The 56,975-nt window shown below is 71.4% G+C and carries 51 protein-coding genes and 1 pseudogene (2 of these 52 only partly in view); 30 read left to right on the top strand and 22 right to left on the bottom strand.

The annotated features are described in order from the left end of the window. From KFLA_RS18770 to fdhD, 3 genes are all read right to left on the bottom strand, one after another. Nucleotides 1–204, bottom strand: partial view of an anti-sigma factor gene (locus KFLA_RS18770; RefSeq protein ID WP_012921389.1) — the 5' end (the start) only. 528 nt of this gene lie to the left of the window's left edge; only the first 204 of its 732 coding nucleotides appear in the window; its start codon is at nucleotides 202–204; its stop codon lies off the left edge, out of view. A 5-nt stretch (nucleotides 205–209) separates the two neighbouring features. Further along, a complete protein-coding gene (locus KFLA_RS18765) occupies nucleotides 210–809 on the bottom strand; it encodes a sigma-70 family RNA polymerase sigma factor (protein ID WP_012921388.1) in 600 nt (199 codons plus the stop codon). A gap of 71 nt (nucleotides 810–880) precedes the next feature. Continuing rightward, entirely contained in the window at nucleotides 881–1,708 is an 828-nt protein-coding gene (gene fdhD / locus KFLA_RS18760) for a formate dehydrogenase accessory sulfurtransferase FdhD (RefSeq protein WP_012921387.1), read from the bottom strand. 146 nt (nucleotides 1,709–1,854) lie between these two features. On the opposite strand from fdhD, the gene KFLA_RS18755 reads away from it, so the two are divergent. Further along, entirely contained in the window at nucleotides 1,855–2,496 is a 642-nt protein-coding gene (locus tag KFLA_RS18755) for a peptide deformylase (RefSeq protein ID WP_041290237.1), read from the top strand. Here the strand turns inward: KFLA_RS18755 and KFLA_RS18750 are convergent. Further along, complete coding sequence (locus tag KFLA_RS18750) at nucleotides 2,493–3,488, bottom strand: phosphotransferase family protein (RefSeq protein WP_012921385.1); 996 nt, start codon at nucleotides 3,486–3,488, stop codon at nucleotides 2,493–2,495. The two genes, KFLA_RS18755 and KFLA_RS18750, sit on opposite strands and share 4 nt — an antisense overlap. A gap of 49 nt (nucleotides 3,489–3,537) precedes the next feature. Between KFLA_RS18750 and KFLA_RS18745 the strand changes: the two genes are divergently transcribed. Then, complete coding sequence (locus tag KFLA_RS18745; RefSeq protein ID WP_041289384.1) at nucleotides 3,538–4,155, top strand: trimeric intracellular cation channel family protein; 618 nt, start codon at nucleotides 3,538–3,540, stop codon at nucleotides 4,153–4,155. 5 nt (nucleotides 4,156–4,160) lie between these two features. On the opposite strand, the gene KFLA_RS18740 is transcribed toward KFLA_RS18745, so the two are convergent. Further along, a complete protein-coding gene (locus KFLA_RS18740) occupies nucleotides 4,161–5,360 on the bottom strand; it encodes an MFS transporter (RefSeq protein WP_012921383.1) in 1,200 nt (399 codons plus the stop codon). Nucleotides 5,361–5,406: 46 nt separating this feature from the next. Between KFLA_RS18740 and KFLA_RS18735 the strand changes: the two genes are divergently transcribed. The 3 genes from KFLA_RS18735 to KFLA_RS18725 all read left to right on the top strand — a co-directional run bounded on the left by KFLA_RS18735 (nucleotide 5,407) and on the right by KFLA_RS18725 (nucleotide 7,967). Further along, on the top strand, nucleotides 5,407–6,585 hold the full coding sequence (locus KFLA_RS18735; protein ID WP_012921382.1) for a ferrochelatase: 1,179 nt from the start codon (nucleotides 5,407–5,409) through the stop codon (nucleotides 6,583–6,585). Next, nucleotides 6,582–7,376, top strand: coding sequence for an inositol monophosphatase family protein (locus tag KFLA_RS18730; RefSeq protein WP_012921381.1), 795 nt, complete (start codon nucleotides 6,582–6,584; stop codon nucleotides 7,374–7,376). The genes KFLA_RS18735 and KFLA_RS18730 overlap by 4 nt, the downstream gene beginning before the upstream one ends. Before the next feature lie 291 nt (nucleotides 7,377–7,667). Then, the gene (locus KFLA_RS18725) at nucleotides 7,668–7,967 is read left to right on the top strand and encodes a DUF4193 domain-containing protein (RefSeq protein WP_012921380.1); all 300 of its coding nucleotides are present in this window, start codon (nucleotides 7,668–7,670) and stop codon (nucleotides 7,965–7,967) included. 84 nt (nucleotides 7,968–8,051) lie between these two features. Here KFLA_RS18725 and KFLA_RS18720 read toward each other — a convergent pair whose 3' ends face one another. Both KFLA_RS18720 and KFLA_RS18715 read right to left on the bottom strand, forming a co-directional pair. Continuing rightward, a complete protein-coding gene (locus KFLA_RS18720; protein ID WP_012921379.1) occupies nucleotides 8,052–8,360 on the bottom strand; it encodes a DUF4235 domain-containing protein in 309 nt (102 codons plus the stop codon). Nucleotides 8,361–8,414: 54 nt separating this feature from the next. Beyond that, entirely contained in the window at nucleotides 8,415–8,870 is a 456-nt protein-coding gene (locus tag KFLA_RS18715) for a DUF3093 domain-containing protein (RefSeq protein WP_012921378.1), read from the bottom strand. 52 nt (nucleotides 8,871–8,922) lie between these two features. Between KFLA_RS18715 and KFLA_RS18710 the strand changes: the two genes are divergently transcribed. The 5 genes from KFLA_RS18710 (at nucleotide 8,923) to KFLA_RS35700 (ending at nucleotide 12,246) form a co-directional block, all read left to right on the top strand. Further along, nucleotides 8,923–9,480 carry a PaaI family thioesterase gene (locus KFLA_RS18710; RefSeq protein WP_012921377.1) on the top strand — a complete coding sequence of 186 codons (558 nt, stop codon included), beginning with the start codon at nucleotides 8,923–8,925 and terminating at the stop codon, nucleotides 9,478–9,480. Next, on the top strand, nucleotides 9,477–9,929 hold the full coding sequence (gene dut / locus KFLA_RS18705) for a dUTP diphosphatase (RefSeq protein ID WP_012921376.1): 453 nt from the start codon (nucleotides 9,477–9,479) through the stop codon (nucleotides 9,927–9,929). Before KFLA_RS18710 ends, dut begins: the two co-directional genes overlap by 4 nt. Nucleotides 9,930–10,025: 96 nt before the next feature. Further along, the gene (locus tag KFLA_RS18700) at nucleotides 10,026–10,730 is read left to right on the top strand and encodes a DUF3710 domain-containing protein (RefSeq protein ID WP_012921375.1); all 705 of its coding nucleotides are present in this window, start codon (nucleotides 10,026–10,028) and stop codon (nucleotides 10,728–10,730) included. Between the two features lie 51 nt (nucleotides 10,731–10,781). Next, nucleotides 10,782–11,171: an OB-fold nucleic acid binding domain-containing protein gene (locus KFLA_RS18695; RefSeq protein ID WP_012921374.1), complete on the top strand. Its 390-nt coding sequence runs from the start codon at nucleotides 10,782–10,784 to the stop codon at nucleotides 11,169–11,171. Beyond that, the gene (locus KFLA_RS35700) at nucleotides 11,164–12,246 is read left to right on the top strand and encodes a DUF3159 domain-containing protein (protein ID WP_012921373.1); all 1,083 of its coding nucleotides are present in this window, start codon (nucleotides 11,164–11,166) and stop codon (nucleotides 12,244–12,246) included. The genes KFLA_RS18695 and KFLA_RS35700 overlap by 8 nt, the downstream gene beginning before the upstream one ends. Before the next feature lie 66 nt (nucleotides 12,247–12,312). Here KFLA_RS35700 and KFLA_RS18685 read toward each other — a convergent pair whose 3' ends face one another. Then, nucleotides 12,313–12,981 carry a potassium channel family protein gene (locus KFLA_RS18685; protein ID WP_012921372.1) on the bottom strand — a complete coding sequence of 223 codons (669 nt, stop codon included), beginning with the start codon at nucleotides 12,979–12,981 and terminating at the stop codon, nucleotides 12,313–12,315. After that, nucleotides 12,981–13,643: a potassium channel family protein gene (locus tag KFLA_RS18680; protein WP_012921371.1), complete on the bottom strand. Its 663-nt coding sequence runs from the start codon at nucleotides 13,641–13,643 to the stop codon at nucleotides 12,981–12,983. The genes KFLA_RS18685 and KFLA_RS18680 overlap by 1 nt, the downstream gene beginning before the upstream one ends. A 94-nt stretch (nucleotides 13,644–13,737) precedes the next feature. Between KFLA_RS18680 and KFLA_RS18675 the strand changes: the two are divergent. The 6 genes and pseudogenes from KFLA_RS18675 to KFLA_RS18650 all read left to right on the top strand — a co-directional run bounded on the left by KFLA_RS18675 (nucleotide 13,738) and on the right by KFLA_RS18650 (nucleotide 27,489). Continuing rightward, a pseudogene (locus KFLA_RS18675) lies at nucleotides 13,738–15,767 on the top strand (APC family permease). Then, a complete protein-coding gene (locus KFLA_RS18670; RefSeq protein ID WP_012921370.1) occupies nucleotides 15,764–16,933 on the top strand; it encodes a class I SAM-dependent RNA methyltransferase in 1,170 nt (389 codons plus the stop codon). Before KFLA_RS18675 ends, KFLA_RS18670 begins: the two are co-directional and overlap by 4 nt. An 89-nt stretch (nucleotides 16,934–17,022) precedes the next feature. Further along, nucleotides 17,023–22,740, top strand: coding sequence for a hypothetical protein (locus KFLA_RS18665; protein WP_012921369.1), 5,718 nt, complete (start codon nucleotides 17,023–17,025; stop codon nucleotides 22,738–22,740). 24 nt (nucleotides 22,741–22,764) lie between these two features. Beyond that, nucleotides 22,765–23,697: an LLM class F420-dependent oxidoreductase gene (locus tag KFLA_RS18660; RefSeq protein ID WP_012921368.1), complete on the top strand. Its 933-nt coding sequence runs from the start codon at nucleotides 22,765–22,767 to the stop codon at nucleotides 23,695–23,697. Nucleotides 23,698–23,854: 157 nt separating this feature from the next. Next, nucleotides 23,855–26,671: an aconitate hydratase gene (locus KFLA_RS18655; RefSeq protein WP_012921367.1), complete on the top strand. Its 2,817-nt coding sequence runs from the start codon at nucleotides 23,855–23,857 to the stop codon at nucleotides 26,669–26,671. 101 nt (nucleotides 26,672–26,772) lie between these two features. Then, entirely contained in the window at nucleotides 26,773–27,489 is a 717-nt protein-coding gene (locus KFLA_RS18650; RefSeq protein WP_012921366.1) for a sulfite exporter TauE/SafE family protein, read from the top strand. Nucleotides 27,490–27,550: 61 nt separating this feature from the next. Here the strand turns inward: KFLA_RS18650 and KFLA_RS35695 are convergent, their stop codons facing one another. Next, nucleotides 27,551–28,375 carry a zinc metalloprotease gene (locus tag KFLA_RS35695; protein WP_012921365.1) on the bottom strand — a complete coding sequence of 275 codons (825 nt, stop codon included), beginning with the start codon at nucleotides 28,373–28,375 and terminating at the stop codon, nucleotides 27,551–27,553. Nucleotides 28,376–28,524: 149 nt separating this feature from the next. Here KFLA_RS35695 and KFLA_RS18640 point away from each other — a divergent pair, with 149 nt between their 5' ends. Next, entirely contained in the window at nucleotides 28,525–29,085 is a 561-nt protein-coding gene (locus KFLA_RS18640) for a HEAT repeat domain-containing protein (protein WP_012921364.1), read from the top strand. 123 nt (nucleotides 29,086–29,208) lie between these two features. Here KFLA_RS18640 and KFLA_RS18635 read toward each other — a convergent pair whose 3' ends face one another. From KFLA_RS18635 to KFLA_RS18615, 5 genes are all read right to left on the bottom strand, one after another. Beyond that, nucleotides 29,209–29,841, bottom strand: a complete 633-nt coding sequence (locus tag KFLA_RS18635) for a maleylpyruvate isomerase family mycothiol-dependent enzyme (protein WP_012921363.1) — start codon at nucleotides 29,839–29,841, stop codon at nucleotides 29,209–29,211. 85 nt (nucleotides 29,842–29,926) lie between these two features. Further along, nucleotides 29,927–31,159 carry an RNA polymerase sigma factor gene (locus KFLA_RS18630; RefSeq protein WP_012921362.1) on the bottom strand — a complete coding sequence of 411 codons (1,233 nt, stop codon included), beginning with the start codon at nucleotides 31,157–31,159 and terminating at the stop codon, nucleotides 29,927–29,929. A gap of 83 nt (nucleotides 31,160–31,242) precedes the next feature. After that, nucleotides 31,243–31,590 carry a YciI family protein gene (locus tag KFLA_RS18625; RefSeq protein ID WP_012921361.1) on the bottom strand — a complete coding sequence of 116 codons (348 nt, stop codon included), beginning with the start codon at nucleotides 31,588–31,590 and terminating at the stop codon, nucleotides 31,243–31,245. A 98-nt stretch (nucleotides 31,591–31,688) separates the two neighbouring features. After that, entirely contained in the window at nucleotides 31,689–32,105 is a 417-nt protein-coding gene (locus KFLA_RS18620) for an HIT family protein (RefSeq protein ID WP_012921360.1), read from the bottom strand. Beyond that, on the bottom strand, nucleotides 32,105–34,012 hold the full coding sequence (locus tag KFLA_RS18615) for a Na+/H+ antiporter (protein WP_041289382.1): 1,908 nt from the start codon (nucleotides 34,010–34,012) through the stop codon (nucleotides 32,105–32,107). Before KFLA_RS18615 ends, KFLA_RS18620 begins: the two co-directional genes overlap by 1 nt. A 139-nt stretch (nucleotides 34,013–34,151) precedes the next feature. Here KFLA_RS18615 and KFLA_RS18610 point away from each other — a divergent pair, with 139 nt between their 5' ends. Continuing rightward, nucleotides 34,152–34,463: a hypothetical protein gene (locus KFLA_RS18610; protein ID WP_012921358.1), complete on the top strand. Its 312-nt coding sequence runs from the start codon at nucleotides 34,152–34,154 to the stop codon at nucleotides 34,461–34,463. Between the two features lie 68 nt (nucleotides 34,464–34,531). Continuing rightward, nucleotides 34,532–36,052 carry a CocE/NonD family hydrolase gene (locus KFLA_RS18605; RefSeq protein ID WP_012921357.1) on the top strand — a complete coding sequence of 507 codons (1,521 nt, stop codon included), beginning with the start codon at nucleotides 34,532–34,534 and terminating at the stop codon, nucleotides 36,050–36,052. A 6-nt stretch (nucleotides 36,053–36,058) separates the two neighbouring features. On the opposite strand, the gene KFLA_RS18600 is transcribed toward KFLA_RS18605, so the two are convergent. After that, nucleotides 36,059–36,553, bottom strand: coding sequence for a ribonuclease FAU-1 family protein (locus KFLA_RS18600; RefSeq protein WP_012921356.1), 495 nt, complete (start codon nucleotides 36,551–36,553; stop codon nucleotides 36,059–36,061). 53 nt (nucleotides 36,554–36,606) lie between these two features. Here KFLA_RS18600 and rfbB point away from each other — a divergent pair, with 53 nt between their 5' ends. Beyond that, complete coding sequence (gene rfbB / locus KFLA_RS18595; protein WP_202796987.1) at nucleotides 36,607–37,605, top strand: dTDP-glucose 4,6-dehydratase; 999 nt, start codon at nucleotides 36,607–36,609, stop codon at nucleotides 37,603–37,605. A 10-nt stretch (nucleotides 37,606–37,615) separates the two neighbouring features. Here the strand turns inward: rfbB and KFLA_RS18590 are convergent, their stop codons facing one another. After that, nucleotides 37,616–38,137 (bottom strand): ribonuclease FAU-1 family protein, encoded by a 522-nt coding sequence (locus tag KFLA_RS18590; protein ID WP_012921354.1) that lies wholly within the window; start codon nucleotides 38,135–38,137, stop codon nucleotides 37,616–37,618. A 159-nt stretch (nucleotides 38,138–38,296) separates the two neighbouring features. Between KFLA_RS18590 and dxs the strand changes: the two genes are divergently transcribed. From dxs to KFLA_RS18570, 4 genes are all read left to right on the top strand, one after another. Further along, nucleotides 38,297–40,192: a 1-deoxy-D-xylulose-5-phosphate synthase gene (dxs, locus tag KFLA_RS18585; RefSeq protein ID WP_012921353.1), complete on the top strand. Its 1,896-nt coding sequence runs from the start codon at nucleotides 38,297–38,299 to the stop codon at nucleotides 40,190–40,192. Further along, nucleotides 40,152–41,525, top strand: a complete 1,374-nt coding sequence (locus tag KFLA_RS18580) for a gluzincin family metallopeptidase (protein ID WP_012921352.1) — start codon at nucleotides 40,152–40,154, stop codon at nucleotides 41,523–41,525. Before dxs ends, KFLA_RS18580 begins: the two co-directional genes overlap by 41 nt. A gap of 132 nt (nucleotides 41,526–41,657) precedes the next feature. After that, complete coding sequence (locus KFLA_RS18575) at nucleotides 41,658–43,037, top strand: hypothetical protein (protein ID WP_012921351.1); 1,380 nt, start codon at nucleotides 41,658–41,660, stop codon at nucleotides 43,035–43,037. A 70-nt stretch (nucleotides 43,038–43,107) separates the two neighbouring features. Beyond that, nucleotides 43,108–44,589 (top strand): amino acid permease, encoded by a 1,482-nt coding sequence (locus KFLA_RS18570; RefSeq protein WP_012921350.1) that lies wholly within the window; start codon nucleotides 43,108–43,110, stop codon nucleotides 44,587–44,589. On the opposite strand, the gene KFLA_RS18565 is transcribed toward KFLA_RS18570, so the two are convergent. Continuing rightward, nucleotides 44,576–45,367, bottom strand: a complete 792-nt coding sequence (locus tag KFLA_RS18565; RefSeq protein WP_012921349.1) for an aminoglycoside adenylyltransferase domain-containing protein — start codon at nucleotides 45,365–45,367, stop codon at nucleotides 44,576–44,578. The genes KFLA_RS18570 and KFLA_RS18565 overlap by 14 nt on opposite strands. Nucleotides 45,368–45,413: 46 nt before the next feature. Between KFLA_RS18565 and KFLA_RS18560 the strand changes: the two genes are divergently transcribed. Further along, nucleotides 45,414–46,730, top strand: a complete 1,317-nt coding sequence (locus KFLA_RS18560) for a hypothetical protein (RefSeq protein WP_012921348.1) — start codon at nucleotides 45,414–45,416, stop codon at nucleotides 46,728–46,730. A gap of 98 nt (nucleotides 46,731–46,828) precedes the next feature. On the opposite strand, the gene KFLA_RS18555 is transcribed toward KFLA_RS18560, so the two are convergent. Together KFLA_RS18555 and KFLA_RS18550 are read right to left on the bottom strand one after the other, a co-directional pair. Further along, a complete protein-coding gene (locus tag KFLA_RS18555; protein WP_012921347.1) occupies nucleotides 46,829–48,967 on the bottom strand; it encodes a 3-hydroxyacyl-CoA dehydrogenase NAD-binding domain-containing protein in 2,139 nt (712 codons plus the stop codon). After that, entirely contained in the window at nucleotides 48,964–50,163 is a 1,200-nt protein-coding gene (locus KFLA_RS18550; RefSeq protein WP_012921346.1) for a thiolase family protein, read from the bottom strand. The genes KFLA_RS18555 and KFLA_RS18550 overlap by 4 nt, the downstream gene beginning before the upstream one ends. A gap of 187 nt (nucleotides 50,164–50,350) precedes the next feature. Between KFLA_RS18550 and KFLA_RS18545 the strand changes: the two genes are divergently transcribed. The 3 genes from KFLA_RS18545 to KFLA_RS18535 are packed head-to-tail and all read left to right on the top strand — an operon-like array spanning nucleotide 50,351 to nucleotide 52,221. Further along, nucleotides 50,351–51,028 (top strand): hypothetical protein, encoded by a 678-nt coding sequence (locus KFLA_RS18545; protein WP_012921345.1) that lies wholly within the window; start codon nucleotides 50,351–50,353, stop codon nucleotides 51,026–51,028. 21 nt (nucleotides 51,029–51,049) lie between these two features. Then, nucleotides 51,050–51,736: a dienelactone hydrolase family protein gene (locus KFLA_RS18540; RefSeq protein ID WP_012921344.1), complete on the top strand. Its 687-nt coding sequence runs from the start codon at nucleotides 51,050–51,052 to the stop codon at nucleotides 51,734–51,736. Beyond that, nucleotides 51,733–52,221 (top strand): glutathione peroxidase, encoded by a 489-nt coding sequence (locus KFLA_RS18535; RefSeq protein ID WP_012921343.1) that lies wholly within the window; start codon nucleotides 51,733–51,735, stop codon nucleotides 52,219–52,221. The genes KFLA_RS18540 and KFLA_RS18535 overlap by 4 nt, the downstream gene beginning before the upstream one ends. 310 nt (nucleotides 52,222–52,531) lie before the next feature. On the opposite strand, the gene KFLA_RS18530 is transcribed toward KFLA_RS18535, so the two are convergent. Continuing rightward, on the bottom strand, nucleotides 52,532–53,800 hold the full coding sequence (locus tag KFLA_RS18530; protein ID WP_012921342.1) for an HRDC domain-containing protein: 1,269 nt from the start codon (nucleotides 53,798–53,800) through the stop codon (nucleotides 52,532–52,534). After that, complete coding sequence (locus KFLA_RS18525) at nucleotides 53,797–54,399, bottom strand: DUF3000 domain-containing protein (protein ID WP_012921341.1); 603 nt, start codon at nucleotides 54,397–54,399, stop codon at nucleotides 53,797–53,799. Before KFLA_RS18525 ends, KFLA_RS18530 begins: the two co-directional genes overlap by 4 nt. An 82-nt stretch (nucleotides 54,400–54,481) precedes the next feature. On the opposite strand from KFLA_RS18525, the gene hemE reads away from it, so the two are divergent. Both hemE and hemG read left to right on the top strand, forming a co-directional pair. After that, nucleotides 54,482–55,576 (top strand): uroporphyrinogen decarboxylase, encoded by a 1,095-nt coding sequence (gene hemE, locus KFLA_RS18520; protein WP_012921340.1) that lies wholly within the window; start codon nucleotides 54,482–54,484, stop codon nucleotides 55,574–55,576. 151 nt (nucleotides 55,577–55,727) lie between these two features. Beyond that, nucleotides 55,728–56,975 carry the 5' portion of a protoporphyrinogen oxidase gene (hemG, locus tag KFLA_RS18515; RefSeq protein ID WP_012921339.1) on the top strand. The gene runs 228 nt beyond the window's last position, so the window shows 1,248 of its 1,476 coding nt (coding positions 1–1,248); its start codon is at nucleotides 55,728–55,730; its stop codon lies off the right edge, out of view.

Here is a 56,975-nt window from a genome sequence, read left to right as displayed (position 1 = left end):
GGCGAGCACCCGTGACCTCAGTGCAGGTGGCGGCGGCGCCGCGACGGCCGTGCCGAGCTTGTTGGCTGCTTCCCGCAGCTCGGCGACCTCTGCGCTGCACGAGGAGCAGTCGGCGAGATGCCGCTCGAAGCCGATCCGCTCGTCCTCGGGCAGCGCGTTCAGCACGTAGGGGCCGGTCAGCATGTGCACATCAGGCGGCGTCATGGCCCTCACTTCTCCGTCACACCCAGGCAGTCGCGCAGCCGGATCAGGCCGTCGCGCATCCGCGCCTTGATCGTCGCCAGTTTGGCGTCCAGCAGTTCGGCGACTTCGCGGTAGGAGTATCCGCCGTAGTAGGCCAGTGTCACCGACTCCCGTTGCAGCTCGGTCAGCGCCGAGAGGCAGTTCCGCACCTGCTGGACCTCCAGGTTCGAGGTGACCGCCTCGGCCACCTCGTCGTACTCCGTGGTGGCGCTGGCCGCGGCCATCGCCTGCTCACGGTCGGTCGACGACTGCTCGGAGCGGACCCGGTCGATCGCCCGCCGGTGCGCCATCGTGAGGATCCAGGAGGCGGGTGAGCCGCGGTCGGCGTCGTACCGGGTGCAGGTCCGCCAGACTTCGACCATCACCTCCTGGGTGACCTCCTCGGACTGGGCCGGGTTGCGCAGCACCCGCCGGATCAGGCCGTAGACGCGCGGCACCATCTGGTCGTACAGCTGGGCGAACGCGTCGGAGTCCCCACGGGCCACCCGAGCCATCAGCTCGGTCGGCGTGGTCCCGCCGGCCCCGGCCACCAGCGGCCACGGAAGGGCTGTCGACTCCTCGCTCACAAGCGGACATCCTCTTCGGTTGTCGAACAAGTCGGAGGATCTTCGGAGCCGCCGGGCCGGCGGATGGGTGTTCAGTGCAGGATACGCCCCGGAGTGCTGTAGATCACACAGCGCTCACCGCGGGTGAAGCCGGCCAGTGTGATCCCGAACCGCCGAGCCAGGTCGACGGCCAGGCTGGACGGGGCGCCGACCGCGACGATCATGCCGATCCCGGCCGCGACCGCCTTCTGAACCAGTTCGTACCCGGCGCGGCCGCTGAGCACCAGCACCAGGCCCTTCCGGCTGTGCTGGTTGAGCACCGTCCAGCCGATCACCTTGTCGACGGCGTTGTGCCGGCCGACGTCCTCCTTGACGACCACCTTGCGGCCGTCGGCGGTGAACAGACCGGCCGCGTGCAGTCCACCGGTCCGGCCGAACGTGGGCTGCGCCTCCCGCAGCAGGTCGGGCAGCCGCAGCACGACGTCCAGCGGGGCCTCGACCGGGTCGACGGGGGCGTAGGCGCGCTCGGCCAGTTCGTCCAGGCTCTGCTGGCCGCAGACCCCGCAGGCGGCCGACGTCACGCCGTACCGCTCGAGCGGCTCGCGGTCCGGCGGGCCGTCGAAGGTCACCGTGACGGTGTTGAACTGCTGCTCCCGGGTCAGCTGCACATCGGTGCAGTAGGCAACGGTCTTGAGGGCGTCGGGGCGGACCGCGAACCCCTCGCCGAGACAGAACCCGGCGGCGAGCTCGAAGTCGGCGCCGGGCGTGCGCATCGTCACCGTCAGCGGCGCGGCCGGCCGGCCCGGCCACTCCAGCCGCAGCTCGAGCGGTTCCTCGGTGACCACGACGTCCTCGCGGCGAGACAGCTTGTCGCCGTCGAGAACCTCGACCTTGTACCGCGTCACCGGCCCTTTGCCCATGCGTCGATCCTATGCTGCCGGGTGGAACCGATCGATCGGAGCGAGCCGTGCCACTGTCCCGGCGGGTGCTGTTGACGAGCGCGCTCGTCGCACCGCTGACCCAGCACGTGGCCGGCACGGACCACGTCACCACTTCCCGAGGGGTTATGAGCACATCCAGCACTGTCAAGGACCGGGTCGAGGCCCTGGTCGAGCTGTACCGCGACGACGTGGCGCCGATCGTGCAGCTCGGCGACCCGGTCCTGCGCCGGAAGGCCGAGCCGTTCGACGGCCAGTTCGACGACGGCCTGCTGAAGGACTTCGTCGAGCTGCTCCGGCGGACCATGCTGGCGGCGCCCGGAGTCGGACTGGCCGCGCCACAAGTCGGCGTACCGCTGCGGATTGCTGTGCTGGAGGATCCGGCGACGGTCTCGGCCGAGGTGGCCGAGGCGCGTGAGCGGTATCCGCTGGAGTTTCTGGCGGTGCTGAACCCGGAGTACGCGCCGCGCGGGCGGGACAAGCGCGGCTTTTACGAGGGCTGTCTGAGCATGCCGGGCTTCACCGGGGTGGTGAGCCGTCCACTCAAGGTCGACGCCGGCTACTCCGACCTCACCGGGGCCCGTCGCCGGCTCACCCTGTCCGGCTGGCAGGCCCGGATCTTCCAGCACGAGACCGATCACCTCAACGGCAGGCTGTACGTCGACCAGGTCGAGCCCCGGTCGATGGCGACCTCCACCAGCTACACCAACCGGTGGGCCGATCCGGTCCCGACCAGAGCTGCCGAGGAACTGGGCTTCGACCTCGACTAAACGTCCCAGCCGCGGCGCAGGGCCAGCCAGTCGAGGAAGGTCCAGGCGTACAGGCGCTGATGCCGGCGCAGCTCAGGAGTACAGCCGGGCGGCGGCGGCGCGTCGAGTGCGTCGAGCATGTACGCCGCGATGATGGCCGCGCAGCAGTCGAGGTCGTCGGCGGGCACGTCGGCGGTGAGCGGGCTCCGGCGGATCGCGGCGGCGGTGTCGATGCCGTGCGCCTGGGCAACCGGCAGCAGGCCGACCCAGTCGCACCAGGCCGGGCCGAGCGACAGCCAGTTCCAGTCGACGGTCCAGCACTGGCCGGTGCGGTCGATCAAGAGGTTGTCGGGGCGCAGGTCGCTGTGCATGGCCGAGTCGCCGGCCAGCGCGACGGGATAGCGGGCGATCAGGGCGGAGAGCTCGGGCAGCGCGGTCGGCAGCCACGGCTGGAAGCCGGGCGGGAGCGGGCGGTCGCCGGCGAGAATCTCGTCGGCCAGGTGAAACGGAAAGCCGCCGGCCTCCAGCTCGGCGACGAAGGTGGCGAGGCCGGCCAGCGGCGTCGGGCTGAGAGCTTCGGCCATCACCTCGCAGGCCGCGGTCGCGGCGGCGAAGTCCGCAGCGGTCCACGGCGTGCCCGGCATCCGGCCGGCCACGTACTCCGAGGCGACGGCGAACCACCTTTCACCCGCACTGCCGCCGGCCTGGGCGGTGGCGACGACGGCCGGAACCCGGACGGCGGGTGGGAGCTGCGGGACGATCTCCGCCTCGCGCCGGTACGCGTCGTACCCGTGCTGCGTGTCCGGCGCGGCCTTGGCAAACACCTTGCGACCGTCGGCCAGCCGTAACGGGGCCGCGAGGCCGCCGGTGAAGCCGGCGCCGACCGACGGTCCGGCCTCCACGATCTCGGTGCCCAGAGCAACAGCGAGCGAGCGCCGGAGTGCCTCGGGCAGCGCGCTCCACGCCGGACGCGCCGAGGTGGCGCTGTAGTCGACGACAGGCGGCCCGGACATGCCCAGACCCTAGCCCGGCAACCAGCAGATGGGCGGTTAGCGTGCGGGGGTGGACGGATCTGTGCTGCTGGCGGTGCTCGACCTGGTCGGCATCTTCGTGTTCGGGATCACCGGCGCGCTGGTCGGGGTGCGGAAGAACCTGGACGTGTTCGGGATCCAGGTGCTGGCACTGGTGACCGGACTGGGCGGCGGGTTCCTGCGGGACGTGCTGATCGGGGTGACGCCGCCGGCCGCGCTGGAGGACTGGCGGTACCTCGCCGTACCGGTCGCCGCGGGGTTGCTGACCTTCTTCCTGCATCCGCGGATCGGCCGGGTCGAGCGGCTGGTGAACATTTTCGACGCGGCCGGGCTGGCGCTGTTCTGCGTGACCGGCGCGCTGAAGGCGATCGACTACGGGCTCTCGCCGCTGTCGGCCGCCCTGCTCGGCACCATCTCGGGCATCGGCGGCGGAGTCGTCCGGGACGTGCTCTCCGGCCGGGTGCCGGTGGTCCTGCGGTCGGAGATCTACGCGACGCCGGCGTTCCTGGGCGCGGGCATCGTGGTGCTGGCGTCCGCGCTGGGCTACCACGCGCTCTGGGTCCCGATCAGCGCCGCGGTGGTTTGCTTCCTGATCCGCCTGGTCGCCATCCGCCGCGGCTGGAACGCCCCGCTGCCGCGCAACCCCTGAGCCGGTCAGTTGTGCGCGAAGCGGGTCTTCGGCCGGGCGAAGGTGATCGAGCAGGCGGCGACCACGGCGCAGAGCACGCCGATCCCCACCGGCACCCAGTACGCCGAGGAGGCGCCGTACCGGTCGACCGCGTGCCCGGCCAGCGCGTTGCCGGGTGCGACGCCGAACAGGATGCCGGTGACGGTCCAGGTGATCGCCTCGGTCAGCCGTTGCGGCGGGACCCACTCCTCCACGCACGCCGTGACGGCGACCATCGTCGGTGCGATCGTCAGTCCGGCGCAGAACAGCACTCCACCCAGAGCGAGGGTGCTGCCGACCCAGGGCAACGGCGCCAGCGAGATGGCGAGCAGGATCGTGCCGATCAGCAGCCGGCGCTCGACCGGAGCCCGCCAGTGCACCGAGCCGTACCAGAGCCCGGCCAGCAGCGACCCGAACGCCCAGACCGCCAGTACGACGCCTGACATGCCCGGTTGACCCTCTGCGGCGGTGAACGCGATGGTGACGACCTCAGCGCTGCCGAGTGTCGCTCCCAGGCCCAGACCGATCACGCTGAGCAGCAGCAGCGAGAGCCAGGGGAGTGGGGCCTGCTCGGTGCCGTTGGACTTGCCGCGGCCCGGCGGGTCGGACCGCCGGAGCAGTGCCAGCCAGATGCCTCCACCCAGGCCGAGGAGTCCGGCCACACCGAGCGCGGCGTACGGGCTGACCTGGGTGGCGAGTGCGGTGACCAGGACCGGGCCGACGATGAACACCACCTCGTCGCCGACGGCCTCCAGCGCGAACGCGGTCTGCAGCGCCCGGCCGCGGCCGAGCAGGTGGGTCCAGCGGGCCCGGACGAACGAGCCGACCTGCGGACGCGTGCCACCGGCAACGAACGAGAGCAGGTACAGCAGGGCGGTCGGCGCGTCGGCCCTGACCGCCACCAGCAGCGCGGCCAGCGCGACCGTGCAGACCACGCTGCCGACCAGCAGCAGCGTCCGCTGGCCGAACCGGTCGACCAGCCGGCCCTGCACCGGTCCGGTGATCGCGCCGGCGACCACGGCCACGCCGGAGACCGCGCCGGCCAGACCGTACGAGCCGCTCTCCTCGGCGATCAGGATGACGATGCCCAGACCGATCATCGAGATCGGCATACGCCCGAGGATCCCGGCGGCGCAGAACGCGGCGGCACCGGGACGGCGCATGAGGTGGACGTAGGGCATCAGCATGGGGGACCGTGCACACCGTATCCGGCCCGCCTGAGAACATCGGTGTATGCCCCACCTCGTGTCGCCCGATCCGATCCGTACCGATGCCGCTCCCTACGACGCCGTGCTGCTGCTGTCCTTCGGCGGCCCCGAGCAGCCCGAGGACGTGCTGCCGTTCCTGCAGAACGTCACCCGCGGCCGCGGCATCCCGGACGAACGGCTGAAGGAGGTCGGCGAGCACTACTACGGGTTCGGCGGCCGCAGCCCGATCAACGACCAGAACCGGGCCCTGCTGGCCGCGCTGCGGGAGTCCTTCGCGCAGATCGGGCTGGACCTGCCGATCTACTGGGGCAACCGGAACTGGGCGCCGTACCTGACCGACACGCTGCGGGAGATGGCCGCCCACGGGATCCGCCGGGCCGTGGTGATCGTCACCAGCGCGTACCCGTCGTACTCCGGCTGCCGGCAGTACCGGGAAAACCTGGCCGACGCGACCGCCGCGGTGGAGAACGCGCCGGCGATCGACAAGCTGCGGCACTACGCCAACCATCCCGGCTTCGTCGGGTCCTTCGTCGAGTCGACCGCCGCCGCGCTGGCCGAGCTGCCGGAGGGCTCCGCGATCGCCTACGTGACGCACTCCATCCCGACCGCGATGAACGCGACCAGCGGGCCGGACGGCAACGGGTACGTCACCTGGCACCTGGACGTCGCCGCCGAGATCACCGCCGAGCTGGAACGGCGTACGGGTGTCAGCCGGCGGACCGACCTGGTCTACTGCTCGCGGTCCGGCCCGCCGCAGGTCCCGTGGCTCGAGCCGGACGTCAACGACCACCTGGAGGACCTGACCGCGGCCGGTGTGCCCGGCGTGGCGGTGGTGCCGATCGGGTTCGTCAGCGACCACATGGAGGTCATCTACGACCTCGACACCGAGGCCAGAGCGACCGCGGAGAAGCTCGGTCTGCCGATGGCCCGGGCCGCGACGCCGGGGACCGACCAGGGGTTCGTCACGATGCTGCGCGACCTGGTGGTCGAGCGGGCCGCCGCCGAGCGCGGGGAGCAGCCGGAGCGGCCCTGTGTGGGCAAGCTGGGCCCCGGCTGGGACAACTGCCGCCCCGACTGCTGCCCCGCCCTCCGCCGGCCCGCAGCGGGCGCCTCAGCGCCTGCCGACGGCTCCGCGCACCAGGCCTCGTCGGACCAGACGCCTCCCGCCGCCCCCTCGACAGCAGGACCGAAGGACAACGCATGAGCACCCCGCAGGAACTGCTGAAGCTGGCCGTCACGGTCGCCACCGAGGCGGCCGAGCTCATCGTCGAGCGCCGGCGCGGCACGATCACGGTCGCCGACACCAAGAGCACCGCCACCGACATCGTCACCGCGGTCGACCGCGAGTCCGAGGAGCTGATCCGCGCCCGGGTGCTGCAAGCGCGGCCGGACGACTCGTTCCTCGGCGAGGAGGGCGACGACATCTTCGGCTCCAGCGGGGTGCGCTGGGTGGTCGACCCGATCGACGGCACGGTGAACTACCTGTACGACATCCCGACGTACGCCGTGTCGATCGCGGTCGAGCAGGACGGCCGGACCGTGGCCGGCGTGGTCGTGGACGCGCCGAAGGGCGAGGTGTTCACCGCGACCCTGGGCGGCGGCGCGTTCCTGGACGGCAAGCCGATCCGGGTCTCGGAGTGCACCGACCTCGACCGGGCCCTGGTCGGCACCGGCTTCGGCTACGACCCGGCCAGGCGGCAGGTCCAGGCCGGCGTGGTCGAGCAGCTGATCACCCAGGTCCGCGACATCCGCCGGATCGGCGTCGGCGCGATCGACCTGTGCTACGTCGGCTGCGGCCGGCTGGACGCCGTCTACGAGCGCGGCCTGAACCCGTGGGACTACGGTGCCGGCGCGCTGGTCGCCGCCGAGGCCGGGGCGCGGGTCGGCGGGCTGAACGGCGCGGAGGTGTCACCGGAGATGTCGATCGCGGCAACACCCGGTGTGTTCGACGCGTTGCACGACGCGTTGGCGGCCGCCGACCCGCTGCGCGCATAGTTTGTGCACCTTCATGCTCTGAGACTGCGCACTACGGGCGTTAATGCGCATTCAGCTGTTCGGTCCTGACAATTTCGCCGACACGCGGGTCAGAAGGTGGACCCCGACGCGCGCGAAGACCGGTTGATAGGGCACAATCCCTGCCTCGGGAGCGGTAGCGAGACCGTTTCCGGCCTGTCTGTCAAGGGGTTCGGGGGACCCGAGGGATTCCGGGCGGAATTTCTCGGCCCCACTATCCGTTCCAGGGCTCAGCAGGCAACACCACGGGTACGAAGAGGGCAGGGAAACACCATGGCGACTGACTACGACGCCCCGCGCAAGACGGACGAGGACTCCAGCGAGGAGTCGATCGAGGAACTGAAGACTCGCCGTCACGACAAGAACTCCGGCAAGGTCGACGAGGACGAGGCCGAAGCCGCCGAGAGCTTCGAGCTGCCCGGCGCCGACCTGAGCCACGAGGAACTGGCGGTACGGGTTCTCCCGCGCCAGGCCGACGAGTTCACCTGTTCGAGCTGCTTCCTGGTCCACCACCGCAGCCAGCTCGCGAACAGCAAGAACGGCCAGCTGATCTGCCGCGACTGCGCTGCCTGACAACAGCACCGTCGCCCTGCTCGGCTGAGTCGTACCATCCGGGACCGTCCCCCTTCGGGGGGCCGGTCCCTTGGTCGCTCCCGGCTACGCCTTGACGGCGTCCTTCACGGTGTCTTTGACCGCCTCGGTCTCGTAGCCGGGCGGCAGGTGCCCGGTCGACTTCAGCCAGTACTTCGCCGCCCGGTCCTCGGCGAACCGCTTGGCCGCCGCCGCGGCGGCACCGCTGGCGACCGCCCAGGTGACCACCTCGACGTACCCGGCCTGGCTGCCCTTCGGGGGTTTGCCGCCGGCACCGATCTTCCACGCGGTCGTGACCGCCTTGTTGGCGACCAGTCCGACCACCATCGTGAAGACGGCCAGCACCAGCTTCCAGCCGATCTTGGCTCCGATCACGTCGTGCCTCCTCGCTAGGCCCGTCCGGACCCGCTCAGCGCGGACCGGCAGTACTCAGGATCTTGCCACGCTGTTCTCGGTCAGCGCCGCCGCCAGCCGCTCCGGCGAGCGCGTCGCGATCAGCCAGTACGGCGTGGGGTCGTGCGGGTCGGTGATCTCCACCCGCACCGCGCCGGGCAGGTAGCTGCGCAGCACCAGGTACGCCGTGGGGTCGCAGTCGCGGCCGAACGCGTTCCGGACCGCCTCGCCGGTCAACGGCTCGACCTTGCCGAGGTGGGTCCGCTCGATGGTGGCCCGGCCCGCGTGCAGCGTGCTGGGGCCGACCTCGACCACCGCGCCGCCGTACCGGACGAACAGCACGACCAGGATGACGGCGGCCACGCCGGCCACGGTGAAGCCGATCGGCTTGCCGGCGGGCACGGCGGTGATCACCAGGATGGTCAGCACGGCCAGCGCGGCGATGATCCACCAGCGCACCGGCACGCTCAACCGCTCGCGGTAGTTCGACACAGGACCAGCCTGGCACGTGGGCCGCCGGAGCGCGTCGGTAGGGTCGCCTCTCGTGATCGAGCCACCGACCCGCACTGCGACCCCGCAGCGCGACCTCGAGCCGCCGGAGCGTCACCCGGACGCACCTGCTCCCGGCACGGTGCTGCCGTCGCACTACGCGAACTGCGTGGCGTGCGGTCCGTCGCACCCGACCGGACTGCGGCTGGTGTCGACCGCTGGGCCGGAGGTGAGTATCAGCGGTGAGTTCACCGTCACCGCGGACCACCAGGGAGCGCCCGGCCTGGCTCATGGCGGCGTACTCGCCCTGGCGCTCGACGAGACGCTGGGCGGCCTCTCCTGGTTGCTGCGGCGGCCGATGGTGACCGGGCGGCTGGAGACCGACTACATCCGGCCGGTCCCGGTGGGTGCGACGCTCTCGCTGCGCGCCCGCTGCCTGGGCTTCGCCGGACGCCGGATGTACGCGAAGGCGGTCGGCCGGCTGGGCGGACCCGAGGGCAGCGTCGCGGTGCGCGCGAGCGCGGTGTTCGTCGTCGTCCCACCCGAGCACTTCGTCGAGCACGGCACCGACATGACGACTGACTCCGTCCACGACTACGAGGTGAACCCATGACCGAGGTGCTGATTCGCAGGCTTGATCCGGAGTTGCCGGTTCCGGCGTACGCGCATCCTGGGGATGCAGGGGTGGACCTGGTGGCGAGCCACGACGTCACGCTGAAGCCGGGGGAGCGGGCGCTGGTCGGCACCGGGATCGCGATCGCGCTGCAGGACGGGTACGCCGCGTTCGTGCACCCGCGATCGGGACTCGCGGCCAAGCACGGAGTGTCGATCGTGAACGCACCGGGCACAGTGGATGCGGGCTACCGGGGTGAGATCAAGGTCTGCCTGATCAATCTCGACCCGCACGCCGAGGTGACCCTGCGGCGCGGCGACCGGATCGCGCAGCTGGTCGTGCAGCAGGTGGAGAAGGTCCGGTTCGTCGAGGTCGGCACGTTGCCGGGCTCGGCGCGCGGCGAGGGCGGCCACGGCTCGACCGGTGGTTTCGGTGATGTGACACGCTGACCAGGTGCGTCCCGCTGACCTGCGGGTGCGCCAGACTACGGCGGGGTCGCGCCGCCCCGCAGACACGACTCACGATCGAGGAAGTAGGCAAGAGCAGTGATCTTCCGCCGGAAGGCCAAGAACGAGGACACCGGACCGACGGCCGACGCCGTCGAGCAGAGCACCGGGACGACCGAGGCGGACGCCGCCGACGGCACCCCGGCGGAGGCCGGCGAGGCCGCGGCCGGTGCGACCGGCGGTGGTCCGTTCGACGTCACCGAGGTGGACCCCGCGACGCTGGAGGCCGAGGACCGCATCGATCTCGGCGCGCTGGTGATCACCGGCCTGCCGGGCATGGAGCTGCGGCTGCAGGTCGACGAGCAGAGTGGTGACGTGCAGGCGATCCTGCTGGTGCTCGAGGACTCCGCGCTGGAGCTGCGCGCGTTCGCCGCGCCGAAGACGGCCGGCATCTGGGACGAGGTCCGCCAGGAGATCGCCGGCGAGGCGACCCGGATGGGCGGCACCGCGTCGGAGACCGAGGGCCCGTTCGGCACCGAGCTGGTGCTGGTCGTGCCGGTCCAGGATCCCGAGGGACAGATCTTCAGCCAGACCTCGCGCGTGATCGGCGTCGACGGTCCGCGCTGGCTGCTCCGGGCCACCGTGCTCGGTCGCGCCGCGGTGGAGCCGGAGGCCGCGCCGCCGATGGAGCAGGCCCTGCGCAACGTGGTCGTGGTCCGCGGATCCGAGCCGATGGCGCCGCGCGAGTCGCTGCCGCTGCGGCTGCCCGCCGGTGCCCAGCCGGCCGGCGAGGAAGAGGCCTGAGCCTGATGTCCGGATACCGGCCGGGCGCGTCCGGCGGATTACACTGATCCCATGGGGAGCGACAAGCCCGCGGGTCTGTGGCGACGTGCCTTCCGGGGCCTGGCCGGTGACCAGGACCAGCAGGACGCCGAGGTACTGCAGGACTACGCGCACGACTGTGGCGCGCGGTCGATCACCGGTTGTCTGGACCGGGAGATGGTGACGCTGTTCGGGACGCTGCGCACGATCACGTTCAGCCCGCGCGGCGGGGTCCCGGCCCTGGAGGGCGAGTTGTACGACGGCACCGGCACGGTGAAGCTGATCTGGCTCGGCCGGCGCAAGATCGCCGGCATCCATCCCGGCTCGGAGCTGATCGCATCCGGGCGGATCGGGGTCGTGGACGGTGACCGGGTGATGTTCAACCCGCGCTACGAGCTCCGTCCGACGGCCGCGCATGGCTGAGCCGCGCGCGGGTCGCGACTCCGGGGTCGAGGAAAACCTCGAGGAGACGCTGGTCGAGATCCTGCGGCCGGAGATCGAGGCCGTGGAGCAGACGGCGGAGTCCGACCGGGCCAAGCCGTCCGAGCCGGCCACGGCCGGTTCGGACGGGGGACCGAAGGACGGGCTCGCCCAGGGGGCGGGCCCAGGGGCCGGCACGCTGCCCGGCACAGCGCCGGGTGCAGCGACCGGCACAGCTCCGAGCGAAGCGCCGGGCACAGCTCCGAGCGAAGCGACCGGCACAGCGTCAGCCGCAGCAACTGGCGCGCCGACCGGCACGGCCCCGACCGGCACGGCGACCGGTGTGCCGACCGGCACGGTGACCGGTGCGGCTCCGGGCGACACGGTGGGCGACGAGCCGGCCGGGAGCCGGCCGCAGACCACCGACAAGGACTTCTTCCACGCCCTCGGCGGCTGGGGCGCGCTGCTCGACATCGGCCTGCCGTGGATTGCGTTCCTGATCGTCTACGCCGCCAGCGACCACGACCTGCGGCTGGCGCTGATCGTCGCGATCGCCTGCGGTGCGGCGGTCGCACTGCTGCGGCTGGTGCGCAAGCAGCCGCTGCGCAACGTGCTCGGCGGCTTCATCGGCGTGCTGATCTCGGCCTGGGTGGCGAACCGCAGCGGTCGCGCCGAGGACGTCTACCTGCCGGGGCTGCTCACCAACCTGGGCTACGGCCTGCTCTACCTGCTGACCGTGCTGCTGCGCTGGCCGCTGTTCGGCGTGGTCTACGGCCTGATCACCCAGACCGGCACGGCCTGGCGCCGCGACCCGGCGATGCTGCGCGGCTTCAGCCGGGCGACGCTGGTGTTCGTCGGCCTGTTCGCGATCCGCCTGATCGTCCAGACCCCGCTCTACCTGACCGGCAGCCTGAACGCGCTCGGCATCGCCAAGGTCGGTCTCGGTCTGCCGTTCTACGCGCTGGCCCTGTGGCTCGCGTACGCGGTGCTGCGGGGATCGTTGCCGCCGGACAAGTGGGACGAGGCACGCGACCACGTCACCCACCTGCTCGGCGGCGGCAAGAACAAGAAGAAGTAGCCCGCCCCGCCAACGACGAACCGCCCGTACGCCGGACCTTCGGCGTACGGGCGGTTCGGTGTGCTGCTACTTGCGGTGGTGCGGGGACAGCATGTCCTCGAGCTGCTCCTCGGTCTCGTCGGCCGCGACGAACAGCAGCTCGTCGTTCAGCTCGAGCGTGCTGTCCGGGTCCGGCCGCAGCACCCGGCCCTCGCGGATGATCGTGACCAGGGCGGTGTCGGTCGGCCAGTCGATGTCGCCGACCCGCAGGCCGATCATCGGGGAGTCCTCCGGCAGCGTCAGCTCGACCAGGTTGGCGTCGCCCTGGCGGAAGGTGAACAGCCGGACCAGGTCGCCGACCGAGACGGCCTCCTCGACCAGCGCGGACATGATCCGCGGCGTTGACACCGCCACGTCGACGCCCCAGGCCTCGTTGAACATCCACTCGTTGCGCGGGTGGTTGACGCGGGCCACCGTGCGCGGCACGCCGAACTCGGTCTTGGCCAGCAGCGAGACGACCAGGTTGACCTTGTCGTCGCCGGTGCTGGCGATCGCGACCTGGCACCGCTGCAGGGCCGCCTCCTCCAGCGAGGACAGCTCGCACGCGTCGGCGAGCAGCCACTCCGCCCGCGGCACCGACTCGGCCTTGATCGCGCGGGGGTCCTTGTCGATCAGCAGGACCTCGTGCCCGTTCTCCAGCAGTTCGCCGGCGATCGACCGGCCGACGTTCCCGGCGCCGGCGATGGCTACCCGCATCACAGCTCCTCAGGCTTGGCGCCGAGTTGGGCCTCGATCGCCGCGGCTTCGCGTTCCAGCATGACGACGTGCACCAGGTCACCCTCCTGGATGACGGTGTCCGCCTTCGGCAGCAGACCCTCGCCGAGCCGGGTCAGGAACGCGACCCGCGCTCCGGTCGCCTTCTCGATGTCGAAGGCGGCCCGGCCGACCCAGCCGGAGTCCACGTGCACCTCGGCCAGCCGGATGGTGCCCGACGGGTCACGCCACTCGGGCTCCGACCCGCTCGGCAGCAGCCGCCGCATCATCTGGTCGACCGTCCACTTCACCGTGCCGACGGTCGGGATGCCGAGCCGCTGGTAGACCTCGGCGCGGCCCGGGTCGTAGATCCGGGCCACCACGTTCTCGATGCCGAAGTTCTCCCGGGCCACCCGGGCGGCCAGGATGTTCGAGTTGTCGCCGTTGGAGACCGCGGCGAACGCCTCGGCGGTCTCGATGCCGGCCTCGATCAGGATCTCCCGGTCGAAGCCCATCCCGGTGACGGTCCGGCCGGAGAAGTTCGGGCTGAGGCGGCGGAACGAGTCGGCGGACTGGTCGATGATCGCGACCGTGTGGCCGCGTTTCTCCAGCGTGCGGGCCAGCGTCGACCCGACGCGTCCGCAGCCCATGATGACGACGTGCACTCCGTGATCACTCCTTGCCCCGTCGGGGCCGCTGACATCGGTTCGGCAGGGATAGACGCTACACCGCACCGGGGCTGCCTCTAACATCACCGGTGTGACTCCCGCTCTCGGCGACATCGGCAAAAGGCTGCTGATCGGCCGCAAACTTCGCAGTACCCAGCTGGGCGAGACGTTGCTGCCCAAGCGGATCGCCCTGCCGGTGTTCGCCAGCGACGCGCTGTCCTCGGTCGCCTACGCCCCCGACGAAATCTTCCTGACCCTGTCCCTGGCCGGACTGACCGCCATGACCTTCTCCTGGAAGGTCGCCATCGTGGTGGCGGTGGTGATGCTGGTCGTCGTCGCGTCGTACCGGCAGAACGTGCACGCCTACCCGTCCGGCGGCGGCGACTACGAGGTCGCGAACGTGAACCTCGGGCCGACCGCCGGGCTGACCGTGGCCAGCGCGCTGCTGGTCGACTACGTGCTGACCGTGGCGGTGTCGATCTCCTCGGCCGCCCAGTACGCCGCGTCCGCGATCCCGGCGCTGGAAGGGCACCAGGCGACGGCCGCGGTGGTGGCCGTGCTGTTCCTGACCACGATGAACCTGCGCGGCGTGCGCGAGTCCGGTACGGCGTTCGCGATCCCGACGTACGTGTTCATGGTGACGATTCTCGGGATGGCGGCCTGGGGCTTCGGCCGGATGCTGTTCGGTGACCTGCCGGACGCGGCGACCTCGACGTTCGACATCGCCCCGGAGGGCGAGTTCGCCACCGGCGCGGGCGGCCTGGCGATGGCGTTCCTGGTGCTGCGGGCGTTCTCGTCGGGCTGCGCGGCGCTGACCGGCGTGGAGGCGATCAGCAACGGCGTGCCGGCGTTCAAGAAGCCGAAGAGCAAGAACGCCGCGACCACGCTGCTGCTGCTCGGCTGCATTTCGATCACGATGGTGATCAGCGTGGTGACGCTGGCCAACGTGATGAAGGTGCGCTTCGCCGAGGACCCGGCGCACCAGTTGCTGCGCAACGGCGTACCGCTGGGCCCGGACTACCACCAGGACCCGGTGATCGGTCAGCTGGCCAAGGGCATCTTCGACCACTTCAGCCCCGGCTTCTACCTGGTCGCCGCGGCCACCGGCGTGATCCTGGTGCTGGCCGCCAACACCGCCTTCAACGGCTTCCCGGTGCTCGGCTCGATCCTGGCCAAGGACGGTTACCTGCCGCGCCGCTGCACACCCGCGGCGACCGGCTGGCGTTCAGCAACGGCATCGTGATCCTGGCCGCGTTCGCGATCTTCCTGATCGTCGCCTTCGACGCCGAGGTGACCCGGCTGATCCAGCTGTACATCGTCGGGGTGTTCGTCTCGTTCACGATCAGCCAGACCGGCATGGTCCGGCACTGGACCCGGCTGCTCAAGACCGAGACCGACCCGGCCCGACGCGCCCAGATGATGCGGTCGCGGGTGATCAACACGATCGGCCTGACGATGACCGGCACCGTGCTGGTGATCGTGCTGGTCACCAAGTTCACCCGCGGCGCCTACATCGCGATCATCGCGATGGCGGTGCTGTTCGTGCTGATGAAGGGCATCCGCAAGCACTACGAGACCGTCGGCCGGCAGACCGCGGTCGAGGGCGACGAGCAGCTGATGCTGCCGTCCCGGGTGCACGCGATCGTGCTGGTCTCCAAGCTGCACAAGCCGACCCTGCGGGCGCTGGCGTTCGCGAAGGCGGCCCGGCCGTACATGCTGGAGGCCGTCACGGTCGACGTCGACCGGGAGGAGTCGGAGAACCTGCAGGCCGACTGGGAGCGGCACGACATCCCGGTCCCGCTGAAGCGGCTGGCCTCGCCGTACCGGGAGATCACCCGGCCGATCCTGCAGTACGTGCGCGACATCCGGCGGCAGTCGCCGCGCGACGTGGTGATGGTCTACATCCCGGAGTACGTGGTCGGGCACTGGTGGGAGCACTTCCTGCACAACCAGTCCGCGCTGCGGCTGAAGGGGCGCCTCTTGTTCACACCTGGTGTGATGGTGACGTCGGTTCCTTACCAGCTGCTCTCGTCGGAGGCAGCCGAGGAAAGGCAGGACCGGGTGGAACGAGTGGCCGGGCAGGTACGCCGGGGCGCTCGCAAGACGTCAGGAGATCGGTGAGGGACGAGGACATCGTCGGGACGGTGCTGGAGCTGGAGATCGGCCCGGTGGCGCACGGCGGGCACTGTGTCGCGCGGTACGAGGGCCAGGTGGTGTTCGTCCGGCACGGACTGCCCGGGGAGCTGGTGCACGCCCGGGTGACCGAGCGCAACGCCAAGTACCTGCGCGCCGACGTCGTCCAGGTGCTGACGCCGTCGCCGCACCGGGTCGAGCCGCCCTGCCCGTTCGCCGGGCCGGGCCGCTGCGGGGGCTGCGACTTCCAGCACGTCAGCATCGTCGAGCAGCGCCGGCTGAAGGCGACGGTCGTGTCCGACACCTTGCGCCGGATCGGCGGCATCGAGCGGACCGTGGTGATGGAGTCGCCCGGTGACGACGGCCTCGGCTGGCGCACCCGGATGCGGTACGCCGTGGTCGGCGGCCGCCCGGGCATGTTCGCGCACCGCTCGCACGACCTGATCCCGATCGACCGGTGCCTGATCGCGCACCCGGACAGCCCGGCGGTGGTCGACCAGCGCTGGCCGGACACGTCCTCGGTGCAGGCGGTGGTGTCGTCCGAGGGCAAGACCGCGGTCCTGACCGACGAGAAGGCCGGCGGCCGGGTCGTCGAGGTGGTCCGGGGGAGGCGCTTCCGGGTGGAGGCCGGTGGCTTCTGGCAGGTCCACCCGGCCGCGGCGACCACGCTGGTGGACGCCGTACTGTCCGGGCTGGAGCCGCGCGAGGGCGAGACCGCGCTCGACCTGTACTCCGGCGTCGGGCTGTTCGCGGCGTTCCTGGCGGAGGCCGGCTGCGGCGTACTGGCCGTCGAGGGCGACCGGGATGCGGTCAAGAACGCGCGGCGCAACCTGCACGACCTGACCGGAGTCACCCTCGAGCAGGGTGACGTCGACCGGGTCCTGAACCGCGCGGTCGCCCAAGGGCTGGAGCACGTCGACCTGGTTGTGCTCGACCCGCCGAGGACCGGAGCCGGCCAGCACGTCGTACGGCGGATCGCGGGGTTGTCCCCGCGGCGGGTGGCGTACGTGGCGTGTGATCCGGCAGCGCTGGCCCGCGACCTGAAGACCTTCGCAGGGCTCGGCTACGGGGTGAGTTCGCTGCGGGCCTTCGACCTGTTCGGCATGACCCATCACATAGAGTGCGTGGCCGTGCTCGAACCCGTGACTAGTTAGTCGTGGGCCGCTCGGGTACGGTTCTGGCCTGGTAATGGCTGTACCTGACGCTGCACCTACCAGGATGTCTGCTGGAGACCCGATACCCGATGCCGCTCGTCGACCTGGATGACCCGGAGGAGCTGCGCGCCCGCTGGAGCGCGCTCGCCGCCGTCGCCCATGCCACCGGCTTCGACCGGCGCTGGTACGCCGACGCCGGCGGCTTCTACCACCAGGACGAGACGGGGTCGGACCTGCGTTTGGTCCGGCTGGACGGCGGCCGCTCGGTGCTGTTCGGCTTCCACACCCAGCACAGCCGCACGGCCGGCACCGACCTGCTCGCCGGCGCGCCGGACTGGATCGGGCAGCCCGAGGTCAAGCGCCGGATCGCGACGGGGGAGCTGGGCTTCGTCTACGGCAGCTTCAACGGCACGTGGGCGCGCGCGTCGTACGAGGGAGATCCGTGGCAGCCGGTCGACGACGGCTTCGCGCCGATCGCGAGCTGGATCACGTCCGACGAGGAGGCCGCCCGGGAGCTGGTCGAGTGGGCGGCCGAGTGGGCCGACTACCTCGGCGGTCTGGACGAGCTGTTGCCCGTGGGCATCGGGCTCATCCGGGCGGCGGGCGCGTCGTCGCTGTCGTACGAGCTGCTGCAGGACTTCTTCGAGCGGTTGGGGATCGGGCCTCGGTCGGCGCAGCAGCCGGACTTGCGGGCGGCGTTGACGGCTGCGGCAGCGTTCGACCTGACCGGTGGTGAGGGCGAGGGGGGCGGTGCCGCTTCGGTTGCTTTCTCCGAGCCCCTGCCGGAGCCCGCGGAGCCTGAGGAGGAAGAACTCTTCATCGTCCCGCCCGGCGTCAGCCCGTTCACCGGTCAGCCCATCGGCTCCGACGCGCACGTCGTCATCGGCTCCGACCAGCCGGACCCGGCGCCGCAGTACGACCGGTCGGACCCGCCGTACAACCCGGATGTCCGGTACGACGCCCCCGGCAACAACTCACCGTTCCCGGCCGACCCGCAGTACACCGCGGAGCCGCAGTACGACACTCCGCCGATCCCGTACGCGCCCACTCCGCAGTACGAGGCTCCGGCGGACTCGCAGTACGACGCGCCCGCCGACTCGCCGTTCCGCCCTGGCGCGCAGCCCCCGGTGGAGCCGCCGCCGGCGCGCAAGGACGACAACTACGGCATCGTCAGCAAGAAGCCCCGCCTCTTCGGCCGCAAGCGCAAACAGCGCGACGAGGACAACGCGTCGCTGGCCGGTCTGGGACTGGTCGCGCCCGACCCCGAGCCTCCGCAGCAGTCTGACCCTGGCCCGCTTCTGGCCGCCTACGCCGGTGAACCCACGCCTGCGCAGGTCGATCCCTACGACCTGCCCTCCTCCGAGCCGCCGCGTGTCGGTGCGCCCGGCAGCGAGGGTGAGGACTTTTATGCGAGCCTCTTCGCCGACGCTCCGGCCGCTGCGACGTACACACCTGACACGCCCGCGTCGCTGCGCCGCGCGCACGACGGTGATCCGCCCGCGCCGGACTCACCGGCTGACGCGTGGCCCGACAACGACGCCACCAGCGAGCTCGAGGCCGTCGCGGGCGACGTCACCCCGTACGCCCCGGCCGACCCGTCGGACGAGACCGGTGTGCTCGAGCCGCTGCCCACCGACACCGCTCCCGCGGCGCCCCTGAGTGCGACCCCCGACGACGACACCGGGGTCATTCCCACGCTGGACGCCACTGCGTACGCCGGGCCGTTCCCCTCCGACGCCGGATCGTTCTCCTCGGACGCCGGGTCGATCTCCTCAGAAGCCGACGCGGAGGACTCCGGGCCGGCCTCGCCGTCCGACGCCTCCCAGTCCGTCCGATACGAAGTGGACCAGGCCGACGAGGACTCCGCCCGGCCCAGCGCGTTGGGCAGGTCCCCGTTCGTCCAGTTCAACCAGCCCGGCGCAACCCCGGCGTCTCCGGCCTCCGACACCGCTCCGCCCTTCGTCGACCCCGACGCGACGGAACCGTTCACGCCGTACGACCCGTCGGCGGCGGACTCGACGTCGCCCCAGGACGCGACCGGTGATTCCCCGTTCGCTCAGTACGAGGTGGACCAGAACGAGGACTCCGGCACGGCGCCGCCCTCCGCTCAGCCCACCGCGGGGGACAACTCACCGTTCGTCCAGTTCAACCAGCCCGGTGGGCGGCCCGCCGCGACCTCGGCCCCGCCGGAGCACGACAGCGACCTCGCATCGCCTTTCATCGACCCCGACGCAACGGAACCCTTCACGCCGTACGACCCGCCCGCCGCGGACTCGACGTCGCCGGCACCCCAGGACGCGAGCGACGGCTCTTCGATTGCCCGGTCCGGCACGGACTCCGGATCACCGTCCCCACAGCACGACGGCACGTCGCCGTTTGCCCAGCGCGACAACACCGACGCGGATCCCGACGGATTCTCTCCGTTCCCGCAGTACCAACAACCCGGCGCAACCCCACCGTCGCCCGGGAACCAGGCCCACCGCGGCCCCTCCGCCCTCGACCGTCACGACCAGCTGGACGAGGAACTGGACGCCACGTCCCCCTCCGCCCGCCGAGACGCGACCCCGCCCGCGCCGTACGGCCAATCCGAGGACGACCCCGACACGGCTGCGCAGTACGAGCAGGGTGGCGACAAGCCCAACGCGGCTGAGGCCTCCGCGCAGTACGAGCCGACCGACGACGCGCCCGACGCCAGTTCGCCGTTCGCCCGGTACGACCGAACCGAGAACGAACCCGATGCGACGTCGCAGGTTGCGCGGCCTGGCGACCTCGATGCAATCTCGCCGCTGACCCCGTACGGCGAGACCGGTGCAGATGTGGATCGGCAAGCGGGGTCTGTATCTGACGACGGGGCTGTGGATGCCCCCGGAGCCGCCCGGTACGACCAGCCCGCTGCGGCACACCACGAAGCGAGGTCAGCCGCTTCGATGCCGGCGGTAGTCCATCCCGACGAGGACACCGACCTCATCTCACCTGACGACAACACCGGCGTGCTCACGCCCGTCGACGGAACCGGCCGGACTTCACGCCACCACGAGCCCGGCGCCCTCTCGCCCGACGAAAGGACCGGCGTCCTCTCGCCGCTCCCCGGCGAAAGCACCACTCCGCCCGCCGACGACTCCCGCGCCCGATCGGCCCTCGCCGACGCCACGTCTCCGGGCAACTATGGATCAGCTCCGACCGCCGAGGGCTCTCTCAGCGGCGACAACTCGTCGGTCGGCGACAGGTCCGCGGCGTCAGCGCGCGACGACACCCGCCCGCTCTCCGCACTCGACGACCGAGACCTCACCCCATCGGCCACGCGCCGCGACGGCTCGTCAGCAGGCACCGCCTCGGACGCAGACGGATTCTCAGCAGAAGCCTCCGCTGAGCCCCGGCAGTCCCCGCTGGAACGCGAGTGGATCGGCGGCGCGTGGATCAACGGCGAGTGGATCGAGGACGCCGCCGCGTACCTCGCCGCGAACCCGCACCTAACCCCCCACCCCCCGCGCCCCGTACGCCGCCGAGGCCGCAACGTCCGCACCGAGTCCCCGGCCGACAGCCGAGGTGATTCCCCGCTCGACGGGCGAGGCGGGTCCCCGCTGGACGGCCGGGCCGATCCCGCGCCGGACGGGCGAGCCGGTGCCGAGTTCAGCGAAGGTGAGTCGGCAGCAGATGGAGAGCCGCGCGACGGTGCTTTGTCTGGCGCTGGGCAGCCGATCGAGGAGTCTGCCTCGGCGGGGGAACGGCGCGCATTCGCGCCGGACGCCACGGCTGCCGTCGAGCGGAGCAAGAACGACGGGACCTTCGGCGACGAACAGCATGAGGCCGAGCGGGCCGGCCAGGTCGCACTCGGTGGGTCGGATGCGCTGACGCGGCGTACGCACCCTGACGAGTCTGCCGCCGAGCCAGAATCTCAGTCTGCGTCCGAGCCTGATGCTGGCGCAGACACTGGGATCCAGCTCCGGACGGTACGTGAAGCCGGTGCCGAGCCCGAGTCAGCTGCTGGTCGCGAGTCCGAGCTCGACGCTGACGCCGGCACCGAGCCTCAGCTTCGATCCGAGCAGGCGACCGGCGACGCCGATCCCCAAGCCGGCTCCAGGTCCGAGGCGGAGCCCGACGCTGAGAATGGCGCCGAGCCTCAGCTTCGATCCGAGCACGCGACCGGCAATGCCGACGCCGAGGCTGGCTCCGAGTCCGAGTCCGAGTTCGATGTTCAGGCTGGCCCCCAGGCCGAGTCCCGATCCGCACACGAGGCTGACGCCCAGGTCGAGCCAGCTGTCGAGCTCGAGGGTCACTCCGAGTCTGGGTCCGAGTTTGCGCTCTCGGCTGATGCGCAGGGTGGCACCGGGACTCAGTTCCCATCCGAAGGCGAGGACAGCACCGAGCCCGAGTCGGAAGCTGGCCCGGAGGTCGGCACCAAGCCTGAACCCAACCTCGAGTCCAACGCCGAGTCCAGGTCCGGCGCCGACCCTGAGCCCCAGGCCGGCGCCGAGCGTGCGGCCGAGTCCGAGGCCGGCGCTGCGCGTGAGGCTCAAGCCCGCTTAGTCGCTGATGAGCAGTCGGAAGGTGCCGAAAGTCCGGAGTTCAGCGACGGCGGTTCGACCGAGGTGGAGGCCGGTGGTTCCGGGGAGGACCGGGAACCGGTCGATGGGGCCCAGGCGGAGCCCGACGTGGTTGAGCTCGCCGACGGGTTCGACGGACTGGCTGATGAGGCGCCGACGGCTGAGATTCCGGCGATTTCCGGGGACGAGCAGGACGCCGGGTACGACGCACGCACCGAGGGCAGTTCGACGAATGCCGGCGGGCCGCGGGTTTATCCGCCGTTGAGTGATCGGTACGGCGGGGAGCCTTCGGACGGGCTGGGCGAGGGGGACGAGTTCGAGTTCGGCGCCGAGGTGTTCCGCGACGAGATGTTGGGGGACGCGGACTGGACGGCTGATCAGCTCGGGCAAGGATCCTGGCCGTCGGATGAGGCGCAGGCCGAGGGGACCGTTGACGACGGCGGGTCGAGGGCAGCTGACGGTGAAGGTTCGGTCGAGGGGCTTGCCGAGGCAGAGCGTGCGGCAGACGGTGAAGGTGAAGCTGAGGTCGACACTCAGCCTGTAGCGCCCCATGCGGAAGCCGCGGAGAGTGCGGTTGCCGACGAGGCAGGCTCGGAGACGGTCCAGGCCGCCTCCAACGGTGCGGCGGCGAACAGGACCGCCGCCAACGGCGCCGTGCAGCCCGGCCTTGCCGTGAACGGCGTCACCCCGCATGCGCCCGCTGCGAACGGCGTCACTCCGCATGTCCCCGCCAACGCAGCAGCAATGACGATCCCCGATCTCACCGGCCACGAGTTCGTCGAGAGCCTTCCGCCGGCCGTCGAGCAAGCCATGCGGGCCGAGCCGGAACGCCCCCGCCCGCGCCCCCAAGAGTCCGCAGCGGTCAAGGCGCTCCGCGACTGGTGCCGCGTGCGGACGAAGGTCGTGCCGTCGGGGTTCACCATCCAGGTGCAAGTGCTCGACCCGGCCAACCCGTCGTTCCGGTTCGATCTGGAGCCGCCCGAGGTGGACGACCCCGAGCATCCGGCCGAGCGGTTGAGCGAGCTGCTGGGCGATCTGTGGCTGACCGAGGCGGAGAGCGAGCAGGGCGGCTGGCTGTTCGCGCGGATCGACGCGGCCGGCCGGACCCTGCGGATCGACCGTTGGTACGACCAGGTCCCGGAGTGGTGGGACGCCCCGATCCCGGTCCAGCTCGACGTCGAGGGACTTGTGCGCAGGCTCTACCGCCGCGGACCCGACTGGCAGCCGTCCTACCTGGAGCAGCTGTACACGTCCGCCCGCTGACCGCGCCGGGATAGCGTTGTCACCATGTTGCTCAGGATCTTCACCGAACCCCAGCAAGGCGCCTCGTACGACGATCTGCTCGCCGTCGCGCGCACGACCGAGCAGTGCGGCTTCGACGCGTTCTTCCGGTCCGACCACTACCTCGTGATGGGGGACGGCGACGGCCTGCCCGGTCCGACCGATGCCTGGATCACGCTGGCCGGTCTGGCGCGTGAGACCCAGCGGATCAAGCTCGGCACGCTGGTCAGCTCCGCCACCTTCCGGAACCCGGGCGTGCTCGCGATCAGCGTCGCGCAGGTCGACCAGATGAGCGGTGGTCGCGCCGAGCTCGGGCTGGGTGCCGGCTGGTACGAGGCCGAGCACGCGGCGTACGGGCTGGACTTCCCGGACACGCCCGGCCGGTTCGACCTGCTGAGCGAGCAGCTCGAGCTGATCACCGGGCTGTGGAAGACGCCGGTGGGGGAGAAGTACGACTTCACCGGCGCGCACTACCAGTTGAAGGACTCCCCGGCGCTGCCGAAGCCGGTGCAGCAGCCACACCCGCCGATCATCGTCGGCGGCGCGGGCAAGAAGCGGACGCCGGCGCTCGCGGCGCAGTACGCGGCCGAGTTCAACGCCGGGTTCAAGCCGGTGGACGAAACGAAGGTGCTGTACGACCGGGTGCACGCCGCCTGCGAGGCGATCGGCCGCGAGCCGGGCACGCTGGCCCTGTCGGCCGCGCAGCGGGTGGTCGTGGGCAAGGACGAGGCCGAGGTCGAACGCCGCGCCGCGGCGGCCGGCTGGACGCTGGAGCAGCTGGCCGAGCACGGCGTCGGCGGTACGCCGGACCAGGTGGTCGATCACCTCGGCCGGTTCGCCGAGGCCGGCACCGGGCGGTTCTACCTGCAGATCATGGACCTGGCCGACCTGGACCACCTCGAGCTCATCGCCGCGGAGGTTCTTCCACAGGTCAGCTGATCGCCCACGACAGTGACTCGATGTCGTGTATCTTGATGTCGAGAGATCCTGTGAGCCCGGCCGCGGGCGGAAGGTTAGGGCAACCTGACCTGTCGGTCCGGCCGGGCGCTCGGCAGGATGGGCTCTAGCGGATCAGACGGGACAGAGGAGCAGGTTGATGGCCAGCGTCGACAGCTTCGGTGCCAAGGGTGCACTCGAGGTCAACGGACAGTCGTACGAGATCTTCAGGTTGGCGGGCATCGAGGGAGCGGACACGCTGCCGTACTCCCTCAAGGTGCTGCTGGAGAACCTGCTGCGCACCGAGGACGGCGCGAACATCACCGCCGACCACATCACCAAGCTCGGCAGCTGGGACGCCGCCGCGGCGCCGGACACCGAGATCCAGTTCACCCCGGCGCGGGTGATCATGCAGGACTTCACCGGTGTGCCGTGCGTCGTCGACCTGGCCACCATGCGTGAGGCGGTCGCCGAGCTCGGCGGCGACCCGACCAAGATCAACCCGCTGGCGCCGGCCGAGCTGGTCATCGACCACTCCGTCATCATCGACGTCTTCGGCCGCCAGGACGCCTTCGAGCGCAACGTCGAGCTGGAGTACGAGCGCAACCGCGAGCGGTACCAGTTCCTGCGCTGGGGCCAGACCGCGTTCGACGAGTTCAAGGTCGTGCCGCCGGGCACCGGCATCGTGCACCAGGTGAACATCGAGCACCTGGCCCGGACCGTGATGGTCCGCAACGGTCAGGCCTACCCCGACACCTGTGTCGGCACCGACTCCCACACCACGATGGTCAACGGCCTGGGCGTCCTGGGCTGGGGCGTCGGCGGGATCGAGGCCGAGGCCGCGATGCTCGGTCAGCCGGTGAGCATGCTGATCCCGAAGGTGGTCGGCTTCAAGCTGACCGGTTCGGTGCCGGCCGGCGCGACCGCGACCGACGTCGTGCTGACGATCACCCAGATGCTGCGCCGGCACGGTGTGGTCGGCAAGTTCGTCGAGTTCTACGGCGACGGCGTCGCGGCCGTGCCGCTGGCCAACCGCGCCACGATCGGCAACATGAGCCCGGAGTTCGGCTCCACCTGCGCGATCTTCCCGATCGACGACGTCACGCTGGAGTACCTGCGGCTGACCGGTCGCGCCGACGACGAGGTCGCGCTGGTCGAGGCCTACGCCAAGGAGCAGGGCCTGTGGCACAACGCCGACGTCGAGCCCCGCTTCTCGGAGTACCTCGAGCTGGACCTGTCCACGGTCGTGCCGTCGATCGCCGGCCCGAAGCGGCCGCAGGACCGGATCGCGCTGACCGAGGCGAAGCAGGCCTTCCGCGGCGCCCTGCTCGACTACGCGCCGGAGACCGACGAGGTCGGGCAGACCGCGCCGGAGGCGGTCCCGTCGGCCGCCGACGAGAGCGTGGTCGAGTCGTTCCCGGCCAGTGACCCGCCGGCCAACGGGCGCGACCACGCCGAGGAGGCGCAGCCGCACGAGCCGCACCCGGCGAACGGCCGGCCGTCCAAGCGCACCAAGATCACGCTGAACGGTGCGGAGACCGAGCTCGACCACGGCCACGTCGTGATCGCCTCGATCACCTCCTGCACCAACACGTCGAACCCGTCGGTGATGCTGGCCGCCGCGCTGCTGGCCAAGAACGCGGTCGACAAGGGCCTGGCCACCAAGCCGTGGGTGAAGACGTCGCTGGCGCCGGGCTCGAAGGTCGTCACCGACTACTACGAGAAGGCCGGCGTCACGCCGTACCTGGAGAAGCTAGGCTTCCACCTGGTCGGCTACGGCTGCACCACCTGCATCGGCAACTCCGGCCCGCTGCCCGAGGAGGTCTCGGCCGGTGTGCAGGAGGCCGACCTGGCGGTCGTGTCGGTGCTGTCCGGCAACCGCAACTTCGAGGGCCGGATCAACCCGGACGTCAAGATGAACTACCTCGCCTCGCCGCCGCTGGTGATCGCCTACGCGCTGGCCGGCACGATGGACTTCGACTTCGAGAACGATGCCCTGGGCAAGGACACGGACGGCAACGACGTGTTCCTGCGCGACATCTGGCCGGCCGCCGACGAGGTGGAGCGGGTGATCGCCTCCTCGATCAGCAAGGAGATGTTCACCAAGGACTACGCCGACGTGTTCGCCGGCGACGAGCGCTGGAAGTCGCTGCCGACGCCCGAGGGCAAGACGTTCGCCTGGGACGCGGAGTCGACGTACGTGCGCAAGCCTCCGTACTTCGACGGCATGGCCAAGGACCCGTCGCCGGTCACCGACATCACCGGCGCCCGGGTGCTGGCCAAGCTCGGCGACTCGGTCACCACCGACCACATCTCGCCGGCCGGCTCGATCAAGGCCGACAGCCCGGCCGGCAAGTACCTGGCCGAGCACGGTGTGGACCGCAAGGACTTCAACTCCTACGGCTCGCGGCGCGGCAACCACGAGGTGATGATCCGGGGCACGTTCGCCAACATCCGGCTGCGCAACCAGATCGCGCCGGGCACCGAGGGCGGCTTCACCCGCGACTTCACCCAGCCGGACGCGCCCGTCACCAGCATCTACGAGGCGGCCCAGTCGTACGCCGAGGCCGGTACGCCGCTGGTGATCCTGGCCGGTAAGGAGTACGGCTCCGGCTCGTCGCGGGACTGGGCGGCCAAGGGCACGGCGCTGCTCGGCGCGAAGGCGGTCATCACCGAGTCGTTCGAGCGGATCCACCGGTCGAACCTGATCGGCATGGGCGTGCTGCCGCTGCAGTTCCCCGAGGGGGAGAACGCGGAGTCCCTCGGCCTGACCGGCGAGGAGACCTTCGACATCAGCGGCGTCACCGCGCTGAACGACGGCGAGATCCCGCGCACCGTGCACGTCACGGTCACCGGCACCGACGGCGCGGTCAAGGAGTTCGACGCCGTGGTCCGGATCGACACCCCCGGCGAGGCGGACTACTACCGCAACGGCGGCATCCTGCAGTACGTGCTGCGCTCGCTGATCGCGAACTGACACCACCACCGACGCCGTACCGGGACGTTCCCGGTACGGCGTCGGTGCGTCCAGGACCGGGGCCGCGTTCGCTCCGACCATCGAGGAGAGGCTGGGCGCTCGTGGACCTCGGCATCCTGCTGCTCGGTGGGCTGGCGGTGATCGTGGCGGCACTGGTCCAGGGCACGCTGGGCCTCGGGTTGTCGCTGGTCGCGGCCCCGGTGGTCGCGTTGCTGGACCCGTCCCTGATGCCCGGCGGCATGCTGGTGCTCGGCATGGTGATGCCGGCCCTGACGCTCGCGCACGAGTGGCGGCACATCGCCTGGGACCAGGCGGGCTGGCTGACCGGAGCGCGAGTGGTGACGACACCTCTCGGCGTACTCGTGCTCGGCTGGGTGCCGGCTCGCGCGATCGGAGCGGTCGTCGGCGGTGTCGTGCTGGCCGCCGTGGCGCTGACCGCTTGGCGGCTCGAGGTGCGTGCCTCCCGGCGCAATCTCGTGCTGGCCGGTGCGGTGGCCGGAGTGTCCGGCACGGCCGCGTCGATCGGTGGTCCACCGGCGGCCGTCGTGCTGCAGCACGAGCACGGGTCGCGGTTGCGGGCGACGCTGGCGGCGTTCTTCCTGATCGGCTCGATCGTGTCGCTGCTGGCGCTCGCGGTGGGCGGGCGGCTGACCTCGCACCAGCTGGCGTACGGCGCGACCTGGATCCCCGCGCTGGCGATCGGGTTCGGACTCGCGGTGCCGCTGCAGAAGCGGCTCAAAGGCCCGCGGCTGCGGCAGGCCGTCCTGTTGCTGGCCGGGCTGTCGTCGGTCGTGGTGATCTTGCGCGCGGCGCTCTAGACGCGGCCGTGCTGCCGGCGGAGATCCACCGGCAGCACGGGTTCGAAATGGTTTCAGCCGATCACGTGCCGGCCTTGGGGTAGAGCAGGTTGAGCACCTGGAAGTCCTGCGACGACGGGTGGGTGGACCAGCCGGCGCCGACCGTGCCGCTCTTCAGGCAGCTGTTGGTGGACGAGTTGTGGTCGAGTCCGAGCGCGTGGCCGAGCTCGTGGCAGGTGGTCTTGGCGCGCTGGGTGGCGTTGGTCAGCAGCCGCGTGTTCAGCTGGACGGACGCCGGGCCGGACGGCGCGTTCGCCGCCCAGGTGGTCAGGCCGTACCAGGAGTCTGCGCTGTTCACGGCGTACACGTGCACGCAGTGCGTGCCGTTGCCCGGGCAGCCCTGGGTGTACCAGCGGTAGTAGCTGTCGATGCCCGGCGACTGGTACCAGTCGGCGACCGCGTCGGTGACGGGGTAGCCGGCCGGGGTGTGGTCGAGGAAGTACACCTGCGGGTCGTTGTACTGGTTGTACGCCCATGCGTGGTTGCACCAGGCGGCGGCGGTGCCGTAGGTCGGGCAGGCGAGCAGGTTGGCCGATCGGGTGCCGACCTCCTCCCCGGCGTTCAGGACCCCGCTGACGCCGCGGGCGCGCAGTTCGGCCCGGAGCTTCTCGGCCGAGCCGGCCGGTTCGTAGCGGGTGATGCCGTTGACCTCGCCGAGCGCGTTGCGGTGCACGACGACGACCTCGTCGTCGGCGGCCTTCGGCTTGGCCGCCTGGCGGTCGGCGGTTGTGGCGGACGCCTGGACGGGAGCGGCGCTGGCGGCCGGCCCCCAGGTGGCGCCGGCGGCCGCCAGCGCAAGCAGCGCGGTGGCGGCCGCGGCGACGCCACGTCGATTGATGAACCTCACGGATGTTCCTCCCCCTTGAGCGGTACCGAACGTGATCGCTCGGTGACACCAGGACACCGGCTCGCGGCAGGACCGGACAGGCAGACCAACCGGCAGTTCGGTTTCTGCCGGTCGTCGAAAACTGTCGCAACGACGCGCTGTACTGAGCTGTGGCCGGTCATCGGGAAGCTCCGCGCGAGATCGTCCGCGCCGCCTGCGCCCGGTACGGCGAGGACACGGTGGTCGACTGGTGCCTCGCCCTGCTGAGCGGCGAGATCTCCGGCGAGGACGCGTACGGCGCGGACCTGCCGAAGCTGGTCGCGATCACCGGCAGCGAAAATCCGGGCGGCTGGTCGACGCCGGTCGATCCGGTGAACTTCTACTGGGTCCGGGTCTGGGCCGCGCGCGCCCTGCTCTACGCCTGGCGCGACGACGCGGTCGACGTACTGCGGGGCGCCGCATCCGATCCGGCCTGGCGGGTCCGCGAGCACGTCGCCCGGATCACCGCGCACCGCGAGCTCGGCCAGCTGGTCGACGCGCTGCTGCCGATGCTCGAGCACGAGTTGCCCCGGGTGCGGGCGGCCGCCGTCCGGGCGGTCGGGGTGGCGGGGGAGTACGAGCACGCCGAGGCGATCGAGCCGCTCCGCCAGGACCCCGACCAGGCCGTGCGCGCCGCGGTCGACCGCGCCCTGGAGAAGCTGTCCACCCGGTTGGACCGCCCGCTGCACTGAACGCTTCCGGCGACGATGACCGATGCCCGCCGCCCGCAGGGACACCGGTGGTTGATCGCCGCGGAAGCTGCGCCCGGCGTCCCTCACCGACGACCCGGGCATCGGGCTCGCCGACCGCAGGGTTCAGAGGGCGGCAGCGACCTGCTCCACCGCCGAGCCGGACAATCCCGCCAGCCCGGCCGGGCGTCCGGTCGCGGTCAGCATCAGATCGGCGAGGGAACCGTGCAGCTCGCGGGAGCCGGAACCCGCGGACCACGGGTGGTCGGTCGCGATCAGCCGCGTGTCGCGCAGACGCTTGTGCGCGCCGTAGAACTTGCTGCCGATCACGTGCTCCAGCGCGATCACCGCCGCCTCGGCCGGCATCGGCCGCGGGATGCCCAGCGGCCGGGCGACGTCCTGGCCGTGGACCAGCGCGTCCAGCAGCGGGTCGACGATGCCGGCGCCGAGGGTTCGGTGCGGTGAGGCGGCCGTCTCGCGGAGCTGGGCGACCAGCTCGGCGGGGGAGTAGCGGGCGGCGCGCTCGGTCGCCAGGGTGAACTCCATCCGGTCGAAGCTGCCGCGGGCGCGGATCGCCTCCTTGACGACCATCCGGAAAGTGGTTCGCGTCGACAGCGTCATGTGGGCGGCGACGTCGTGCACGGTCCACCCGGCACACAGCGAGTCGGCCCGCCACTGCGCCGGGGTGAGGCTCTCGAAGAGGTCCGCGAGGCTGAGCCGCTCAGCGGTGGTGAGAGCAAGGATCGCGCGGTCGTCCATGATGGGTTCCTTTCGTGGGTGGCTTCCCCATCACCACGAACGGGAAGCAGCCGGATGGACAGCCGCGCTGGAATTGTTCTCCGGGTCAGCTGCCGGCCGACTCGACCGCCGCGAGCCGGCGCTCGAGATGGCGGCGTTCCGGGGTCGTACCGGCGGTCGCCAGCGCTTCCCGGTACGCCGCGGCGGCGTCGGCGCGGCGGCCCAACCGGTCGAGCAGGTCGGCCCGCGCGACCAGGTACGGGTGGTAGCCGCGCAGCAGTGGTTCACCGGCCAGCTCGTCGATCAGGTCGAGCCCGGCCTGCGGCCCGTCGCGCATCGCGATCGCGGCGGCGCGGTTCAGCGCGACGACCGGGGACGGGGTGAGCGCCAGCAGTACGTCGTACAGGGCGACGATCTGCGGCCAGTCGGTGGTTTCCACGGTCGCGGCCTCGTCGTGCAGCGCGGCGATCGCCGCCTGCACGCCGTACGGGCCGGCCGGGCCGCCGGTGACCGCGGCGACCACCAGGGACCGGCCCTCCTCGATCATCGTCCGGTCCCAGCGGCCGCGGTCCTGCTCGTCGAGCAGCACCAGTTCGCCGCCGGGGCCGGTCCGCGCGTCGCGCCGGGCGTGGATGAGCAGCATCAGCGCGAGCAGGCCGGCGACCTCCCGGTCCGACGGCATCAGCCGGCGCAGGATGCGGGCCAGCCGAATGGCCTCCTCGGCCAGGTCGACGCGCTGCAGGTCGGCACCGGAGCTGGCGGCGTAGCCCTCGGTGAAGATCGAGTACGTCACCTGCAGGACGCCCGGCAGCCGCTCGGCCAGCTCGTCGGCGGCCGGCACGCGGAACGGGATCCGCGCCTCCCGGATCTTCTGCTTCGCCCGGACGATCCGCTTGGCCATCGTCGGGGTCGGCACCAGGAACGCCCGCGCCACCTCGGGCGTGGTCAGCCCGGCCAGGCACCGCAAGGTCAGCGCGACCCGGTCCTCGGCCGGCAGCGCGGGATGGGCGCAGGTGAAGAACAGCTGGAGCCGGTCGTCGGGCAGCTCACCGTCGGCGTCGGCCGCCGGCGCGGGCCCGGCCCGGTCCGCCTCCACCTGCAGGACGGCGAGCCGGGCGGCGTACGACTTGTCCCGCCGGAGCCGGTCGACCGCCTTGCGCCGGGCCGTGGTCATCAACCAGGCGCCCGGTTTCGGCGGCACGCCGTCCACCGGCCACCGGTTCAGCGCGATCTCGATCGCCTCCGAGGTCACCTCCTCGGCCAGGTCCAGGTCGCCGAAGCGCCGGGCCAGCGCGGCCAGCAACCGCCCCCGCTCCTCCCGGAACACCCGCTCGACCATGCCCGCCGACTCTGTCGACACGTCGGCGGCGCCGGCCGCACCCCCGCCGACGGGTGGACGTGGCGGGGGTGTGCCGGTCGGCATCAGCCGAAGTCGGCGACCGGACGGACGACGATGTTGCCGCCGCCCCGGGCGCCGGGGCAGCGGGCGGCCCAGTCGAGGGCGACGTCGAGATCGGGCACGTCGATCACGTAGAAGCCGCCCAGCACCTCGCGGGTCTCCGCGTACGGCCCGTCGGTCACCGTCCGCCGGCCGTCCGGAGCGACGGTGACGACGGTCGCGGTGACCAGGTCGGCCAGCGACTCACCGGACACCAGGATCCCGGCGTCCCGGACGGCCTTGTCGTACTCCATCCAGTCGGCCGGCGTGCAGCCCTCCGCACCACCCTCAGCGGTGGTCGCGCCCGCGTTGATCAGCAGCAGGTACTTCACAGTGCATCTCCTCCGTTCGTCGCCCGGGCTCGGCGCCGGGCACAGCAGTACCACGAACGGCGGGGACCGGGATGGACAGCACGCCCGAAAAAAAACTTCTAGCCCGCCAGCACGTCCCGCAGCTTGCCGGCGTACTCCGCGGCTTCGGCGTCGTCGGCGTACTTGGTCCGCGGCCAGAAGAACCCGCGCAACCCGTCGCCCTTGGTCCGCGGCACCACGTGCACGTGCAGGTGCGGCACCGACTGCGAGACCACGTTGTTCACCGCCACGAACGACCCCTGCGCCCCGTACGCCGTCCGGACGGCGGCCGCGACCGACCGGGCCGTGCCGAACAGCGGCACGGTGAGCTCGTCGGGCAGCTCGACCATCGTCGCGACGTGCTCGCGGGGCACGATCAGCGTGTGCCCCTTGAACACCGGCCGGATGTCCAGGAAGCCGACAACCTCGGGCGTGTCCAGCACGAGGTAGGCCGGCGTGGAGCCGGCGACGATCGAGCAGAAAAGGCAGTCGGCCATCAGCCGAGGGTTTCGTCCACGAAGCACCAGCGCCAGTTCTCACCGGGCTCGAAGCTGCGCATCACCGGGTGCTCGCTGCCGGCGAAGTGCTTGCTGGCGTGCCGGTTCGGCGAGGAGTCGCAGCAGCCGACGTGGCCGCAGTCCAGGCACATCCGCAGGTGCACCCAGCTGCTGCCGTCGGCCAGGCACTCCTCGCACCCGTCGGGCGTGTTCGGCGTCCGCACCAGCGGGGCGTCGGCCAGGTGCCGGCACGGACCGCCGGCCGGCGCCGGTCCGCGCAGGTCGTCGGACTGTCCGCCGACGTCGTCGGATGCTGAGCGATCCAAGATGGACTCCTCGATGTCGAGTGCGATCTGGGCCCGTTGCAGGACCTCGTCCGCGACGAGGCCCTCGTCGCGGACCTTCAGGATGTGCGAACGCTCGGCCTTCAGCATCGCCATCCGGAGTCGACGATAGGCCTCGCTCGGGGTTTCGTACTCCGTTTCCGGCCGGCCGAGTCGCTCCCAGGCGGCCAGCGCGCGGGCCTCGCCGCGTTGCCGGAGCAGGTCGACCACCTCGACGGGGTCCTTGTCGGTGACGAGCCGGGCCAGTTCCTCCTCGCCGGCGCGGTGCGCGCCCTGGAGGACGGCGGCCTCCTGCAGCGCGTCCTCGGCCGGGTCGGGCCCGGGCAGCTGCATCCGGCGGACGAGCCACGGCAGCGTCGACCCCTGGAGCAGCAGCGTGCCGGCGGTGACGGCGAGCGCGATGAAGACCAGCACCTCGCGGTGCGGCGTGTCCTGCGGCAGCACGAACACCGCGGCCAGTGTCACCACGCCGCGCATGCCGGCCCAGGACAGTACGGTCAGCCCCTGCCAGGACACCGGACCGGGACGGGACCTGCCCAGCGTCCGGCGGGACAGCAGGGTGACCGGGAACACCCAGATCGGCCGCAGCAGCACGACCGTCAGGAAGACGCCGACGGTGGCGAGCGCGATCGTGCCGGTCGAGAGCGGGCTGCGGGACAGGTCGTCCAGGATCCACCGGGTCTGCAGGCCGATCAGCAGGAAGACGGTGTTCTCGAGCAGGAACTGGAAGGTGCGCCAGTTGGTCCGCTCCGAGATCCGCGAGGCGGCGGACTGGATCACCGGCGCCTTGTGCCCGAGCAGCAGGCCGGTGACGACCACGGCCAGCACGCCCGAGGCGTGCACGTAGTGGTTCTCCGCGGCGACGTAGGCGATGAACGGCGCGGTCAGGCTCAGCGTGGTGTCGAGCACCGGGTCGGTGAACCGGGCGCGGATCTTGGCCAGCACGAACGCGACCACCAGGCCGACCAGGAGGCCGCCGCCGGCGGCCCGGAGGAAGTCCATGCTGACGTGCAGGAACGTCGGCGTGATCAGGGCCGCGCCGATCGCGGTCCGCAGGCAGACCAGCGCGGTCGCGTCGTTGAGCAGGCTCTCGCCCTCGAGGATCGTCACGATCCGGCGGGGCAGACCGACCTTGCGGGCGATCGCGGTCGCGGCGACGGCGTCCGGCGGCGCGACCACCGCGCCGAGCGCGAACGCGGCCCACAGCGGCAGCCGCTCCTGGCCGTCGGCCTCGGCGGGTCCACCGAGCAGCCAGTACGCGACCAGGCCGACGCCGGCCGCGGTGAACACGATCAGGCCGACGGACAGGGTGCCGATCGACCGGCGGTGCTGGGAGAAGTCCACCAGGCTGGTCCTGATCGCCGCGGAGTACAGCAGCGGCGGCAGGAAGCCGACCAGCACCACCTCGTGCGACAGTTCCACCCGCGGGACGAACGGCAGGTACGACGCCGCGACGCCGATCACCACCAGCAGCAAGGGAGCCGACACCCCGATCCGCCGGGCCAGCGCGGCGCCGGCGGCCACCACGGCGACCAGGGCGACGATCTCGATCGCGATTTCCACGCGCACAGTGTCGCAGGCGCTCCCAGCGCCACCGGCGCCGACGTAGGCAATGGTTTCGACCCTGGTGCAAGTCCTCCGCCGTGCCGTGATCGTCCGGTTACGGTCGCCGCTCGAACAGCCACCACCAGGAGGACGGCAGATGAGGCATCCGAGGACAGCAGCGGTCGGCGTGGCACTGGGAGCGACGCTGCTGGGGCTCACCACCGCTCCGGCGGCATCGGCGGCCCAGGGCACGTTCAGCTACGACCAGCAAGTCATCACGAACCCGGTCGACGGTACCTGCTACCGGCTGTTCGGCAGCTCGAGCAGCTGGCACACCGTCGCCAACCGGACCGACACCACGGCGTACGTCTCCACCGGTTCCTCGTGCGGTGGACCCCAGGTCGTCCAGCTCGCCCCGGGGATGAGCGGCGTCAACTCCACGGCGTACGGGTCGGTGATGTTCCGTTAGGTGTTCCGCCTGTCGGTGGTGTCGTCTACGGTGACCGCACTGAATCCGCCTCAGTACTAGGAGTCGCCGTGCGCCGCTTGAGGACTCTCGCCGTCGGATCGGTCCTGGCGCTGCTCGCCTTCGGGCTGCCCGCCTCGGTCGCCGGCGCCGCCGAGCACGTCACCACCCACGGTTGCGTCGAGAGCGTTCCGGAGCCGGGCAGTACGACGCCGGTGCGGATCTGCTACTCGCTCTTCAAGCCTGCCGGCGCTTCGGGGCGCAGTACCGTGCCGCTGGTCCTGCACAGCCACGGGTGGGGCGGCAGCCGGACGAAGGACCCGGCCGCGTTCGCGTCGTACCTCGACGCCGGGTACGGCGTGCTCAGCTTCGACCAGCGCAGCTTCGGCGAGAGCACCGGCGTCGCGCACGTGATGAACCCGGACCTGGAAGGCCGCGACGTGATCCGGCTGGTCGACCTGGTCGCCGGGCTGGACTGGGTGACCCGGCAGCGGCCCGGCGACCCGCTGCTCGGCGCGATCGGCGGCTCGTACGGCGGCGGGTACCAGTTCGCGGGCGCGTTCACCGAACTGCGCGACCGTGGCCGGACCAGGTTCGACGCGCTGGTGCCGGAGGTGACCTGGTGGGACCTCAAGCAGAGCCTCGCGCCGGACGAGTCGGCGCGCACCTTGTGGCTGGCGATCCTCTTCGCCGGCGGTGGGAGGAACCTGCCGCCGTCGGTGGGGGCCGCGTTCGTCTCGCTGGTGACCACCGGGGTCTGGCCGACCGGGCAGGCCGGCCGGGACCTGGACGCGTTCTTCGCCAAGAACGGCCCGGCCTGGCACGTGCGCAACGGCCGCAGGCTCGACATCCCGGTGCTGATCGGCCAAGGCCTGTCGGACAACCTGTTCAACCTCAACCAGGGCCTGGCGAACTTCGACCGGGCGCTCACGCCGCGGGCGCGCAGCCGGTCGATGCTGGTCGGTTACAACGGCGGCCACACCCTGCCGAGCGTTCTTCCGCCCGGCTTCGTCACGCCGGGCGATCCGTGCTCGACCGCTCTCGGCAGCCCGAACTTCGCCGCGCTCGCCCAGCGTTTCCTGGCGCTCAACCTCAAGCGCACGGACACCGGCCTGACCGGCTTCGGCCGCTACCACCTCGCCACCGCCGACGGCCGGTGCGAGACCGAGCGTGACCTCACGCCGAACCAGCGGTTCAGGGCCGGCACGGTGACCAGCAGCGCCAACGTCGGTCTGCCGGTCACGGTGAAGCTGGCGAAGGGGCCGATCAGCGTGGCCGGCGTACCGCGGTTGTCGGCGAGGGTGAGCACGCTGCTGCCGGACGCGGCCGCCTACTTCGCGCTCAGCGTGGGCACGACGCCGCTCGACGCGAAGATCGTGCAGAACAACACCTTGCCGCTGCGCGAGCCGAAGGTCGTGAAGCACGCCCGCCGCACGCTGGACCTGCCCGGCATCGCCGTCGACGTCCCGGCCGGGAAGTCGCTGTTCCTCACCGTCGCGCCGGCCGCCGACATGTACGCCGGCCAGAACGGCCGTCTCCCCAGCGCCCTCCGGCTGGACGGCACCACGGTGTCGGTGCACCGGGTCCGGTGAGGCGGGTCAGCGGGCCTGGTCGAGGTAGGACTTGTAGACGGTGAGGAAGGGCTCCTCGGTCAGCACGGCGGTCGCCAGCCAGTCGCAGGACGCCTGGGCGGCCCGGATCACGTCGGGTGGGTAGGCGTACTTCACCTGGTGCTCGGCGAACTCGTCCTCGTCGTCCACGTAGAAGCTGCCGTCCCGGCGCTTCACCACGTCCAGGTCGAGGTCGACCATCGTGAACTCGTTCTCGCCGAAGGTGACCGGCGTGGTCACGTCGCAGTAGATCAGCGTCTTCTGCGGGGCGTCGTTGAAGCTCGCGGTGAACCACCGGTCCCGCGGGAACAGCTGGGCGCAGGCCGCGGCCATGGTGATCTCCGGCTCGTCGCCGCGTTGCGCGACCGCACCGGCCGGCGCACCCAACCACACGCCGTACTGGTCTTCTCCCAGGTAGCGCATCCACTGGTGCCAGTGGAGCCTGCCGTCGTACTTGCGATACACAACCCGCACCTCGCGCATGCCGTCACCGTACCGGCGCGGGCGGTCACCTCCGCGCTCGCTATCCTGTGCCGATGCGACGGATGCTCATCACCGGCGGCGCCGGTTTCATCGGCTCGAACTTCGTGCACGACACGGTCCGGCGGTACCCGGACGTGGAGGTCACCGTGCTGGACGCGCTGACCTACGCGGGCAGCCGGAGCAACCTCGACCCGGTCGCCGAGCAGGTCACCTTCGTGCACGGCGACATCTGCGACGCCGAGCTGGTCGACAAGCTGGTCGCGGGCACCGACGTCCTGGTGCACTTCGCCGCCGAGTCGCACGTCGACAACTCGCTGAACGACCCGTCGCCGTTCATCAAAAGCAACATCATCGGCACCTTCACGCTGCTCGAGGCGGTCCGCAAGCACGACAAGCGGATGCACCACATCTCCACCGACGAGGTGTTCGGCGACCTGCCGCTGGACTCGGTCGAGCAGTTCACCGAGACCACGGCCTACGACCCGTCCAGCCCGTACTCGGCCAGCAAGGCCGGCTCGGACATGCTGGTCCGCGCCTGGGCCCGCTCGTACGGCGTGGCCGCCACGCTGTCCAACTGCGCGAACAACTACGGCCCGTACCAGCACGTCGAGAAGCTGATCCCGCGCCAGATCACCAACGTGCTGATCGGCGACAAGCCCAAGCTGTACGGCGCCGGCGAGAACGTGCGCGAGTGGACCCACGTCGACGACCACAACGACGCCGTGCACCGGATCATCGCCGACGGCCGGCTGGGGGAGACGTACCTGATCGGCTCCGGCGACGAGCGCAGCAACAAGCAGATCATCGAGAAGATCCTCACCCTGATGGGCGAGCCGGCCGACGCGTTCGAGCACGTCAGCGACCGCCCCGGCCACGACCTGCGCTACTCCAACGACTCGACCAAGATCCGCACCGAGCTCGGCTGGCAGCCCCGCTACGCCGACTTCGACGCGGGCCTGGCCGCCACCATCGACTGGTACAAGGCCAACACCGCCTGGTGGGAGCCGCAGAAAGGCACCGCCGAGGCGAAGTACAAGGTGCTCGGCCGCTGAGTCCCGGCGGTCAGGAGGCCGGCGCGGCCTCGGCCACGGCGCGGACGCGGGCGAGGTAGGTCCGGTAGACGGTCAGGAACGGTTCGGTGGTGGTGATGTTGGCGACCACCCACGCGCAGGTCGCCTGCGCGGTGGCGACCACCTGCGGCGGGTAGCCGTAGTGCACCTGGTGGGCGAGGAACTCGTCCTCGTCCATCACCAGCACGGTGCCGTCCCGCAGCCGCCGCACGTCCAGGTCGAGGTCGACGGTGGTGACGCTGCCGACGCCGAACTCGGCCGGCATCGCGATGTCGCAGTACACCTCGGTGGGGTGCGGCTCGTCGTTGAACAGGGCGCTCCACCACTGGCCGCGCGGGAACAGCCGGACCCGGGTGTGGTCGATCGTCACCCAGCTGCCGTCGGCGCGCTGACCCTTCGTGCCGGGCGTCGAGCCGACCCACAGGCCGTACTCGTCCTCGCCGAGGTCCAGCGACTCCACCAGCCGGTGCGGGCGGCCGTCGTACTTGCGGAACAGCGTCCGCACCGTCTCCATGGCGATCACTGTATGTGAGATACCAGGCACCGGTGAACCGGTCGCGTCCGGGCCGCGTCCCGTAGTGTGAGATTGCTCCGGCGGTGGTTGCCGCGTTCGGAATCCGGGCCCGGGGTGCATAGACTCGACCATTCGAGGACAACCCTGCGGAGGAGCTCGATGCGCTTGCTGGACACGGTCGGAGGGCCGGCGGACCTCAAGGACCTGACTGATCAGCAGCTGGCCGATCTCGCCGCGGAGATCCGCGACGTGCTGGTCGAGACGGTCTCGCGGACCGGCGGCCACCTGGGACCGAACCTGGGCATGGTGGAGATCACCCTGGCCATGCACCGGGTGTTCGACTCGCCCCGGGACCGGCTGGTCTACGACACCGGGCACCAGACCTACGTGCACAAGCTGCTCACCGGCCGGGCGGCGGAGTTCGGCAGCTTGCGTCAGCAGGGCGGCCTGTCCGGCTACCCGAGCCAGGCCGAGTCCGAGCACGACATCGTCGAGAACAGCCACGCCTCCACCTCGCTGTCGTACGCCGACGGCCTGGCCAAGGCGTACCGGCTGCGCGGCGAGGACCGGCACGTGGTCGCGCTGATCGGCGACGGCGGCCTGACCGGCGGTATGGCCTGGGAGGCGTTGAACAACATCGCCGCGGCCCGGGACCTCAAGCTGGTGATCATCGTGAACGACAACGGCCGCTCGTACAGCGCGACCGTCGGCGGCCTGGCCACCCACCTGACCAGCCTGCGCACCAACCCGCGGTACGAGAAGATCCTCGACCTGGTCCGCACCAACCTCGGCCGCACGCCGTACGTCGGTCCGCCGATGTACGAGGTGCTGCACGGGGTCAAGAAGGGCCTCAAGGACGTGCTCGCCCCGCAGGGCATGTTCGAGGACCTCGGCCTGAAGTACGTCGGCCCGGTCGACGGGCACGACCGGGCGGCGATGGAGGACGCGCTGGCCAAGGCCAAGGCGTTCGGCGGCCCGGTGATCGTGCACGCGGTCACCCAGAAGGGCTTCGGCTACGCCGCGGCGGAGCAGGACGAGGAGGACAACTTCCACCAGGTCCGCCCGCTGCACAAGCCGCGCGGCTGGACCGACGTGTTCGCCGAGGAGCTGGTCGCGATCGGGCACCGCCGCCCGGACGTGGTCGCGATCACCGCGGCGATGCTGCACCCGACCGGCCTGGCCGCGTTCGCGAGCGAGTTCCCGGACCGGACCTTCGACGTCGGCATCGCCGAGCAGCACGCGGTGACCAGCGCGGCCGGTCTGGCGATGGGCGGCCTGCACCCGGTCGTCGGCCTGTACGCGACGTTCCTCAACCGCGCTTTCGACCAGTTGCTGATGGACGTGGCCCTGCACAAGTGCGGCGTCACGTTCGTGCTCGACCGCGCCGGCGTGACCGGTGAAGACGGCGCCAGCCACAACGGCATGTGGGACATGTCGTTGCTGCAGCTGGTGCCCGGCCTGCGGCTGGCCGCGCCCCGCGACGGCGCCCGGATCGGCGAGCTGCTGAACGAGGCGATCGAGGTCGACGACGCCCCGACCGTGCTGCGCTACGCCAAGGGCGAGGTCTTCCCCGACATCGAGGCGATCGACCGGATCGGCGGCACCGACGTGCTGGTCCGCACCGGCACCGACGTGCTGCTGGTCGGCATCGGGTCGATGGCCGCGACCGCCGTGGACGTGGCCGAGCGGCTCGGCGCCCAGGGCTTCGGCGTCACCGTCGTCGACCCGCGCTGGGTGAAGCCGGTCGCGCCGGAACTGGTCGAGCTGGCCGGCAAGCACCGCTTCGTCGTCACGATCGAGGACAACGGCCGCGCCGGCGGCTGCGGTACGGCGATCGCGCAGGCGATCCGGGACGCCGGCGTGACCACCCCGGTCCGCGACTTCGGCATTCCGCAGCGCTTCCTCGACCACGCCAAGCGGCCCGCGGTGCTGCAGGAGATCGGCCTGACCGGGCAGGGCCTGGCCCGGGACGTGATCGAGATGATCGCCCAGCACCCCACGGACGCGCTCGCCAGTGAGCCCGACACCGCAAGCGGCCGGTCCGGCGGGGCCTGACCCCGGGCCGTTCCGGGGCCGCCACTCGGCAGCGCGGAAGCGGCGCGGGATCGGGCCGGTCCTGGTCGCCTTCGCCCTGGTCGCGGCAGCGGTCGGCGGCGGTCTCGCGCTGCATCGCAGCGGCGGCCCGGAAACGCCGTCCGTCGCCGCCGACGCGGCCCCGAGGACGCCCGAGGTCGACCGCGCCGCCCGGGCGGCCGGGGTGGACGCGGTGCTGGCCGCCCGCGCCGAGGCGGTCCGGCTGAACAAGCCCGAGCAGTTCGTCGCGGCGGTCGACCCCGGCAACCGGGCCCTGCTCGCGCGGCAGCGCACGCTGTTCGCGAACCTGCGGCAGTTCGGCTTCGCCGGCCTGCGCTACGAGCGGCTGCAGGAGCAGTACGACCAGGCCCTCACCGACAAGTACGGTCCGTCGACGTTCGTCGTCGCGATCGCGATGACCTACCAGATCCGGGGCATCGACCCGGTACCGGCACGGACCATGCTGGGCTACACGTTCGTGCAGCGGGCCGGCGCCTGGATCCTGGTCTCCGACACCGATCTCGACCGGCGGTTGCCGCGCGGGTCCCACCAGGAGGCCTGGGACGTCGGTGCGGTGCTGGTCAAACGAGCGCCCCGCGTCCTCGTCGTGGTGGAGCGGGATCAGGCGAAGCTGGCGACCAGCCTGCTGACCAAGGCCGGCAGCGCGGTCCGGGCCGTCGGCAAGAGCTGGCCGGGCGGGTGGCGGGGCGCCGGCGTGGTGATCGCGCTCGACGACAAGATCGTGCGCGGCGCCGACTACACGCTGCCCAAGAACGCCGAGGACGCGCTCGCGATGGCGACCTGGGTGTACCGGTCGCTGCCCGGCGAGGTCAGCGGAGTGGGGGAGCGCACCGACTCCTACGTCGTGCTCAACCCGCGCAACCGGGACCGCGTCGACGCCCGGACCCTGGCGCACGAGTTCACCCACGTCGCGACCGCGCCGTACGGGTCGTTCGCGCCGCGCTGGCTGGTCGAGGGCACCGCGACGTACCTGGAGTTCCTGCCGATGGACGGCGCGAGGGATCTCGCGATCGGCACCTACCGGCAGACCGTGCGGACGAAGTACCTGGCCACGGCCAAGGCGCTGCCGTCGGACAGCGTCTTCTTCCGCGACTCGGCCACGTCGTACCCGCTGTCCTGGCTCGCCGTGGACCTGCTGTTCGACCGCTTCGGCGGCACCGAGGTCGTGACGCTGTACCAGGAGATGGCGGCTCTCGGCAGCACCCAGAAGGAGCGCGACCGGATCATGCTGGAGCACGTCGGGATGACCGAGGCCGGACTGTTCCAGGCGGTGAAAGCGGCCGCCGCGGCCTGAGCGGGGCACGGAAGCGGTACCGGTTTTGCCCGGGCCTTCCCGGGGCACCGTGTCTCCCCGGCGTGTCGGTGGTGGATCCGGCAGGACCGAGTAGGGTAGCCGGGCTGTAACAGACCGGAGGATCGACCCGACGTGAGTTTGCCACCACCGAGCGCCGCCCCGGCGGGCGCGCAGATCCCGTCGCCCGGGCCGCGCCGCTGGCTGGGCCTGCTGGCCGCGGTCGCCGTGACGTGTGGTGGCGTCGTCCACGCGGTCGAGCAGCGGGAGGAGGACGCCCGTCGCCGGCCGCCCGCCGCGACCGTCACCCCCGTCCTACCCCCGAACCAGGGCACCAAACCGCCGTCCAAGACCGCCGCCGCCGTCGCGGCCCGCCGGCTGGCCGTCGACACCGTGCTGCTGCGCCGGGCCCGCGCGGTCCGGACCGGCAACGAGCAGCTCTTCCTGGCCGACGTCGACCCGGCCGACGCGAAGTTGCGCCAGGAGCAGCGGGTGCTGTTCGCCAACCTGGTCGAGATCGGCTTCACCGAGATCGGGTACAGCCAGGCCGAGGAGCGGTTCGACCCGGTGGTGGTGCGCGAGCACGGCCCGTCGACGTACCTGGTCCGGGTACTGATGCGCTACCAGATCCCCAAGGTCGACCACGACCCGGTGACCACCGAGCTCGGCTACACGTTCGTCAGCCGGGGCGGCCGCTGGATCCTCACCGACGACGACGACCTGGACGACGACCTCGGCCCGACCGCGCACCGGGAGCCGTGGGACCTGGGCCGGATCGAGGTCCGGCGCACTCCCCGGGTGCTGGCGATCGTGGAGAAGGGCGACACCGAGCGGGCCCGGGCGATCGTTGCCGAAGCCAACGAAGCGCTCGGCCAGGTGGCGGCGTACTGGCCGCGGCGCTGGCAGGGCTCGGTGCTGATCGCGGCGCTGGACGACACCGAGGTGCGCGACGCCCGGTTCGCCGACGAGGACATCGAGTCCGCGGCCAGCGCCGGCTCGACGTTCTCCTCGCTGCCGGGCCAGGACACCGCCGACGGCACGGTCGCGGGCGCGTACATCGTGGTGAACCCCAAGGAGCGGGACCGGATCGACGAGATCCTGCTGTCGCACGAGATCACTCACGTCGCGACCGCCGACCTCGGCGGCTACGAGCCGCTCTGGCTGGCCGAAGGCGCCGCGGAGTACGTGTCCTGGCGGGGGATCGAGGCGGTCAGCGGTCCCGGCGAGGTCGCCCAGTGGGAGCAGGAGGTCATCGACGACGCGCTGCCGGGGCTGAACGCGCTGCCCTCCGACCTCGGCTTCTACCAGAGCAACGCCGACGTGTACGGCGTGAGCTGGCTGGCCGTGCGCTTCCTGGTCCGCGAGGTCGGACTGGCCGCGGTGGAGGATCTGTACGAGGACCTGGCCCGGCACGGCACCGACCAGGCGAACCGGGACCGGATACTCCTCAGCCGGACTGGGTACACCGAAGCGACGTTGTGGATCTCACTGAAGGACTACCGGCCGCAACGCTGAGTGGCGGATTGACCTCGCCGCGTCGCAGCGGCATGGTCGTTCTGTTCCGTCCAAGTTTTCAGGAGGCGTCATGAGTCTGTTGCGGACCAAGACGATCGAGCAGTCGATCGCGGACACCGACGAGCCGGAGTACCAGCTCAAGAAACGCCTCACCGCCCTCGACCTGACCGTGTTCGGGATCGGCGTGATCATCGGTGCCGGGATCTTCACCCTCACCGGCCGGGCCGCGCAGGCCTACGCCGGGCCGAGCATCGCGCTGTCGTTCGTGCTGGCCGCGATCTGCTGCGGGCTCGCTGCGCTGTGCTACGCGGAGTTCTCCTCGACCGTGCCGGTGTCCGGCTCGGCGTACACCTTCTCCTACTTCTCGCTCGGCGAGATCTTCGCCTGGATCATCGGCTGGGACCTGCTGCTGGAGCTGATGCTCGGGGCAAGCGTCGTCGCCCAGGGCTGGTCGTCGTACGCCGCGCTGTTCCTGGAGCAGATCGGGCTGAGCTGGCCGGAGTCGATCGGCCCGGACAGCAGCGTCAACGTGCTGGCGATGCTGCTGGTGCTCGTGCTGACCGTGCTGGCCACGATCGGCATCAAGGAGTCGCTGCGGGTGAACCTGGTGCTGGTCGCGGTCAAGCTGTTCGTGGTGCTGTTCGTGATCGTGGCCGGTCTGTTCTACGTCAAGGGTTCGAACCTGACCCCGTTCATCCCGCCGAGCGTGCCGGCCGAGGGCGGCGAGGTCACCGCCACCACCCCGTTGTTCCAGGCGCTGTTCGGCTTCGTGCCGTCGTCGTTCGGCGTGATGGGGCTGATCTCGGGCGCCTCGCTGGTGTTCTTCGCGTTCATCGGGTTCGACGTGGTCGCCACCACCGCCGAGGAGGCCAGGAACCCGCAGCGCGACCTGCCCCGCGGCATCATCGGCTCGCTGGCGATCTGCACGGTGCTGTACGTGCTGGTCTGCATCGTGATCACCGGGATGGTCAACTACAAGGACATCAACAGCGAGGCCGCGCTGGCGGAGGCGTTCCGCTCGGTCGGCCGGCCCGGGTTCGCGACGCTGATCTCGGCCGGTGCGGTGGCCGGTCTGACCACCGTGGTGCTGACGCTGATGATCGGCGCCGCCCGGGTGGTGTTCGCGATGAGCCGCGACCACCTGGTGCCGGCCCGGATCGGCAAGACGCACCCGAAGTTCGGTACGCCGTACCGGCTGACGCTCGGGATCGGCGTGCTGGTCGCGCTGGTGGCCGGCCTGACCCCGATCGGCAAGCTGGAGGAGATGGTGAACATCGGCACCTTGGCCGCGTTCACGATGGTCGCGATCGCGGTCCCGCTGCTGCGCCGCCGCCGGCCGGACATCCAGCGCGCGTTCCGGGTCCCCGGCAACCCGGTGGTGCCGATTCTCGCCGCGCTGATCTCCATCTACCTGATGCTGAACCTGTCGCTCGAGACCTGGCTGCGGTTCGCGATCTGGATGGCCCTCGGCTTCGCCGTGTACGCCGTCTACGGGTACCGCCGCAGCCGCGTCGGCCGCGAGGAGCAGACCGGCGAGGTCACCAGGGCGTGACCGTGTCCCCGGCCGCGAGCGCCCGCGCGTAGTCCGCGAGCTCGATCGTCCGGGTGACCACCACCGGATCGGCCGCGTCCTCGGGATCGAACCCGAGGGCGCGGCCGTCCAGCGCCCGGCGGCACAGCTCGGTCCACTTCGTCCCGAGGGCGTCGATTGCCCACAGCAACGCCGCCTTCTTGGAGCAGACCCGGCCCTCGGCCAGCGTGTAGAGCATCCGGCACAGCGTCGTCACGGCGTACCGCTGGCCCCAGGCCATCTCGATCGAGACCCAGGTGGCGAGGTCGGGCAGCAAGCGGGGGATGTCGGCGCGCATCCGTGCCCGCAGCGCCTCCGGCGGGACGACCTCGACGAAGGTCTTCGGATCCGGCCCGGCCAGCGTCACGCCGTACTCGCGCAGGGTCCAGCGCACGACTTCGCTGTTGCAGTGCGTCGACCACTGCATCTCCCGCCAGCCGTGGTCGACGTAGAGCCAGTCGCGACCGAGTCCGTCGAGCGTGCGCAGGTCGGCCAGCAGCGGGTACGAGCCCTCCAGGTGCTGGGTCCAGAAGCCCGGCCGCGCGGGGATCTCGGCGTGCAGCGCACGCAGCGCGGACTCCTGGGCTTCGGTGACCGGCCGGTGCACCGGGATCAGGAAGTCGCAGTCGCTGTGCAGGTCCGCGTCGCCGAGCGCGAACGAGCCTTGCAGGTAGGCGCCGGCGAAGCTGTCGCCGAGAAGGTCCCGGGCGGCGGATGTCAGTTCCTGCAACAGCTGATTCAGCTCCGGGTAGACGGTCATGACGGTAGGATCCCTCAGCCGACCGCCGCACAGAGCAGGATTTTCGATGAAGCACCCTGGACGTCTCCTGGCCGGCGTCGCCGCCCTCGCGCTCGCCGCCGCCGCGGGCGTGGTGGTCAGCAGGTCCGGCGACGGTGCCGGGCCGTCCGGCGGTACGGCGGCGGCGCTGCAGGCCTCGGGGAGTCCGACACCCGCAGCGCTGACCGACGCGCAGAAGACCGCCCGGGCCAGGGAGGTCGACGTGCTCCTGGCGCGGCGGGCCACGGCGGTGCTCAAGGGTGATCTGAAGGGCTTTCTGGCTTCGGTCGACGCCAAGCAGCCGCGGCTGGTCGCCCGGCAGCGGACCCTGTTCGGGAACCTGCGCAAGTTCGGCTTCAGCAGCCTGCAGTACTTCACTGCCGACAGCTGGGACGCGCCGCAGCTGGCGCAGAAGCACGGGCCGACGACGTACTCGACCCGGGTGATGATGCGGTACCGGATCGCCGGGCTGGACGCGAAGCCGGTGCAGACCGACCTCGGCTACACGTTCGTACGGCGCGGCGCGTTGTGGATCCTGGTCGAGGACGGCGGCATCGACGAGATCCTCACCCGCGACGGGCACCGCCAGCCGTGGGACTTCCAGGAGGTCGCCGTGGTCCGCCGCGGCAAGGTCGTCGTGGTGGTCGACCGGCGCGAGACCGGGCTCGGCCGCAAGGTCGCGAAGGTGTCCGAGGACGCCGCGAACGCGGTCCGCCGGCACTGGCCGCGCAGCTGGAACGGCTCGGTGATGGTGGTGGCGATGGCCGAGCCGCGGGTGATGGCGACGCTGTGGACCTCGGGCAACGGCCGCGGCTGGACCATCGCCGCGAAGGCGGTCACCTTGTACGAGGGGGAGCAGCTGGGCAAACGCTTCGGCCCGCCGGTCGGCAGCCGGATCGTGGTGAACCCGGCGATGCGCAAGGACCTCGAGCAGGACCTGCTGGTGCACGAGATGACGCACGTGGCGACGGTCCCGATCGGGCCGCGGGCGCCGCTGTGGCTGGTCGAGGGCCTGGCCGAGTACGTGCGCTGCCACGCGATCGAGGACGACCCGCAGTGGACGGTCGACCCGTACCGGCGCACGGTGAGGTCGAAGTACCTGCCCGGCATGACGTCGCTGCCGGACCGGGAGACGTTCGACCAGGACGGCGACAAGGCGTACGGCCAGAGCTGGTGGACCGTCGAGTACCTGGCGTCCCGGCTGGGCACGAAAAAGCTGGCCGCCCTGTACGCCGATCTGGCCGTGCACAGCACCAGCACCGCGGCGTACACGGCGATCCTGACGAAGCACACCGGCAAGACGCCGGCCGAGCTGACCGCGGCGGTCCGCAAGTACCGCGGCTGAGCCTCCACAGGCGCTGGGGGCCGGAGCGGGCTTCCGGGCTCCGCACCGACCCCCAGCGGTCGAAGGGCCGGCGGCACTCAGGCCGCCGGCGACAGGACTCAGGCCAGGCTCGCGACACCCTTCGCAACGCTGGCCAGTCCCGCGGGGAGGAAGGGCTTGCCGTTGACTTTCTCGGCGATGCCGGTGCGGTCCAGGTACGGCGTGATGCCGCCGAGGTGGAACGGCCAGCCGGCGCCCAGCAGCAGGCACAGGTCGATGTCCTGCGCCTCGGCGACGACCCCCTCGTCGAGCATGATCCGGATCTCCTCGGCCAGCGCGGTCAGCACCCGGGTCCGCAGCTCCTCGGCCGTCGAGGGCCGGTCGCCGACGGTCACCAGCGCCTCGACGTCCGGGTCGACCGACGGCTTGCCGTCGGCGCTCCAGACGTAGAACGAGCTCTTGCCCGCGGCAACCACCTTGGCGAGGTTCTCCGACACCGCGAACCGGTCCGGGTAGGCCCGGTTCATCGTCTCGGCGACGTGCAGCGCGACCGGCAGGCCGACCAGCTGCAGCAGCACGAACGGCGGCATCGGCAGGCCGAGCGCCGACAGCGCCTTGTCGGCCTCGGGAATCGGCGTGCCCTCGTCGACCGCCGCGCTGACCTCGCCCAGGAAGCGGGTGAGCAACCGGTTCACCACGAAGGCCGGCGCGTCCTTGACCAGCACGCAGGACTTCTTCAGCGACTTGCCGACCGCGAACGCCGTGGCCAGCGTGGCGTCGTCGGTCTGGCCGGCCCGGATGATCTCCAGCAGTGGCAGCACCGCCACCGGGTTGAAGAAGTGGAAGCCGACCACGCGCTCGGGGTGCTGCAGGTCGGCGGCCATCTCGGTGATCGGCAGCGACGAGGTGTTGGTGGCCAGGATCGCGTCCGGCGCGACGATCTTCTCCAGGTCGGCGAAGATCGTCTTCTTCAGCTGCAGCTCCTCGAAGACCGCCTCGATCACGAAGTCGGCGTCGGCGAAGACCTGGCGGTCCACCGAACCGGTGACCAGGGCCTTGAGCTGGTTCGCCTTGTCGGGGCGGATCCGGCCCTTGCCGAGCAGCTTGTCGATCTCGCCGTGCACGTGACCGACGCCCCGGTCGACCCGCTCCTGGTCGAGGTCGGTGAGCACCACCGGGACCTCGAGCCGGCGTGCGAACAGCAGCGCGAGCTGACCGGCCATCAGACCGGCGCCGACAACACCCACCTTGGTCACCGGGCGGGCGAGCGACTTGTCCGGTGCGCCCGCCGGCCGCTTCGCCCGCTTGTTCACCAGGTCGAAGGCGTAGAGGCCGCTGCGCAGTTCCTCGCTCATGATCAGGTCCGCGAGCGCCTCGTCCTCGGCGGCGAACCCGCGATCGCGGTCGTTGTCCTTGGCGGCCGCGATCAGCTCCAGCGCCCGGTACGGCGCGGGCGCCGCGCCGCTGACCTTGAGATCCGCGAACGCCTTGCCGCGGGCCACGGCCGCGTCCCACGCCTCGCCCCGGTCGATCTCCGGGCGCTCGACGGTGATCTCGCCGGTCAGCACCTTGCTCGCCCACAGCAGCGACTGCTCCAGGAAGTCGGCCGAGTCCAGCAGCACGTCGCCGATCCCGAGCTTCACCGCTTCCGGGCCGCTGAGCATCTTGTTCTGGTTCAGCGCGTTCTCGACCACGACCTTGACGGCCTTGTCGGCGCCGATCAGGTTCGGCAGCAGGAAGTTACCGCCCCAGCCGGGCAGCAGGCCCAGGAAGACCTCGGGGGTGGACAGCATGCCGGCCGCGACCGAGACGGTCCGGTACTGCGCGTGCAGCGCGACCTCCAGTCCACCGCCGAGCGCCACACCGTTGACGAAGGCGAAGCTGGGCTTGCCACCGTCGGCCAGCTTGCGCATCACGCCGTGGCCGATTCGGCCGAGGTCGAGCGCCTGCTCCCGGTCGACCAGCTTCGGTACGCCGGTCAGGTCGGCCCCGGCGGCCAGGATGAACGGCTTGCCGGTGACGGCGATCGCGGCCACGTCGTCGCGGGCCAGGGCCGCGTCGATCGCGGTGTTCAGCGCGGCCAGACCCTTCGGGCCGAAGGTGTTCGGCTTGGTGTGGTCGTGGCCGTTGTCCAGCGTGATCAGGGCCAGCGTGCCGGCCTTGTTCGGCAGGACCACGTCCCGGCTGTGCGCGTGGGTGACGACCTCGTCGGTCTCGATCGCGACCGCCTCGTCGATCAGCTGCTGCAGGTCCGTCACTTGGCGTTTCCTTCCCAGTTCGGGTTCTCCCAGATGACCGTGCCGCCCATGCCGAGGCCGACGCACATCGTGGTCAGGCCGTAGCGGACCTCGGGGCGCTGCTCGAACTGCGTGGCCAGCTGGTTCATCAGCCGGACGCCGGACGAGGCGAGCGGGTGGCCGTAGGCGATGGCGCCGCCGTACGGGTTGACCCGCGGGTCGTCGTCGGCGATGCCGTAGTGCTCGAGGAAGGCCAGCACCTGGACGGCGAACGCCTCGTTCACCTCGAAGGCCTGGATGTCGTCGATGGTCAGCCCGGCCAGCTTCAGCGCCTTCTCGGTCGCCGGCACCGGGCCGATGCCCATCACCTCGGGCTCGACCCCGGCGAAGCCGTAGGAGACCAGCTTCATCTTCGGCGTCAGGCCGAGCGCCTCGGCCGTCTCCGCGGAGGCCAGCAGGCAGGCGGTGGCGCCGTCGTTGAGGCCGGCCGCGTTGCCCGCCGTGACCCGGCCGTGCGGGCGGAACGGCGTCTTGAGCTTGGCCAGGTCCTCCAGCGTGGTGCCCGGGCGCATCGGCTCGTCGGTGGTCGCGTAGCCCCAGCCGAGCTCGGCCGAGCGGGTCGCGACCGGTACCAGGTCCGGCTGGATCAGGTCGTTGGCGTAGGCCTTGGCGGCGCGCTCCTGCGACGCCACGGCGAACGCGTCGGCGCGGTCCTTGGTGATCGACGGGAACCGGTCGTGCAGGTTCTCCGCGGTCGAGCCCATCACCAGCGCCGAGGTGTCGACCAGCTTCTCGGAGATGATCCGCGGGTTCGGGTCGACGCCCTCGCCCATCGGGTGCCGGCCCATGTGCTCGACGCCGCCGGCCACCACCACGTCGTACGCGCCGAACGCGATGCCGGCGGCGGTGCTGGTGACGGCCGTCATCGCGCCGGCGCACATCCGGTCGATGGCGTAGCCCGGCGTGCTGTGCGGGAGCCCGGCCAGCAGTGCCGCGGTCCGGCCGATGGTCAGGCCCTGGTCACCGATCTGGGTGGTGGCCGCGATCGCGACCTCGTCCACCTTCTCCGGCGGCAGCGACGGGTTGCGCCGCAGCAGCTCGCGGATGCACTTGATCACCAGGTCGTCGGCGCGGGTCTCGGCGTACTGGCCCTTGGCCTTGCCGAACGGGGTGCGAACGCCGTCGACGAACACGACATCGCGGATCTCACGGGGCACGAGGGCCCTCCTCTGTTGGGTCGAGGTGGGGGAGCACCGCCGATGCTACCGGTCGGTAACGAAACCCCCCAAGCAGGCGCGCCTGTGCCGCTGCTCACAGACCGCCGAACCGCGCACAAGTTACCCGTGGCGCGTGGCGCCGATCGGGCGCATGCTGGAAACCAGGCACGCTTCAGGAGTCGCTCTGATGACCAATTTCGATCTGGCCGTCCCGGTCCTGAGCCGGGGCAAGCACCGCAATCCACGCAAGGGCGCCTGCTTCATGGAGTTCGCGTCCTACCTCGCCGGCGAGCCGTGGTCGGACCACCCCGCCTGCACGCACCCGTTGCTCGCCGGCGTCGCGCGAGACGTCAACGACTGCACGACCGACGCCGGCCGGTCCCGGCTCGCCCCGCTGATCCCGTCGGTGATCGGGCTGACCCCGGACGACCCGCACGTCGTACCGCGGGTGACGGTCCGTTGCATCCAGCACGCACTGCCGGTGGTGTCGCAGGAGCGGCAGTACATCCTCGCGGTCGCGCTGATCGTGGCGGAGCGGCAGTTGGCCCTGCTGGACGGGCGGCCCGAGGACAGCATCGAGCCGCAGTCGCAGGAGGCGCTCGACGCGGTTCCGGCGGCGACCAAGTGGGCTCGCGCGTTCACCGCCAAACCGCACCGCGGTACGCCGGACTTCGCCCGCCGGACGGCGCCGCGCGCGGTGTCCTGCGCGGTCGAGGGCATCTCGCAGGCCTGCGTCCCGGATCCCGACGAGCGGCTGTACCACCTGCTGCACGACGCGATCGAGGAGTGCAGGCGCTGGGTGCCGGCCAAGCCCGCCCCGAGCCGGCGGCAGCGGCCGGCCGGCGAGTCCGTGGAAGTGGGCTGACCGCTGGGTAGTCTCCACAGTGTGACTCTGGAAATCGACACCGGCACTGGGTTGATGCCCGTCCACGTGTGGGAACCACCGAGCGGCAACGGTCCCGGCCTGCTGCTCCTGCAGGAGATCTTCGGGGTCTCCGACTACATCAAGGAGCGCGGCGCGCAACTGGCCGGCCTGGGGTACTTCGTGGCGGCACCGGAGATCTTCTGGCGCCTCGACGACGTCGACCTGGACCCGGACGCGCCTGACCTGCTGGACCGCGCCATCGCGGTCCTCGGCCGGCTCGACTGGGACCTGGCAGTGTCCGACTCGGTGGCCGCGCTGGAGTACCTGCGCGGCCGAGACACCGGTGTCGGCGTGATCGGGTTCTGCTTCGGTGGTGGACTGGGCTTCAACGTCGCCGCCGCCTCGACGCCGGACGTCCTGGTGAGCTACTACGGCTCGGCCCTGCCCGACCTGCTGGAGCTCGCGCCGAAGGTCGACGCGGTCAGCCTGCACCACTTCGGCGACGCCGACGAGTACCTGCCGCCGGAGACCGTCGACCGGATCGTCGCCTCGCTCGGCGACGCGGAGGTGCATCGCTACCCGGGCGCCGGGCACGCGTTCGACAACCCGATGCCCGCCTTCCACCACCAGGAGGCGTCCGCCTTGGCGTGGCAGCGCACGGTGGAGTTCCTGTCCCGCACTCTCCCCATCGAGCAAGGAACCTCATGAGCCTGTACGACATCCCGCTGCGCACCCTGTCCGGCGGGGAGACCTCCCTGGCCGACTACCGGGGCAAGGCCGTCCTGGTGGTCAACGTCGCCTCGAAGTGCGGCCAGACCCCGCAGTACGCCGGGCTGGAGGAGCTGCAGCAGAAGTACGCGCGCCGCGGCTTCACCGTGCTCGGGGCCCCGTGCAACCAGTTCGGCGGCCAGGAGCCCGGGACGGCCGAGGAGATCGAGGCGTTCTGCGCGACGACGTACGGCGTGACGTTCCCGATGCTGGACAAGCTCGAGGTCAACGGCGACAGCCGGCACCCGCTCTACCAGGAGCTGACGCAGACCCCGGACGCCGAGGGCCGGGCCGGGGACGTGCAGTGGAACTTCGAGAAGTTCCTGGTCGCGCCCGACGGCACCGTCGCCGCCCGCTTCCGCACCAGCACCACCCCCGACTCCCCAGACCTCGTCACCACCCTCGAGCAGCACCTCCCGACCTGACCCGTCCTCCAACCACCTCTCAACCACCATCGCCTCGCCTCTGCCCCGGCCCCCGTCCCTCGCCGCAAGCCTGCCGCGTCTGGCGGGTTGACCCACCAGATGCAGGGTTGGCCCTTCGGAATCTGGCGGGCCAACCGTGCGTCCGGTGGGTTAACCCAGGAGAGTCGGGGCGGGGACGCCGGGTTTCGACCGCCGGTTCCGGCTCATTCCGCTTGAACGCGGTCGGCGGCAACCCGATGGTTGGCCGGGTGGGGCGGTCGGCGGGGCGGCGCGGGCGTTGGAGCCAGTGGAGGGGCGTGGGCGGCGGGGGTCAGTCGAGGGGTTTGGCGGGGGCGGTGACGGTGAGGGCGTCGGTGAGGACCTGGGCGGTCAGGCCGATCTGCCACTCGCGGGCACCGTGCTCGCGCAGGAACGCGCTGACGACCTCGACGGTCGACTCGGCCGGCGGCGTCCAGGCCAACCGGCGGATGGTGTCGGGGGAGAGCAGGTTCTCGGTCGGCAGCCGGTGCGCCTCGGCGATCTCGCCGACCGCGGCGCGCGCGGCCGACAGCCGAGCCGCGGCATCCGGGTCCCGCTCGGCCCAGGCCCGGGCCGGCGGCGGACCGTCGTACCGGGGGCCTTGCTTGGGCAGCTCGGAGTCGGGCAGCCGGCGAGCGTGGTCGATCGCCTCCCACCAGGTACGCATGTGCCGGTGCGCGCCACGGCCCTTGAACGCCGTGAGCCGCTGCAGGGTCTCCCGGTCGGCGGGCATCGCGGCCGCGGCCTCGACGATCGCGGCGTCCGGCAGGATCCGGCCCGGCGAGATGTCGGCGGCCGCGGCGATCTGGTCGCGGGCCTCCCACAGCGCCCGGACGACGGCCAGGCTGCGGCGGTTGCGGACCCGGTGCATGCCGGAGGTCCGGCGCCACGGGTCGGGTTTCGGCTCGCGCGGCGGCGCGGACAGGATCGCGGCGAACTCCTGCTGGGCCCACTCCCACTTGCCCTCGCGGCGCAGCTCCTGCTCGATCGCGTCGCGCAGCTCGATCAGCATCTCGACGTCGAGCGCGGCGTACACCAGCCAGGGCCCGGGCAGCGGACGGGTCGACCAGTCGGCGGCCGAGTGCTCCTTGCGCATCCGGTAGCCGAGCACCTCGCTGACCAGTGACGCCAGGCCGACCTTGGGGTAGCCGAGCAGGCGGCCGGCCAGCTCGGTGTCGAACACCTGGCGCGGCACCATGCCGACCTCGGCCAGGCAGGCCAGGTCCTGGTTCGCGGCGTGAATGATCCACTCGGCGTCGATGATCGCGTCACCGAGCACGGACAGGTCGCCGAACGGGATCGGGTCGACCAGCGCGGACCCGGCACCCTCGCGGCGCAGCTGGACCAGGTAGGCGCGGTGCGAGTAGCGGTACCCCGAGGCGCGCTCGGCGTCGACGGCGACCGGCCCGGTGCCGTGACCGAACGCCTCGACGACGTCACGCAGCGCGGCGTCGGTGTCGACGACGTCGGAGAGCCCGTCGCGGAGCTCGAGCAGTGGCAGGTTCTCGGTCGGGTCGTCCGGGACGGGCGGCTGCGGCTGCTGGGTCTCGGCCGGGCTCATCGGCCCCGCTGACCACGGCGGGTGGGCATCGCGACCACGCCCGGCGGCACCGGCGGCAGCCCGGCCGCGGTGCACAGCACCTCGCCCCACGCCTCGGCGTGCCGCGTCACGTCGATCCCGCCGTCCGGGCCCGGGACCGGGCTCCAGGAGGCGCGGATCTCGATCTCCGCGGTCGCCTCGTCGTCGGCCATTCCGCCGAAACTTTCCGACACCACCCTGGTCACGGTACCGCTCGGGGCCAGGAAATCGGCACCCCGGTCGGCCAGCGCCTCCATCAGCCAGGTCCAGCCCACGCCACCGAGCAGCGCGTCCGTCACCATCTCCGGCTCGACGGCGGCGCGCACGTACGCGACACAGCGGAAGGTCGACTGCCAGGCGTCGTTCCCGTCCGGGTCGTAGAGGACGACCAGACGGCCGGTGGCGACATCGTCACCGTCGACCGTCACGTCGGCGCTGACCGCGGCCGCGTGCGGAGCGATCCGCTGCGGCGCGGGCATCTCCTCGACGAAGACCTCGGGCCGGAACCGGGCCTCACGCAGTTGCGTCAGGGCCTCGGCGAACTCCGCGGGTGGCGCGTCGACCTGCTTGCGGGCACCCATGCATCGCAGCCTACGACTGATCTGTCACCGGTGCCGGTGACGACGCGCCGATGAGCGGTGCGGGCATGGGATCATCGATGACGTGCCTGTGACCCCTTCAGTCCCCTCACCGACCGTTGCCGACCGCCCCGAGAACCCGCTGAGCCGCTCCGCCTTTCTGCTCGCCGCCCGGGGCGAACCCGGGCCGCACACTCCGGTGTGGTTCATGCGCCAGGCGGGCCGGTCGTTGCCGGAGTACCGGGCGCTGCGGGAGGGCACCACGATGCTCGAGTCGTGCATGCGTCCCGACCTCGTCGTGGAGATCACCCTGCAGCCGGTACGCCGGTACGGCGTCGACGCGGCGATCTTCTTCTCCGACATCGTGCTGCCGTTGAAGGCGGTCGGCGTCGACCTGGAGATCCAGCCCGGCGTCGGCCCGGTGGTCGCGGCGCCGGTGCGCACGGCCGCGGACCTGGCCGCGGTGCGACCGGTGACGCCGGCGGACGTGGCGTACGTGACCGACTCGGTACGGCAGCTGGTCGGTGAGCTGGGAGGCACGCCGCTGATCGGGTTCGCGGGCGCGCCGTTCACGGTCGCGTCGTACCTGGTCGAGGGCGGGCCGAGCAAGGACCACGCGAAGACGAAGTCGCTGATGCACGCCGACCCGAAGCTGTGGCACGCGCTGGCCGACCGGCTGGCCGACGTGGCGATCGCCTACCTGTCGGTGCAGATCGAGGCGGGCGCGTCGGCGATCCAGCTGTTCGACTCGTGGGCGGGCGCGTTGTCGCCGCGGGACTACGCGGAGTTCGTGCAGCCGCACTCGGCGAAGGTCTTCGGGGCGCTGGAGCAGTACGGCGTACCGCGGCTGCACTTCGGGGTGAACACCGGCGAGCTGCTCGGCCTGATGAGCGAGGCCGGCGCGGACGTGGTCGGGGTCGACTGGCGTGTCCCGCTCGACGAGGCCGTGCGCCGCATCACCGCCGCCGGCGGCAGCCCGAAGCCGGTCCAGGGCAACCTCGACCCGGCGCTGCTCTTCGCCGGCTGGGAGGCGATCGAGCCCCAGCTCGACCGCATTCTCACCGAGGGGCGGTCCGCTCCCGGCCACATCTTCAACCTCGGCCACGGCGTCCCCCCGAACGCCGACCCGGAGGTCTTGCACAAGATCGTCCAGGCCGTGCACGCCAAGTCCACGCGGTAGCTGATCCTTAAGCGCAGCAGCTCCGGGAGCGAACCCGCAGCACTCACCAAGCTCCGCTTCGCCGGCGACGGCACGCTCAGCGAAAGTGTGACTGGCGACCGAACGGGTGGTTGGTGAGTGGTGGGCGTCCAAGCTGGGTGAAGATGGAGCGGTGAACGCACGGACGGTGGTTGTTGTCGGTGGAGGGATCAGCGGGCTGGCGGCGGCGCACGCGCTGGTCGCGGGAGACGCGCCGGGGGCGGACTCGTCCTCTCCGCGGCGTACGCCGCGGGTGATCGTGCTGGAAGGAGCGACTCGGCTGGGCGGGAAGCTGGCCGGGGACGTGCTCGAAGGCGTGCCGGTCGACCTGGGCGCCGAGTCCGTGCTGGCCCGCAGGCCGGAGGCGGTGGACCTGATCCGGGCCGTCGGCCTGGGGAACGACGTGGTGCACCCGGCGACGACCTCCGCTGGGTTGTGGATCGGCAACCGGATCCTGCCGATTCCGCCGACGGTGATGGGCGTGCCGGTCGACCCGGCGGCGACGGTCGACGTGCTGGGGGAGCAGGCCGCCGCGCGCGTCGCCCGGGAGGCCGAGTTGCCCGAGCCCGCGCTCACCGAGGACGTGGCGATCGGGCGGTTCGTTGCCGACCGCATGGGACCGGCCGTGACCGACAAGCTGATCGACCCGTTGCTCGGCGGCGTCTACGCGGGCCGGGCCGACGAGATCTCGCTTGCGGCCGCCGTGCCCGAGCTCTACGCCAAACTGCGGACCGCCCCCAGCGTGCTCGCCGCGACCGCCGAGCTGCGGGCGACCAGCCGGCGCCGGGCAGCGGACGGTTCTCCGGTGTTCGCCGGGATCCGCGGCGGCATCAACCGTCTCGTCCAGGCGCTGGAGGCCGACCTGACCGCTCGTGGCGTCGAGATCCGCCGGTCGACGACCGTACGCCGGATCAGCCGCGGCACCGACGACGCGTCCGGTACGTCGGCCGGGCGCTACGTCCTGGAGACCGGTCCGGTCCCGGCGCCACAACTTGTCCACGCCGACGCGGTGATCGTCGCGACGCCGGCCTCGCCCGCGGCGCGGATGCTGGCGCAGCTGGTCCCGGCGGCGTCCGCCGAGCTGGCGACGATCGACTACGCAAGCATGGCGATCGTCACGCTCGCGGTCCGCAAGAGCGACTGGCCGGCCGGCACGACGGGCTCCGGCTTCCTCGTGCCGTCGGTCGAAGGCCGCACGATCAAGGCGTCGACGTACTCGCACGCGAAGTGGCAGTGGTCCGCGGAAGCCGGGGGAGACCTTGCCGTGCTGCGCTGCTCGGTCGGGCGGCTCGGCGAGGAGTACGTGCTGCAGCGCTCCGACGAGGAACTGGTTGCTCTGGCGGCCGCCGACCTGAAGACCGCGATCGGCCTGGATGCACCG

It is taken from the genome of Kribbella flavida DSM 17836 (assembly GCF_000024345.1).
Classification (GTDB): Bacteria; Actinomycetota; Actinomycetes; order Propionibacteriales; family Kribbellaceae; genus Kribbella; species Kribbella flavida.
This window is presented reverse-complemented; position numbering and strand designations above follow the sequence as displayed.

Coding starts and splice junctions, on each gene's coding strand:
- fdhD (WP_012921387.1), bottom strand. CDS start 1,708: ATGGGCAAAGGGCCGGTGACGCGGTACAAGGTCGAGGTTCTCGACGGC.
- KFLA_RS18755 (WP_041290237.1), top strand. CDS start 1,855: ATGAGCACATCCAGCACTGTCAAGGACCGGGTCGAGGCCCTGGTCGAG.
- KFLA_RS18750 (WP_012921385.1), bottom strand. CDS start 3,488: ATGTCCGGGCCGCCTGTCGTCGACTACAGCGCCACCTCGGCGCGTCCG.
- KFLA_RS18740 (WP_012921383.1), bottom strand. CDS start 5,360: ATGCTGATGCCCTACGTCCACCTCATGCGCCGTCCCGGTGCCGCCGCG.
- KFLA_RS18735 (WP_012921382.1), top strand. CDS start 5,407: ATGCCCCACCTCGTGTCGCCCGATCCGATCCGTACCGATGCCGCTCCC.
- KFLA_RS18730 (WP_012921381.1), top strand. CDS start 6,582: ATGAGCACCCCGCAGGAACTGCTGAAGCTGGCCGTCACGGTCGCCACC.
- KFLA_RS18725 (WP_012921380.1), top strand. CDS start 7,668: ATGGCGACTGACTACGACGCCCCGCGCAAGACGGACGAGGACTCCAGC.
- dut (WP_012921376.1), top strand. CDS start 9,477: ATGACCGAGGTGCTGATTCGCAGGCTTGATCCGGAGTTGCCGGTTCCG.
- KFLA_RS18695 (WP_012921374.1), top strand. CDS start 10,782: ATGGGGAGCGACAAGCCCGCGGGTCTGTGGCGACGTGCCTTCCGGGGC.
- KFLA_RS35700 (WP_012921373.1), top strand. CDS start 11,164: ATGGCTGAGCCGCGCGCGGGTCGCGACTCCGGGGTCGAGGAAAACCTC.
- KFLA_RS18685 (WP_012921372.1), bottom strand. CDS start 12,981: ATGCGGGTAGCCATCGCCGGCGCCGGGAACGTCGGCCGGTCGATCGCC.
- KFLA_RS18665 (WP_012921369.1), top strand. CDS start 17,023: ATGCCGCTCGTCGACCTGGATGACCCGGAGGAGCTGCGCGCCCGCTGG.
- KFLA_RS18660 (WP_012921368.1), top strand. CDS start 22,765: ATGTTGCTCAGGATCTTCACCGAACCCCAGCAAGGCGCCTCGTACGAC.
- KFLA_RS18655 (WP_012921367.1), top strand. CDS start 23,855: ATGGCCAGCGTCGACAGCTTCGGTGCCAAGGGTGCACTCGAGGTCAAC.
- KFLA_RS18635 (WP_012921363.1), bottom strand. CDS start 29,841: ATGGACGACCGCGCGATCCTTGCTCTCACCACCGCTGAGCGGCTCAGC.
- KFLA_RS18630 (WP_012921362.1), bottom strand. CDS start 31,159: ATGGTCGAGCGGGTGTTCCGGGAGGAGCGGGGGCGGTTGCTGGCCGCG.
- KFLA_RS18620 (WP_012921360.1), bottom strand. CDS start 32,105: ATGGCCGACTGCCTTTTCTGCTCGATCGTCGCCGGCTCCACGCCGGCC.
- KFLA_RS18610 (WP_012921358.1), top strand. CDS start 34,152: ATGAGGCATCCGAGGACAGCAGCGGTCGGCGTGGCACTGGGAGCGACG.
- KFLA_RS18600 (WP_012921356.1), bottom strand. CDS start 36,553: ATGCGCGAGGTGCGGGTTGTGTATCGCAAGTACGACGGCAGGCTCCAC.
- rfbB (WP_202796987.1), top strand. CDS start 36,607: ATGCGACGGATGCTCATCACCGGCGGCGCCGGTTTCATCGGCTCGAAC.
- KFLA_RS18590 (WP_012921354.1), bottom strand. CDS start 38,137: ATGGAGACGGTGCGGACGCTGTTCCGCAAGTACGACGGCCGCCCGCAC.
- dxs (WP_012921353.1), top strand. CDS start 38,297: ATGCGCTTGCTGGACACGGTCGGAGGGCCGGCGGACCTCAAGGACCTG.
- KFLA_RS18570 (WP_012921350.1), top strand. CDS start 43,108: ATGAGTCTGTTGCGGACCAAGACGATCGAGCAGTCGATCGCGGACACC.
- KFLA_RS18565 (WP_012921349.1), bottom strand. CDS start 45,367: ATGACCGTCTACCCGGAGCTGAATCAGCTGTTGCAGGAACTGACATCC.
- KFLA_RS18560 (WP_012921348.1), top strand. CDS start 45,414: ATGAAGCACCCTGGACGTCTCCTGGCCGGCGTCGCCGCCCTCGCGCTC.
- KFLA_RS18545 (WP_012921345.1), top strand. CDS start 50,351: ATGACCAATTTCGATCTGGCCGTCCCGGTCCTGAGCCGGGGCAAGCAC.
- KFLA_RS18535 (WP_012921343.1), top strand. CDS start 51,733: ATGAGCCTGTACGACATCCCGCTGCGCACCCTGTCCGGCGGGGAGACC.
- KFLA_RS18530 (WP_012921342.1), bottom strand. CDS start 53,800: ATGAGCCCGGCCGAGACCCAGCAGCCGCAGCCGCCCGTCCCGGACGAC.
- KFLA_RS18525 (WP_012921341.1), bottom strand. CDS start 54,399: ATGGGTGCCCGCAAGCAGGTCGACGCGCCACCCGCGGAGTTCGCCGAG.